Consider the following 54,562-nt stretch of genomic DNA (forward strand, 5'->3'; position numbering starts at 1 on the left):
GGCGTGTTTGGCGGCGTTGGTGATGGCCTCCTGCACGATCCGGTGCGCGGCGAGCGCGATCATCGGCGGGAGCGGGCCGGGGGCGGGGCCGACGGCGGTGTCCAGGCGGACGGGGACGCCGGAGGCGCGGGCGCGTTCGACGAGGTCGTGGACGCTTTCGTGGACGGGCCTGGCGGCGGCGTCCGGCGCGGCCGGGGCGGTGGTCTCCCCCGCCGCGGCGCGTCGGGCGGTGTCGTCGCGGAGGACCCCGATGATCTCGCGGAGGTGCTCGGTGGCGTCGGCGGCGCCGGCGCGCAGTTCGGCGGCGGCGGCGCGGTGGCGGTCGTCGAGGCCGGGCGCGACCTGCAGGGCGCCGGCGCGGACGGCGATGAGGGCGAGTTCGTGGCCGAGGGAGTCGTGCATGTCCTGGGCGATGCGGGCGCGTTCGCGCAGGCGTTCACGTTCGGCGGTGATGCGCTGCTCGCGTTCGAGGCGGTCGGCGCGTTCCCAGCCGGCGTGCAGGAGTTCCTGGTACTGCTGCCAGTAGCGGCCGACGAGCCAGGGCAGGACGCCGAGCAGCACCAGCCACAGCGTCAGCGGGAACCAGGTGGTGACGTCGATGCCGCGGGCGATGTTGATGAGGGTGCCGGCGGCGAACACGGCGGTGAATCCCCACAGCACCGGGCGGGCGCGGGGCGTCCGCAGCCCGGTCAGGTAGGACATGACGGGCATCGCGAAGACGAAGTTGCCGTGCACGACGATCAGCGCGATGGCGGTGAGCAGCGCGGCGGTCGGGCGGGTCCGGGAGATCGCGACGGCGGCGGCCAGGACGCCGAGCGCGGCGATCCGCAGCCACCAGGACGGTGCGGTCGGCTGGAGCGGTGAGACCAGGTCGAACCCGGCGGGCAGGGCCAGGACCGCCCACAGCGCGATGTCCTTGACCAGCAGGGATCTGCGGGGCCGGTGGAGGGCGGCGCGGGTCTCCGCGCGGGCCGCGCGCAGCGCGGCGCCTGCGGCATGCGAGACGCGGGCGGCGCGGGCGCCGCTCGGGCGGGCGGACGCGGGCGCGGGGGCGGCCGTGTCCCGCTCCCCCGGGCGCCGCGGGACGGTGGTGGCCGGGTCGTTCACCCGGCCCACGGTACAAGCCGGTGATCTGCGGTGATACTGCCGAAAGTCAGGGGCCGCTACGGTGGGCGGGTGACCGTGCCCTCGCCGCGTCCCGGGCGTCCCAGGCGTCCCGCTCCGCCGAGCCCGCCGTCGCGGCCGCGGCCCCCGCGGTCCCGGGAGGAGTGGGGCCGCTGGTGGGGTCGCGGCCGGGCCGGCGAGATGGTCCCGGCGGTGGCCGCGCTGGCGGTCACGGTGGTGATGAGCGCCGTCGCGGCCAAGCCCGGGGACCGTCCGCTGTGGCCGGGCGGGCTGGCGCTGATCGCGGTGACGACGCTGGCGCTGGTGTGGCGGCGCCGGCATCCGGTGGTGCTGCTGGTGGTGGCGACCGTGGTGCCGCCGCTGTACTACCCGCTGGGGTATCCGGACGGGCCGATCGCGTTCGTGTTCCTGGTGGCGCTGTTCAACGCCGCGGTGCAGTGCCGGCTCGCGGTGCCGCTGGGCGCGGTGATCGTGGTGAACGCCGGGTTCCTGACCACCTCGGCGGTGCGGGGCGGGGACGGCGGCGATCCGGACGCGGTGGCCGACGCGCGGGGCGTGGCGTCGCTGTCGCTGGCGCTGCTGGTGACGGTGGGGATCGGGCAGTACGTGCGGGGGCGTCGGATCCGGGTCGAGGAGGCCGAGCGGCGCGCCGCCGCGGCCGAGCGCGGCCGGGAGGAGGAGGCGCTGCGGCGGGCGGCGCAGGAGCGGCTGCGGATCGCGCGGGAGCTGCACGACGTGCTGGCGCACCAGATCTCGCTGATCAACGTACAGGCGGCGGCGGCGCTGCACCGGCGCGACGATCCGGCGCGGGCGTACGCGGCGCTCGATGCGATCAAGGCGGCGAGCCGGCAGACGCTGCGGGAGCTGCGCGGGGTGCTGGGGGTGCTGCGGCAGGTCGACGAGCCCGGCGGCGGGGCGGGGCCGGTGGAGCCGGTGCCGTCGCTGGCGCGGGTCGGTGAGCTGCTGGAGCGCACGGCGGCCGCGGGGTTGCGGGTGCGTCGGGCCGGCGACCTCGCCGCCACCGACGGCACCTTCGACGGCGAGGGCGGTGGGCGGCTGGCGGCCGTGCCGGCGCCGGTCGGGCTGGCCGGGTACCGGATCGTGCAGGAGGCGCTGACCAACGTCGTCCGGCACGCGGGCGCGGAGACGGTGACGGTGGAGGTGCGGTGCACCGCGGACGCGGTGATCGTGCGGATCGACGATGATGGGGCGGGCCCGCCCGGCGGCACCGCCGCGGCGGACGGGCGGAAGGACGGGCCGGCGGGCGTGCCGAAGGGCGGCAACGGGCTGCGCGGCATGCGGGAGCGGGCCGTGGCGGTCGGCGGCGAGCTGACCGCGGGCCCGGGCCCCGGCGGCGGGTTCCGGGTGCGGGCGCGGCTGCCGCTGGACGCCCCGGCCGGTCGCCGGGGGCACGACGAGGGAGCGGGAGAACAGGTGGCGGACGGGAAGGCCGGGCGGGCGATGCGGGAGGACACGTGATCCGGGTGGCGCTGGCCGACGACCAGACGCTCGTGCGGGCCGGGTTCCGCTCGATCCTGGAGGGCGAGGACGACATCGAGATCGTCGCCGAGGCGGGGGACGGCGAGCGGGCGGTGCGGCTGGCGCGCGAGCTGCGCCCGGACGTGGTGCTGATGGACGTGCGGATGCCGGTGCTGGACGGGCTGGAGGCGACCCGGCGGATCGTCACCGACCCCGCCCTGGCGGACGTCCGGGTGGTGATCCTGACGACGTTCGACCTGGACGATTACGTGTACGGCGCGATCAAGGCGGGGGCCAGCGGGTTCCTGGTGAAGGACACCGAGCCGCCGGAGCTGATCCACGGCGTGCGGGTGGTGGCGCGCGGTGACGCGCTGCTGGCGCCGGCGGTGACGCGGCGGCTGATCGCCGAGTTCGCGTCCCGGATCACCGCGCCGCCGCCGTCGGTGGAGCTGGACGCGCTGACGGCGCGGGAGCGGGAGGTGCTGGAGCTCGTCGCGAAGGGCCTGTCGAACGAGGAGATCGCCGAGCGGCTGGTGCTGTCGCCGGCGACCGCGAAGACGCACGTCAGCCGTATCCTGTCCAAGCTGGGGGCGCGGGACCGGGCGCAGCTGGTGGTGCTGGCCTACGAGTCGGGGATGATCCGTCCCGGCTGGCTCGGCTGACCTTCCCCGGCCGTTTCCCGGCCGCTCCCCTGACCCGGCCCCGGGCCGGGCGCGGGGCTGCAACGGGCCGGGCGGCGGCGGTGTTGAAAGGGATGTGACGGTTACCGACGAGGTTTCGATCCGGCCCGCCGGGGCGTCCGCCGAGAGCGGGGGCGACGCCGCAGGCGCGCGGGTCGTCGCCGCGCTGTCCGGGGACCTGGACGGCGGGTTCGCCGTGCTGTACGAGGCGTACCGGGGGCCGGTGTTCTCCACCGCGCTGCGGTTGTGCGGCCGGTGGGCGGAGGCCGAGGACCTGTCCGCCGAGGCGTTCCTGCGCGCCTACCGGGCGCTGTGCGGGTACGGGCCGGAGCGGATCGCGGACCTGCGGCCCCGGGCGTGGCTGCTGACGATCCTGACGAACGTGTGGCGCAACGGCCTGCGGACGGCGGCGCGCAAGCCGCCGCTGGGGCCGCTGGAGGACGCGCCGGACCCGCCCGACCCCGCCGAGGGCGTGGAGGACGCGGCGGCGCGGCACGAGACCGGGCGGGAGCTGGCGGACCTGCTGGCGGCCCTGCCGGACGCGCAGCGCGCCGCGGTGGTGCTGCGGCACGTCACCGACCTCCCGGTCGCGGAGATCGCGGAGGTGATGGGAGTGCCGGAGGGCACCGTGAAGTCGCACGTCTCCCGCGGCCTGGCGCGCCTGCGCCGCCTGCACCAGGATCAGGAAGAAGGGGGTGCCCGATGAACGGCATCGATCCCGCGTCCGACGCGCTGCTGGAGGGCCTGGCGGGGCTCGCCGCCGACGCGCCGCCCGCGCTGCTGGACCGGATCGCCGCGCGCCGCGTCGAGGTGGACGGGCCGCTGGAGCACCTGCGGGTGGCGTTCACCGACCGCGGTGTGGCGTACGTGCGGGCCGGGCTGGACGAGCAGGAGTTCACCGCGTCGTTCCGGGAGCGGTTCGCGCGGCCGCTGCTGCCCGCCGACGCGCCGCCCGCCGGGCTGGTCCCGGCGCTGCGGACGGGGCGGCTCGGCGGCCTGGCGCTGGACCTGCGCGGGCTCAGCGGGTTCGAGGCGGCGGTGCTGCGGGCCGCGGCGACGATCCCGCGCGGGCAGACCCGCCCGTACGCGTGGGTGGCGCGGCGCGCGGGCCGTCCGAAGGCGGTGCGGGCGGTCGGGTCGGCGCTGGGCCGCAATCCGGTGCCGCTGCTGATCCCCTGCCATCGGGTGACCCGGTCGGATGGGTCGCTGGGCGAGTACGTGTTCGGGGCGGCGGCCAAGGAGCGGCTGCTGCGCGCCGAGGACGTCGACGTGGACGAGGTCACCGACATGGCGCGGCGCGGGGTGCGGCTGGTCGGCAGCGACACCACGGGGATCGTGTGCTTCCCGACCTGCGCCGACGCCCGCCGGATCGCGCCCTCGCACCGGCGCGGGTTCCGGGACCTGGCCGCGGCGCGGGCCGCCGGGTACCGGCCGTGCCTGCACTGCCGCCCGGACGGCCCCGACCCGTCCCCCGCCTGACCGGCGGGCCCGCCGCCCCGAGCCGGGCCGGGCCGGGCCGGGCCGGGCCAGCCGGTCATGGACCCGGCGCGGTGCGGTGTCAGCGGCGGCCGGCGAGCAGGACGCCGGCGCCGCCGAGGACCAGTCCGGCGACGGTGAGCGGGTGCAGCGCCTGCCCGATCGTCGCCCACGCCAGCACCGCGGTGACCGACGGGGTCAGGAAGAACAGCGCGGCGACGGTCGAGGCCGGGGAACGGCGCAGCATGGTGTTCAGCAGCAGGAACACCCCGATGGAGTTCACCGCGACCATCCAGGCGAGGGAGGCGCCGAACGCGCCCCAGTGCGCGACAGCGGGCGTCTCGGTCAGCAGCGACAGCGCGCCCAGCGGCGGCGCGGCGACCAGGAACTGCACCGCGGTGCCGGTCCGCACGTCCATGTCGGTGACATGGCGCTTCTGGTAGAGGGTGCCGAGGCTGAGGCCGAGGAGCCCGACAAGGCAGAGGACCACGCCGAGGGGGGAGAACGCGATGCGGTCGGCGACGGCCAGCACGACACCGGCGGCGCCGAGCCCGAACCCGGCCCACTGGCGGCCGGTGACCCGCTCCCCCAGGACCCGCGCCGCCAGCAGCGCGATCACGACCGGGTTCAGGCCCTGGACGAGCGCGACGACCCCGGCGGGCAGCCCCATCGCCATGGCGCTGTAGAGGGCGCCGAACTGGACGGCCTGGATCAGCAGCCCGGACACCGCCAGGTGCGCCAGGGCGCGGCCCCGCGGCCACGGCGCCCGGACGGCGACCGCGTAGCCGGCCAGCAGGATCCCGGCGGCGGCGAACCGCGCGAAGATCAGCAGCAGCGGAGGGGCGGCGTCCACCCCGATCGCGCCGGCGATGAACGCGCTGCTCCACAGCAGGACGAACACCGCCGGCATCGCCGCGCCCGCCACTCCCCTGCCCTCGCCACCGGTCCGGGTGCCGGTCCGCTCCCCCGGCGCCGCCCTTCCCCGCGCCGCCTTGGGGGACGTCGTCTCCGCAGACGGCGCGGCCGGGGTGCGCTGGACCATGAGGCACCTCCATAAGTAACCGGTCATAACGGTTATTCATCCTCCGGCCGCCGTCCGTAACCTGTCAAGCCGGTTACCATGGGTCGATGGAGTTCACCTTCCACTCCGGCGACCTCGCCCTCGATCTCGCCGGGACCGTCCAGCACCGCCGCGACGACCGCCGCGACCTGCTCACCGCCCCCGACCGGCTCGCCCACTGGGCCGTCGCCGCCGGGCTCGTCACCGACCCGCCCCCGGTGAGCGCCGCCGACCTCGCCGCCGCCGTCGACCTCCGCGAGGCCGTCTACCGCGCCGCCACCGCCGTCCTGCACGGCCGCTCCCCCGCCGACGACGACCGCGACCTGATCAACCGCCGCGCCGCCGCCGCACCGCCCGTCCCCCGCCTCGCCGCCGACGGCACCGTGCACCGCGACGGCGACACCACCGCCGTCCTGGCCGCCGCCGCCCGCGCCGCCGTCGACCTGCTCGCCGCCGCGGCCGCACCCGCCGGCTCCACCGCGGCCACCAGCGCAGGCGACGGCGTCGACGCGGGCCGCGGCGTCCTCAAGGAATGCCAGGCCGACCCCTGCACCCGCCTCTACCTGGACACCTCCCGCCGCCGCACCCGCCGCTGGTGCGACATGCGCCAGTGCGGCAACCGCGCCAAGGCCGCCGCGTTCCGCGCCCGCCGCACCACCCCCGGCACAACCGCCTGACCGCGTCACGGCGCCCGGCCCCGCAGGCGCGCGGCGCCGCGCGTGTAGACCGGCGCATGGCGGGAATGGGGCCGTCCACCTGCAGGGACGACTGAGGGGGAACACCATGCGGGTCGTGGTCACCGGCGCCACCGGCAACATCGGCACCAGCACCGTCGAAGCGCTCACCGCCGATCCCCGCGCCACCTCCGTCCTCGGCCTGTCGCGGCGCGGCCCCGGCGCGCGGGCCGCCCGCGACGAGGGCATCGAATGGGCCGAGGCCGACGTCACCGACACCGACCTGGTCCCGCTGCTGCGCGGCGCCGACGCCGTGGTCCACCTCGCCTGGCTGTTCCAGCCCACCCACCGGCCCGCCGTCACCTGGGACTCCAACGTCGTCGGCACCACCCGCGTCCTGGACGCCGTCGCCGACGCCGGCGTGCCCGCCCTGGTGGTGGCCTCCTCCGTCGGCGCCTACTCCCCCGGCCCCAAGGACCGCGCCGTCGACGAGTCCTGGCCCACCCACGGCTGGCCCGGCGCCGCCTACAGCCGCGAGAAGGCCTACGTCGAACGCCTCCTGGACGCCTTCGAGGCACGCCGCCCCCAGACCCGCGTCGTGCGGATCCGCCCCGGGTTCGTGTTCGAACGCCAGAGCGCCGCCCAGCAGCGCCGCCTGTTCGCCGGGCCGCTGCTGCCCGGCCGCCTCGCCCGCCCCGGCCGCGTCCCGGTCGTCCCCGACCTGCCCGGCCTGCGCTTCCAGGCGCTGCACTCCGCCGACGCCGGGCAGGCGTTCACGCTCGCCGCGCTCGGCGACGCCCGCGGCGCCTTCAACATCGCCGCCGAACCCGTCATCGACCCCGACGTCCTGGCCGGCCTGCTCGACGCCCGCACCGTCCGGCTGCCCGCCCGCGGCGTGCGCGCCGCCCTGGCCGCCGCCTGGAACCTGCACCTGGTCCCCGCCTCGCCCGGCCTGTTCGACCTGGCCCTGCAAGTGCCGATCATGGACACCGCGCGCGCCCGCGCCGAGCTCGGCTGGACGCCCCGCCACACCGCCCGCGACGCGATGGCCGCGTTCCTGGAGGGCCTGCGCACCGGCGCCGGACGCGACACCCCGCCCCTTGCTCCCGGCACCGGCGGCCCCGCCCGCGCCCGCGAGATCGCCACCGGCGTCGGCCGGAAACCCTGACCCCGGACGCCGAACACCCACAGGAGGTCACCCGATGCCGACGATCACACCCGCCCACCTGCACGAACTACTGGCCTCCACCGACCGCGACGCCGCGCTCGTCGTCGTCGGCGGGCACGCCGCCGTCGTCCCGTCCACGCCCGCCGGACGCGGCGAGGCCGACGACGCCCTGGTGCTCACCACCCGGGACGCCGTCATCGCCGAACTCGACACCGGCGCCAACGACGAGCAGCTCGAACGCCTCGCCCAGCGCCTCGACACCGCCCTCGACAGCCTCGGCGGCTGACGCCCGCCCGACGCCCCGCCCCCGCCCCTGCCCCGCGGCTCCGGACGGACGTCCCGGCACCCGGCGGCCGGGTCAGCCGTGCAGGGCCAGGTAGGGCGCCAGGGCGAACAGGCTGACGACCAGCGAACCCGTCAGCGCGCCCGCCCGGACCGCCCGCGCGATCACCCAGCCCAGCAGCACCCCCGCCAGCTCCGGCACCCCGGTCAGCGCCGCCAGCGGCCAGTCCACCGCCCCCGCCGCCACGTACCCGAGCGTCCCCACGGTCGCGATCACCACCGACTGCGCCTGCGCCGCCGCCAGCGCCGACAGCACCGGCACGCCCAGCGCCACCAGCAGCGGCACGCTCAGCATCGGACCGCCGATCCCGAACACCCCGCTCGCCACCGCCACCGCGAACCCGACCACCGCGACCACAGGCGCCCCCGGGCCCCGCGCGTCCTCACCTGCGGGGGCGCGGCCGGACGCGGCGGCGGGACGGCCCGTCCGGTGCCACACCAGCGCCCCCACCAGCGCCACGAACGTCCCCAGCAGGATCCCGAACACCCGCCCCGACACCAGGCCGTTGACCAGCACGCCCAGCGGGGTCCCCGCGACCGCGGCGGCCGCCAGCACCGCCGCCGCCCGCCGCGTGCCGCGCTCGCGCAGCTGCCCCGACCGGGTGTAGGCGGCCGTCGCCAGCGCACCGGTCGCCACGTGCGTGACGATCGCCGTGCCCGCCACCTGCGCCGGCGGCAACCCCGTGAGCGCGAACAGCCCGACCGTCACCAGCACCCCGCCCGGCCCGACCGCCGTGATGCCGACCCCCGCGAACAGCCCGAACAGCACCAGCCCCACCAGCACGGGCACTCCGAGACCGCCCACGGCCCCTCCTCTCGCTCGCAACGGACACCACGACCGGCACCACGACGGCACCGAGGCGGGGCACCGCGTCCGCCTGGGCCGGATCCGCGCCGCCGCGGGTGCGGTCAGGCGCCGGGCGGACCCGGCGCGCGGTACAGGGTGGCGCGCAGCGTGAGGCGGTCAGCGCGGATGTGCACCGCCTCGCTGTCGACCGGACGCCCGTCGGCCAGATGCGCGAGCCGGTCGATCGCGAAGATCGCCGCGCCCGCCGGGACGCCCAGCAGCGCCGCCGTCGCCGGCGCGGCCGCCACCGCGTGCACCTGCACCTCCGCCCGGCCCAGCCGCTGCCCGGCGACCTCCTCGATCAGCCCGAACAGGTCCCGGTCGGCCAGCTCCCGGCCGAGATCCGGGCGCCGCAGCAGGCCCTCGCCGATGTCGCCGGGAAGGTAGGTGGTGTCCAGCGACAGCGGCTCGCCCTCCAGCCGCCGCAGCCGCTCCACGCGCACCGCGCCCGCGCCGGGCGGCAGCGCGAGCCGTGCCGCCACCGCCGGCGGCGGCACCGGGACCCGGCCGATCTCGCGGACCTCGTTGGTGACCGTGCCGTGCCCGGTGAGCGCCTCCGCCAGCCCCGCCAGCCGGTCCAGCCCGTGCCCGTGCTTGGCCGCCACCACCGTGGTGCCCACCCCGCGCCGCCGCGTGATCAGGCCCTCCGCCCGCAGCAGCGCCAGCGCCTCGCGGACGGCGTTGCGGGACGCGCCGAGCCGCTCGCCCAGCTCCCGCTCGCCCGGGAGCGTCCCGCCGGGGAACGCGCCGCCGGTGATCTGCTGGCGCAGCACGTCGGCGGCCTGCCGCGCCCGCTCGGCCCGCGGCCGCGACGACACCCACTCGCCCCGCCCCGCCCGCGGCGTCCCGCCCATGCCCCTCCCTCGGTCCGGATGGCCAGCGCACCCGTCCAGCGTGGACGGCCCGGCCCCTCCAGAGTGCCGCAGCGAGATTACGCCACTGTTACGCCACCCTGTTTGACCTGCATTAACGCCCCACCAGGAGGTATGTGAAGGGCGCTGGTCACTTCGGCCACCCGCAGAGCCCGAGACCAGCCCGCACACCGCTGCCCGGCACCCCGCGATCACCCTCGCCAGTACGGATGCGCGACGCCGCCCGGGGCCGCACCCCGGTGACGGGCGTCCGTCAGACCGGAACCTCGACGTGGCCGGGCGCGCCGCGGGCCACGGCGGCGCGGCCCGCGGTGACCTGCGCCGCCCACGCCTCGAACGCCTCCACCTCCGCCAGCGGCACCGCCACGTCCGCCTCCACCGCGTCGCCGTAGCGGACGTCGGACGGCTGGACGCCGCGCCCGTGCAGATCCCCCAGGAACCGGCCCGCCAGCGCGTGCTCCACCCGCACCGTCACCGTCAGCACCGGCCGCAGCTCCACCACCCCGACCGCGTCGACCGCCTCCGACACCGCCTGCCCGTAGGCGCGCACCAGCCCGCCCGCGCCGAGCTTCACCCCGCCGAAGTAGCGGGTGACCACCGCGACCGTGCCGGTCAGGCCCCGCCGCACCAGCACCTCCAGCATCGGGATCCCCGCCGTCCCGGCCGGCTCCCCGTCGTCGCTGCTCTTGGTGATCTCGCCGTGCTCGCCGACGACGTACGCCGAGCAGTTGTGGGTGGCGTCGCGGTGCGCGCGGCGGTGCCGCGCCAGGAACTCCACCGCCTCGGCCTCGTCCGCCGCGCGCGCCAGCGTGCACACGAACCGGGACCGGCGGATCTCCAGCTCGCGGGAGCCCCCGCCTCTGATCATGCGCATGTCGGCCCCGAGTCTAGGCGCCGCTCCGGACGGGGGCCGGGGTCAGCCCTTGGGGAACGGCCACGGGTTCGGCGCGCACCCGTACAGCGACTTGGTCTGCTGCACCATCACCGGCGCGGGACGCCCCTTGCCCGGACACTGCAGGTGGCCGTGGCCGAGCGCGTGCCCGACCTCATGGTTGATCACGTACTCGCGGTAGGAGGCCAGGTCGCGGCCGTAGGACGCGGCGCCCTCGCCGTAGCGCAGGGCGTTGATGACCGAGCGGTTCCCCTGCCGGCACGACAGCTCCCCGCCGGTGACCAGCGGCGCGCACATCCGGTCGGTGAGCGCCGGGCTCGACAGCGACACCCGGAACCGCACCGGCCCGCGGCTCACCCGCTCGAACCGCATGGTGCCGCCGTGCCCCCAGCTGCGCGGGTCGTTGAGGACCCGCTGCACCTCCGCCGCGAACTCCGCGCCCGTGATCGGCAGCCCCCGCTCGACCTCCACCGTGTACCGGACGAGGGTGCCGCGCGTCCCCTTCGGCTTCGCCGTGCCCGGGACCACGGCGTACCGGCCGCTCGCCGACCGGGGGATGCGGACGCGGGGCGGCTGGCGGCGGCCGTTCACCACCGGCCCCTTCACCGCCGTCCTGCCCGCCCGACCCGTCCCGCCCGGGGTCCGCCCGGACGCCTGCGGTGACGACGACGCCGACACCGCCTCCGACGCCGGGGCGGCGGCCGGGGCGCGGTCGTCGTCGTGGCCGAGCGTCAGCCAGGCGCCGCCGGCGGCGCCGACAGCCAGTACCGCGGCGACGCCGACCGCCATCACCGCGGTACGGCGGCGGCGCGGCCTACCGCCCGGCGGGCGCGAGGGGGCGGAAGGGTCCTGGAGGTCGTGCACGGCGCTCCGCTCGGCCAGGGCGCCCGCGGGCGTCCGGCGGCAGGCCGGGCCGCGGACCGCCGGCCGCTCCCGCCGCGCGCCACCGAGCCCTCGACCTGCACGAACGCACCACGGCGCCTATTGTCGATTTCGCCTTGATCGTATCGGTCTGACGCCGGGCGAAGAGCGGCCCGAGGGCGATCCGAAGCCGGTCAGGGCGATCAGGCGTCGGTCAGGCGTCGATCAGCTCGATCAGGTCGGCGATGGACGGCACCACCCGGTGCGGGCGGAACGGGAAGCGGCCCACCTCGTCCTTGCGGGTCACCCCGGTCAGCACCAGGATCGTCTCCAGGCCCGCCTCCACGCCGGCGACGATGTCGGTGTCCATCCGGTCGCCGACCATCGCGGTCTGCTCGCTGTGCCCGCCGACCACGTTCAGCGCGGTCCGCATCATCAGCGGGTTCGGCTTGCCGACGAAGTACGGCTCCACCCCCGTCGCCCGGGTGATCAGGGCGGCGACCGCGCCGCAGGCGGGCAGCGAGCCCTCCTGGGACGGGCCGATCGGGTCGGGGTTGGTCGCCACGAACCGCGCGCCGCCCTCGATCAGCCGGATCGCCTGGGTGATCTGGGAGAAGCTGTAGGTGCGGGTCTCCCCCAGCACCACGTAGTCGGGCCGGATGTCGGTGAGGACGTAGTCGGCCTCGTGCAGCGCCGTGGTCAGCCCCGCCTCGCCGATCACGTACGCCGATCCCTCGGGCCGCTGGTCGGCCAGGAACCGCGCGGTGGCCAGCGCCGAGGTCCAGATGAACTCGGCCGGGACCTGCAGCCCGACCGCGGCCAGCCGCGCCGACAGGTCGCGGCGGGTGTAGATCGAGTTGTTGGTCAGCACGAGGAACGGCTTGCCGGAGGCGGCGAGCCTGCGGATGAACTCGTCGGCGCCGGGGACGGGGTGGCCCTCGTGCACCAGCACGCCGTCCATGTCCGACAGCCAGTACTCGATCGGCTTGCGCTCGGTCATGTCCCCATTGTCGCAGGTCGGGATCTTCGAGTGGAACGGTCCGCGGGGGTGTCGCCGGGTGAACCGGCCGGTAGGGCGGCCGCGGAGCCCGGCGCGGGCCGTGCGGGTGCGGGACGGGCGCCGGGCGGCCCGCGGACCGTTGACCAGCGAGTGAGACAAATCATAGATTTGCCCCACGGTGCGCCGAACCGCGTTCGGTGTAAGGGCCGCGCGGCGGCGCGCCGGTACGGTCCGCGGGAGGCGCGCGTGCAGAGCCGCGAAGTGAACGGCCCCGAACTGACGAGCATCGCCGAGGTCAGAGCCCGGCTGACGGCCCCGGGCCAGCTGTTCGAGATGGACGAGGTCGACATCCGCGGCGTCAGAACCCGCGTCTGGAAGAACGCCCCGACCACCCTGCGCGAGATCCTGGAACTGTCGCGCGGCCACGGCGACGCCCCGTTCCTCGTCTACGAGGACGACCGGCTGAGCTTCGCCGAGCACCACCGCCGCGCGGCGGCGTTCGGGCGGCTGCTGGTCGCCGAGCACGGGATCGCCAAGGGCGACCGCGTAGCGATCGGGATGCGCAACTACCCCGAATGGTCGGTGGCGTTCTTCGGAGCCGCCGTCGCCGGCGCCGTCGTCGTCCCGCTGAACGCCTGGTGGAGCGCCGACGAGCTGGAGTACGGGCTGCGCGACAGCGGCGCCCGGCTCCTCATCGCCGACGCCGAACGCGCCGAGCGCCTCGCCGGGGTCCTGCCCGGCCTCGGCATCCCGCTGCTAGTCGCCCGCCCCGCCGGCGCCCCGCCCGCCGGCGGCGAGGACTTCGACGCCGCCCTCGCAAGGGCGCTCGCAGACGGCACGGACGGCGCGGACGGCGCGGGCGCCCTGCCGGACGTGGCGATCGGCCCCGAAGACGACGCCACGATCTTCTACACCTCCGGCACCACCGGACGCTCCAAGGGCGCCCTCGGCACCCACCGCAACATCACCACCAACCCGGTCAGCCTCGCCTACGGGCTGCTGTCGGCCGGTGTGCGCGCCGGCGCCACGATCGAGCAGCTCACCCGGCCGCAGCCCCGCGTCACCCTGCTGAGCGTCCCGTTCTTCCACGCCACCGGCTGCCACTCGGTCCTGGTCAGCAGCGCCCTGCAGGGCGGCACCGTCGTGCTGATGTACAAGTGGGACGTCACCAAGGCGCTGCAGCTGATCGAGCGCGAGCGCGTCACCGGGTTCGGCGGCGTGCCCACCATGGCGTGGCAGGTGCTGACCTCCCCCGACTTCGACAAGTACGACACCTCCAGCCTCACCGGCGTCAGCTACGGCGGCGCCCCCGCCGCGCCCGCCCTCGTCGACAAGATCAAGGAGCGGCTGCCCCAGCGGGTCCCCGGCAACGGCTACGGCCTCACCGAGACCTCCTCGGTCACCACCTACAACGGCGGCGTGAACTACCTGGAGCACCCCGACAGCGTCGGCCCGCCCGTCGCCGTCTGCGACGTGCGGGTCGTCGACCCCGCCACCGGCGAGGACCTCCCGCCGGGCGAGGTCGGCGAGCTGCTCATCGCCGGCCCCAACGTCATCAAGGGGTACTGGAACAAGCCGGAGGCGACCGCGCAGGCGTTCGCGGACGGCTGGTTCCACAGCGGCGACCTGGCCCGCGTCGACGACGACGGGTTCGTCTACATCGTCGACCGCGCCAAGGACATGCTGATCCGCGGCGGCGAGAACATCTACTGCGCCGAGGTGGAGGCCGCGCTCTACGAGCATCCCGCCGTCGCCGACTGCGCGGTCATCGGAGTCCCCCACGACGTGCTCGGCGAGGAGGTCGGCGCCGTCGTCGTGCCCCGGCCCGGCACCGCGCCGGCCCCCGAGGAGATCCAGGCGTTCCTGCGCGAGCGGATCGCCGCGTTCAAGGTGCCCGTCCACTTCTGGTTCCGCGACGAGGGACTGCCGCGCAACCCCGGCGGGAAGATACTCAAGACCCGGCTGCGCAGCGAACTGCTCGGCTGACCCCCCGCCACCGCGACGCCGGCGCGCCCGTCCACCCCCGGGCGCGCCGGTTAACGTGATCACGTGAGCGAACAACAGCGACCCAGCGGCGGCGCCGTCCGCCAGATCAACGCACCGGGCCTGGCGCCCGGCCCCGGCTACAGCCATGTGGTGTCGGTGGACGTCCCCGGGCGCCTCGTCGTGGTCAGCGGCCAGATCGCCGTCGACGGCGAGGGAAACCTCGTCGGCCCCGGCGACCTGGAGGCCCAGACCCGGCAGGTGTTCACCAACCTGGAGGCGGCGCTCGCGGCCGCCGGCGCCCGCTGGGAGCACGTGATCCGGCTCGGCTACTTCCTGCTCGACGCCAGCGCGGTCGGCGTCGTGCGCGCCGTCCGCACGCAGATGCTGCCGGACGGCGTCGACCCCGCCGCGTCCCTGATCCAGGTGTCCGGGCTGGTCCGCGACGACCTGCTCATCGAGGTGGAGGCCCTCGCCGTCGTCCCCGTCGACTGACCCCGGCTACCTCCGAGAGCACCGGAGGGGCGGGGCGCAGGCCCCGCCCCTCCGGTCCCGACGCGGTCAGACGCCGTCGGACGTCCTCAGACGTTCACGCCGAAGTCGGCGGCGATGCCCGCCAGCCCGGAGGCGTACCCCTGGCCGACCGCGCGGAACTTCCACTCCGCCCCGTTGCGGTACAGCTCGCCGAACACCATCGCGGTCTCGGTGGAGGCGTCCTCGGTCAGGTCGTAGCGGGCGATCTCCCCGCCGCCGGCCTGGTTGACCACCCGGATGAAGGCGTTGCGGACCTGCCCGAAGTTCTGCTGCCGGCCGTCGGCGTCGTAGATCGACACCGGGAACACGATCTTGGCGACCTCGGCCGGGACGGTCTGCAGGTCCACCTTGATCTGCTCGTCGTCGCCCTCGCCCTCACCGGTCAGGTTGTCGCCGGTGTGCTCCACCGACCCGTCCGGGCTCTTCAGGTTGTTGAAGAACACGAAGTGCTGGTCCGACAGCACCTTGTTCTCCGCCGAGCACAGCAGCGCGCTGGCGTCCAGGTCGAAGTCGGTTCCGGTGGTCGTGCGCACGTCCCAGCCCAGACCCACCACGACCGCGGTCAGTCCGGGAGCCTCCTTGGTCAACGAGACGTTGCCGCCCTTGCTCAGACTGACTCCCACTGTGCCTACCTCCGTATCGGACCGGGCGGATGACGGTCACCCGCGGCCTGTCTAAGCAGAACGGTAGCCAGTCCCCGCCGGTTCCCCCGCCGCTTTCGCCGATGACCGGCGTGGCGTGCGGGTTCGCCGCCGCGGGGCGGGTCAGCCGCCGGTGAGGAACGCCGTCGGCGCGGTGATCACCGGGGGCAGCTCGAACGCCGCCGCCAGCTCCCCGGCGCGCGGCGCGAGCTCGTCGCAGGCCCGCCGCCGCGCCGCGTGCACGTCCTGCAGCCAGCCGGGCGGCACCACGCCCTCGTCGAGCAGGCCGCCGGCGCGGCGCGCCATCCAGTTCAGGGCGTTCAGGCGCAGCACGGGGCGCAGCGCCGCCGGGCCGCCGTCCAGCGCCGCGTCGCAGATCTCCAGCGTGACGCGGTCGGCGCACGCGGTCGCGGTCTGCGCGGCGAGCACGAGGTTGTCGTTCCAGGCGGTGAAGGGGTCGGCGCCCGCGTCGGCGGCCCCCCGGACCCGTTCGGCGAGCCGGTCGCGCATCCGCCGCTCGGCCTCGCGCGCCAGGAACAGCCACACCCGCGGCGAGTCCAGGTCCCCGTCGTCGGGCGGGCCCGGCACCGCCTCGGGCGGGGTGTAGCGGTCCAGGTCGGCCATCGCCCGCGCCGTGTCGTACAGGATCAGCTCGTTGTCGCCGCCGGCGTTCATGTAGGCGTGGGCGAGGCCCCGGTAGGCGTTGAGGCGCTCGACCGCCGCGAACCCGGGCGCGCCCGAATGCACCCGGCACATCGACACCGTCTCCTGCGCGGTGACGGTGGAGGCCGCCTTCAGCAGCGCCAGGTCCCGGTCGACCGCCGACCACGGCGCCCACGCGGTCTGCGGGCCGCCGGAGGGCGCGTCGGCGGAGGTCCGGCGGACCTTGACGTGGGCGGCGACCGCCGTCAGCGCGTACGCCGACGCCAGCGCGCCCAGCACCGCCTCCTGCTGGTTGCGGTAGTCGGTCAGCGGGCGGCGCGGCGCCAGGCGGCCGAGGGTGGAGCGGCCCGCCGAGTGGGCCAGCAGCATCCCGGCGGAAGCGCGGGTGATCGCGGCGGACGCGGAGATCACCGAGCGCCACACCGCCGGCGCGATGCCCATCGAGCGGGTCAGCCGCGCGGCGGGCGACCCGGCGGGGTCGTGGAAGGAGCCGTCGGCGTCGATGCGGGCGCCGTCGCGCAGCCACGCCTCGTAGGGGACGTGCAGGTCCTCCAGCAGCACGGCCGCGTAGTCGACCTGCAGGCCGGTCGTCTCGGGGGCCGGCACCACCCGCACCCCGGGCGGGACGGAGCCGTCGGGGCCGCGGACCGGCACCGCGAACACGAACACCCCGCGCTCCTCGCCGCCGTGCACGAGGGTGGCGTACACGCAGGCGGTCTTGGGCAGGTCGGGGTGGGCGGTGCTGGTGGGGAACTTGGCGGCCTGCACGTCGGGGGTGTGCAGCACGAAACCGCCGGTGGCGGGGTCGTGGCGGGCGATGGTGCGCGGGGACAGGTGGCTGTTGCTGCGGCCGACCTCGGTCATCAGCAGCGTCCCGAACGAGTCCATCGACTCCAGCGCCTCGCGGGCGGCGTTCGGGCCGTCCTGGCCGGCGCCGAACCGCACGATCGGGCCGAGCGCCAGGGTGTAGTGCAGCATCATCACGTGGAACAGCGCCGGGTCGGCGATCGCGGCGCGTTCCAGCAGCGCGCACAGCGCCGGCGGGTCGTCCAGCAGCTCCGACCCGGGCGGCGCGGCGAGCCCGGCGCGCCGCAGCCGCGCGTAGGTGAGGGCCTGGTGGTCGCGGGCGGTGAGCCCGCCGGGGTAGCTGAAGAACTCCTCGGGGACGGCGTCGGCGAACCGCTCCCGGAGCTTGGGGCCGGGGGACGCGCCGCGCACGAAACCGGCGAGGTCGCCATCGGGGGAGGTGCCCATGGACATGCCCATCACGCTGCTCTCCTGTCGGGACGGAGTGGTCGGGCTGAACGGATCGGGCGAAGGCGGGGGGACGAGGTAGGGGGCGAGGCCGGGGTCGGAGCGGCGGCTGGGTCCGGGACGGGGTCAGACCTGCGGATCGGGGGTGATGCCGGGCGCGGACTTGCCGACCGGCGGGCCGTCCGGTCCGATCGCGTCGGCGGCGCCGCGGGCGGTCTCGGTGGCGCGGGGGCGGGGCGCGTCCCCGCGGGGCCGGTCGCGCAGCGGGACCAGGAAGGTCTGCGCGTCCGGGACGCTGAGGCGGGCGCACTGGCACAGCGCGTTGCCCGATCCGGCCTCGGCGAACACCGTCGCGCCGGCGGCGTGCACGGCGCGCAGCGCCTCCGGCAGCCGGACGGGCTTGACGATGCAGTCGGCCAGCGCCCGGTGCAGGTCGTCGTCGTCGCGGTAGGCGCGCCCGCGGACCGGCGAGTGCACGGCCAGCTCCAGGGGCCGCTGCGGGAAGGCGCGGATCGTGGCGTACCACTCGTCGTCGGCGCCGGCCATCGCGGGATGGTGCGACAGGTAGGGCACGGCGAGCCGGACGGCCCGCACCCCGGTTGCGCGGGCGGTCTCCAGCACCGCCTCCAGCGGGGCGTCGGGGCCGGAGACGACGGTGACCGACGGGGCGTTGAGGCACGCGACGACGACCTCGGGCGCGGCGGCGGCGTCGATGCAGGCGCGGGCGCCGTCCTCGCCGGCCTCCAGCAGGGCCATCCCGCCGCCCGCGCCGCGCCGGGCGAGGACCTCGACGAGGCTGACGGCCATCCGGGCGCCGTCGGCGATGGCGAACACGCCCGCGCACACCATCGCGGCGATCTCCCCGAAGCTCTGCCCGACGGCGAAGCCGGGCTGCACGCCCATCGCGCGCAGGGCGCGGTCGACGGCGACGGAGGAGGCGTAGCCGGCGAGCTGGGCGACGCCGGGGGCGCGGGCCGCGGCCCGGTACCCGGCGGGGTCCTCCAGCAGGATCGCGCGCAGCGAGGGCCAGCCGTCCGGCAGGCCCTCCTGGACGGCGTCCAGGACGTCGGCGGCGGCGCGCGCGGCGGCGGGACCGGAACGTGCCAGGGAGGGCAGGTCGGGGACGCCCGCCGAACCCGTCCCGGCGAACAGGAACACGCAGACGTCATCGGGTTTGAGCTCCCCGGCGGGGTCGAAGGGGCCGTCCGGCTGGAAAGAGGTGTGGGACACGCGAGGTCTCCTTACCTGGAAGGAAGGCTCTCTTTTCTTTTCGGATAATGGCCGCTTATCGAGGAGTTATGGAACGCAAATCCTGAAATGGGATTATTCACTCATGGAATCGGCCTGGCAACCATCGGCGCAACGGACGGACCGGAGATCGGTCCCCCGCCCGCGCCGGGCCCGGCCACGACCACCGGCCTCACCGCCGGTTGGGGGGAGCGACGCATGACCTGGGGCGACCAGCAGCCCGCGCACACCCGGTGGGCGATCCGCGGAACCGGCTCCTACCTGCCGGAACGGCGCGTCCCCAGCACCGAGGTGGCGCGCTCGCTCGGCCTGGACGAGGACTGGATCGAGCGGCGCACCGGCATCCGCAACCGGCACGCCGCCGCGCCCGCGCAGGCCGCCTCCGACCTCGCCGCCGCCGCCGCGCGCGAGGCCCTCGACGCGGCCGGGCTGCGGCCCGACGACCTCGGGCTGATCGTCCTCGGCACCTCCACCCCCGACGAGCTCGGTCCCTCCACCGCCTGCCGCGTGCAGGCGCTGCTCGGCGCCCGCGGCGCCGCCGCCTTCGACGTCGCCGCCGCCTGCACCGGGTTCGTGTTCGGGCTGCAGGCCGCCCTCGGCTGGCTCGCCGCCCAGCGCGGCGCCGCCCCGTACGCGCTGGTCATCGGCGTCGAGGTGTACTCGCGGTTCCTCGACCCCGCCGACCGCGGCACCGCCGCGCTGTTCGGCGACGGCGCCGCCGCCGCGGTCGTCGGGCCCGTCCCCGCCCCCTACGGGATCGGGCCGGTGACGCTCGGCTCGGACGGCACCCGCGCCGACGACGTCCTCATCCCCGCCGGCGGCTCCAGACGGCCCGCCGATGCCGCCACACTGGCCGATCTCGGCCACACCATCCACATGGACGGCCGCGCCGTCCGCGACTTCATCGCCGGCGCCCTGCCCCGGATGGTCGCCGAGGCGTGCGAGGACGCCGGGATCAAGCCCGCCGACCTCGCCCTGGTCGTCCCGCACCAGCCCAACCCGCGGCTGGTGGCGTCGCTGGCCGGGGACGCCGGCCTCGAACCGGACCAGCTGATGATCGCCGGGGAGGACGTCGGCAACATCGGCGCCGCCAGCCTCCCCTACGCCCTGGACCGCGCCGTGCGCACCGGCCGCGTCGGCGGCGGCGACCTGGTGCTGCTCGCCGGGTTCGGCGCCGGCCTGACCTGGGGGCGCGCCCTCATCACCTGGCCCGGCGCCTGACTCCCCCGGCGTCCGGGGCCGGGCCCCGGCGCGGTGCCGTCAGCGGCGGAGCAGGCCGGCGACCGAGCGCAGCAGGTCCCGGGTCTCGGCGCGCCGGTCCCAGCCGATCACCGCGCAGACGGCGGCGAGCGCGGCGGGGAACAGCGCCCACGCGGCGTCCAGCACCAGCAGGTGGGTGAGGACCGCGCCCGCCAGCAGGCCGATCAGCGCGGTCGCGGCGAACCCGGCCAGCCGCGGGACCACCAGCCCGATCGCGCCGGCGGCCTCGACGGTCCCGGTCACGTACCGGAACCACTGCCCCCAGCCGATCCTGGTGAAGGTCTCGACCGCGTCGGCCTGCCCGGCGAACTTCGGCATCGCCGAGGCGAAGAACAGGAACGCGGCGATGAGGACCTGCGCGGTCCACAGGACGCGGCGCAGGACGCGGCGGCGGCCCTCGACGGAGCCGGTGGCGGGGGCGGCGAGGATCTGGGTGACGGTCATGGCGGTGTCCTTCCGTGCGACGTGCTCGTCTCGTGCCTTCACTGACGCGTCGCACGGGCGCACGCCGGATCGACATCCCGGCCCGCTTTTTCTCGGATCTTTTTTCGCCGGCTCCGTCAGCGCAGGTCAGGGACGGTCCGAAGCGCGCCCGCCTCCGTGTTCCGGCGGGCGTTGTGGCGGGCGGCGACCGCGGCGGTGACGCGGACGAACGCCGCCAGCGCCCGCGACCGCGACTCCTCGGGCCACGCCAGCACCAGCGTCGTCGGCGGCGCGTCGGGCACCGGCACCGCCGTGAGGTCGTCGCGCAGCAGCCGCCGGTAGGACCGCGGCAGCACCGCCACCATCCGGCCGAGCGCGATCAGCTGCATCACCTGGCCCCCGTCGGTCACCATCGGCCCGTCGCCGCCCGGCCGGGCCGGGGTCCGCGGCAGCACCTCCCCGTCCAGGTCGGCCATCGACACCCGCGCCCGGCCCGCGAGCCGGTGGGTGCGGGGCAGGACGACGACCTGCGGTTCCACCACCAGTTCCTCGACGGCCAGGCCGGTCAGGTCGGCGCGCGGCGCGTACAGCAGGGCGGCGTCGGCGCGCCCGTCGTCCAGTGCCTGCCGCGCCCCGTAGCCGAACACCATCTCCACCGGCAGCGCGTCCGGCTCCCGCTCGTACTCGGCGAGGACGTCCGGCAGCAGCCCGCCGCCGTCGCCGCCCGGCTTCATCGCCAGCACCAGCCGGGCGCCGGTCCCGCCGGCCCTGCGGGTGCGCAGCACCGCGGCCTCCACGGCCGCCAGCGCGGCGCCGCCCTCGGCCAGCAGCGTCTCGCCCGCCGGGGTCAGCGTCACCCGGCGGCTGGTGCGCTCCAGCAGCCGGACGCCGAGCCGCCGCTCCAGCCGCGCGATCGCGCGCGACAGCGGCGGCTGCGCGATGCCGAGCCGTTCGGCGGCCCGCCCGAAGTGCAACTCCCGGGCGACCTCCAGGAAGTAGGCCAGCTCCCTCGTCTCCACCAAATCCATACCTTCAGGGTATCGATCGTGGTCCGGTCGGTGTTGGAGTCCGCCCGGGCCCCGGTGATGGGATCGAGGGCATGAGCGAACGACCCACGAACGCCAAGGTCGCCCTGGTCACCGGGGCCAACAAGGGAATCGGCCGCGCCGTCGCCGAGGGGCTCGCGGCGCGCGGCATGACCGTGCTGCTCGCCGCCCGCACCCCCGACCTCGGCGAGAAGGCGGCGGCGGAACTGCGCGACGCGGGGCACGACGTCCGGTTCGTCCGGCTGGACGTCACCGACGACGACAGCGTCCGGGCCGCCGCCGACACCGTGACCGCCTCTCCGGGACGGCTGGACGTCCTGGTCAACAACGCCGGCATCTCCGAAGGCCCGAACGACCCGCCCTCGCAGGCCGACCTGGACCATGTCCGCCGCGTGTTCGACACCAACCTGTTCGGCGTGATGCGGGTGACCAACGCGCTGCTGCCGCTGCTGCGCCGCTCGCCCGCCGCCCGGATCGTCAACGTCTCCAGCGGCACCGGGTCGCTGACCCACATGACCGACCCGGACCACTACTTCTGGAACCTCGGCGCCGTGGCGTCCTACCCGCAGTCCAAGACCGCGCTGAACATGCTGACCGTCCAGTACGCCAAGGAGCTGCGCGACACCGGCATCCTGGTCAACGCCGTCGCGCCCGGCGCCTGCGCCACCGACTTCGCGATCGAGCACATCCGGGCGGGCCGCACGATCACCCGCACCGCCGAGCAGGGCGCCGCGATCGCGATCCGGATGGCGACCCTGCCCGACGGCGGCCCGACCGGCGGGTTCTTCGACGACGACGGCGCCGTCCCCTGGTGACCCGGCGGGCGAATCCGGGCGGGCGATCCGGCGGGTGATCACCAGGCGGACAGCACCAGGGCCTGGACGGCGATCGCCGTGGCCGCCTGCGCCGCCAGCCACCACCGCGCCCCGCCCGCCCGCGCCGATCCGGACGCACGCAGCGACGCGGCCGCGACCAGCCACGCCGCGAACGGCACCCAGATCCGCTCGACCTCGCCCTTGGTGACCCCCGACAGGTCCAGCACGACCACGCCCAGCAGCGCCGCGCACGCCGGCAGCGCCACCGCCGCCGCCGGGGACACCGCACGGGTGCGGGCCGCGCGCCACAGCACATGCGCCGTGCGCGGCAGCGCGTACGCGACCGCGGGACCCGTCAGCAGCCCCAGCACCGCGAGGTCGCCGAACAGGAAGTAGGCGTAGGAACGCTGCGCCGAGCCGCGGCTGATGAGGTAGGTGTCCAGGGTGGCGCGGACGCCGTCCGGCCACCAGAACCCCAGCAGCGTGAACGCGGCCGGCACCACCACCAGCCCCGCCCCCAGCGCCACGAGCACCCGCGGGCGCGGGCGGACCAGCAGCAGGACCGCCAGCGGCACCGCGAACAGCGGCAGCAGCCCGTACGACAGGTACGGCAGGCTGCCCAGCAGCACACCGCCCGCGACAGCGGCGGCCAGCGCCGGACGGGGTGGGCCTTGCCGGGTCCCGTCCGGCGCGGCGGGCCGGGCGCCGCGGGCGGCGAGCGCCGTCAGCGCGGTCCCCCACGCGCCGACCGCGAGGAAGAACGCGTCCATCGCGGTCGCGACCCACAGCGCCAGCGGCGCCAGCACCAGGAACGGCACCGCCGCCCGCGCCGCCCGCTCCCCCGCGACGCACCGCAGCGTGACCGCGATCGCCGCGACCGCCGACGTGCCCGACGCGATGACGAACGCCGCCGCCCACCCGGTCCCGGGCAGGCCCGCCTTCTCCAGAGCCCACAGCGCCAGCGTCGGCAGCGGCGGATGCCCCCGCACGTGCGTGGTGTAGCCGCCGAGCCGCTCGGTGAAGGTCCGCAACCACTCCAGCGGGTCGGGCCGCACCTGCGCCAGGCCCGCCGGGTACTCGGTCGGCGCGTCCAGCGGCCGGGCGAGCGCGCCCCACCCGTCGGACACGGCGAGCGCGACCGCCCACAACGCCGCCCCCGCCCACGCCACCACCGGCAACACCCGCCACCGCAGCCGCGACGCCGCCCACGGCAGCGCCATGACCAGCACGGCGGCGGCCGCCACCGCCGGAGCCATCCGCCAGGTCAGCGGATGCGAGCGCGCCCGCGCGTGCAGCGGCGGCAGCGCGTCCTCGGTGGCGAGCCCGGCGCGCCACAGGTACCAGCCGGCGGCGAACACCGCCGCGATCCCCGCCGCCCACACCGCCACGGCGATCCAGCCCGGACGGCTCCCGCGCCGCGCGACCGGGGCCGGGACGTCCTGCGGCCGGGTGTCGGTGGCGGTCACCTGTCCCCCTCCTTGCGCCCCGGCCGCCGTCCCGGCGGGACGGCGCGGTGCGCTCCGCCGCTCATGCCGTCCCGCCGCCCACGCCCGGCGACCGCCCGCCACGCCAGCACCGCGACCGCTACGGCGCCGATGAGCCCGACGACGATCGCGAGGTTGCGGCCGTAGGGCAGCGGCAGCTGCGACGGGACGTCCGGGCGGCGGCCGTAGCCCAGGACGAGCGGGATCGCCACGGCGGTCACGCACGCCGCCACCATCAGCGCGCCGCGCAGCACCCGCCGGTAGGCGACCGGGATCCAGCCCGTCACCAGGCCCGCGGCCAGGACCACCGGGACCAGCACCCCGTCGTGCAGGACCGCGGCGCCCACGAACCACGCCGCCCAGCGCGGCACCGGGACGTCGGTGACGATCCCGCTCAGCCCGTACCCGATCAGCGCCGTGCCCGCCGCGTACGCCGCGTACCTGGCGATGGGCGCGTTCATGCGACCACCAGCCGGCCGACCCACTTGGTCTGCATGACGCCGGGGCGGTTCGGCGCGATGAGCCGGCACGGGTACCCGTGGTCGAGGTCGAGGGGTTCGCCGTTCACCCGCAGCGCCAGCAGCGTGAGGGGGTCGTGCCAGTGCGGCGGACGCACCTCCGAGGTGCGGTAGAGGCCGCGGGGTTCCAGCGATTCGACGCGGACGTCCGCGTCGTCGTCGACGCCCGCCATGCGCAGCACGTCCCGCAGCCGCACGCCCTCCCAGTCGGCCTCCGCGCTCCAGCCCTCCACGCACGCGATCGGCAGCCGCGCCGTCCGCATCGGCATGGCCTGCAGCTGCGCCAGCGACAGGGTCAGCTCCCGCCGGACGCGCCCGGTGACGGTGAGCCGCCACCCCGGGTCGCGGGCGAGCGCGGTGACGCCCGACCCGGCCGCGGACTTGTTGACCGGCAGCCCCTGCGGCCCGATCCCGGGACGGCGCGGCGCGAGCACCGCCAGCCGCGCCAGCGGCGAGACCGTCTCCCCCACGGTCGTCGCGACGACCACGCCGCTCGCGCCGAGCACCGTCAGCAGGAACGTGCGGCGCCGCAGCCCGTCCTGCGGCCGCGTCATCACCGTCCGGCGCGTCTTGGCCCACTCGTTGGCGATGTGGATCAGCAGCGCGCCGATGATGATGTAGGCGGTCCAGTAGTGCGCGGTGGTGAAGAAGAACCGGAACGCGTACCAGTAGTCGATGTTAATCACGCCGGTGACCAGCTGGAACAGCGACCCGCCGACGAGGACGAACACCATCAGCCGCTCGATCGCGTGCCCGGCCGAGCGGACCGGCGGCCACTGCAGCAGCCGCGGGTAGACCGTCCACAGCTTGGCCAGCAGCAGCGGCACCGCCGCCAGGCCGGTCATGACGTGCAGGCCCTGCGTGACCCGGTACAGGTTCACCGGGCGCGACGGCCACGTCATCCAGTTCGCCGGGTTCTGCATCAGGTGGCTGACCAGGCCGGTGCAGAACGCGACGAGGAAGCAGGCGCCGAGCGCGATGCCCAGCCACGCGGCGACCCGCTCGTCGTGCAGGCGGCTGGTGAAGCGCTGCGGCAGCGTCGTCAGCGCCTCCGGCGGCACCGGCCGGCGGTCGAGGAGGGACCGGGTCAGGGACGCAGGGCGACGAACCATCGGCCGGCCTCCTCCCACCGCTCGGTGACGGCCGCCCCGCACGCGGCGGCCAGCGCGCCGGCGCCGTCGGCGGACACGTGCGCCCAGGGGAACCACTCGCCGACCGCGCGGCCCGACCGCAGCCGCAGCGGCTCGGTCCGCGTCCCCGCGCCCGGCGGGTCCACCTCCGCCAGCACCCGGCCGCCGGGGCCGAGCAGCCCCAGGACGCGGCGCAGCAGCACGGCGGGGTCGCCGCCGATGCCGATGTTGCCGTCGGCCAGCAGCACCGTCCGCCACCGCCCGGCGCCCGGCACCCGCCCGAACACGTCCCGGCGCAGCGCCGGGGCGCCCGCCGCGATGGTCAGCGCGACCGCGCGCGGCGCCACGTCGATGCCGAGCACCGGAAGCCCCCGGGCGGCCAGCGCGGCCGCCAGCCGTCCCGGGCCCGACCCGACGTCCAGGGTGGCACCGGCGCAGCGGTCCAGAAGCCCGGCGTCGCCGGGGCGCAGCGCCAGCCAGTCCTGCACCGGCAGCGGGCGGCGGCGGCCGTCGGCGTGCTCGATCTCCACCGGCGCGGCGCCGCGCAGCGCCTCCTCGTACAGTTCGCCGATCATGCCGGGACGGTCCTGGTCCCGAGGGCGCGGACGGCCGCGGCGAACCGGCCGCCGGGCGCCCGCGCGGCGACGGTCTCGGCGTCGGCCGGGGTGTCGACGTCGGTCAGCGCCGGCATCGCCGCCACCGTCAGGCCGGCGGCGCGCAGCCGCGCGAGCTGGAGCGTTCCGGTGTCGGGCCGCGACATCGGGACGCCGCGCAGCAGCCGCGCGTCGGGGCGGCGCAGCCCCAGCAGCCAGAAGCCGCCGTCGCGCGCGGCGCCGAACACCGCGTCACGGTCGCGCAGGGCGCGTCCGGCGCGGGCCAGCAGCGCGGGCGTGACCTGCGGGGTGTCCATCCCGATCAGGACGAGCGGGCGGCCGTCGTAGGCGTCGGCGAAGGCGTGCGCGAGCCGCTCGTCCAGCCCGGCGCCGCGCTGCGCGACCACCTCGAAGCCGCCGGGCAGCCACGGGCCCGGCGTGCCCGACAGCGCGAGCACGCGGCGCCGCGCGGGCGCGGCGGCCACCGCGGCCAGGGTGTCGCGCAGCGCGGCGGTGGCCAGCGCGGCGGCCTCGGCGGGCGTGTAGGCGGGGGTCAGGCGGGTCTTGACCCGGCCCGGCACCGGCTCCTTGGCGATGACGATCAGATCGACGTCGGGGGCGGCGGCGGCGCCGGCGGCGTCCGGTGAGGCGGGGGCGTTCACGGGGCCACCTCCGCCAGGACGCGGCGCATGTCGCGGACGGCGCGGACCGTCCCGCCGACCGTCCCGGTCACCTTCGACTCCCCGGTGCGCGGCAGGTACGCCACCTCCAGCTCGCCGATCCGCCAGCCCGCGCGGGCGGCGCGCAGCACCATCTCCAGCGGGTACCCGAACCGGCGGTCGGCCAGCTCCAGCGCGAGCAGCCCGGCGCGCGGCGCGGCGCGCATCGGCCCCAGGTCGCGCAGCCGGGTGCCGGCGCGCCGGTTCAGCGACCGCGCCAGCACGGCGTTGCCGAGCCGGGCGTGCGGCGGCCACGCGCCGCGCCCGACCGGGCGGCGCCGCCCCAGCACCAGCGCAGGCGCCCCGCCGGCGGAGAGCCGGCCGAGCTCGTCGGTCAGCCGCGGCAGCTCGGCGGGGTCCAGGGACGCGTCGGCGTCCATGACGCACACCACCTCGGCGGTGGCGGCCAGCAGCCCGGCGTGGCAGGCGGCGCCGAACCCGCGGGCCGCGGCGGGCACCACGTCGGCGCCGTGGTCCGCGGCCACGCGCGCGGATCCGTCGGTGGAGGCGTTGTCGACCACCAGGGGCCGGAAGCCCGCGGGCATCCGGGACAGCACCCACGGCAGGGCCTCCGCCTCGTTGAGGCACGGGAGAATCACGTCGATCACGGCTCTGACGCTACTTTCGGTGACGGGTCCGCGACCCTTACGAACTGGTGACGGGCCGCCGGGCCGGCTCCGCGGCGACCCCGGCGGGCGGCGCGGCGGCCGCGGTCGGCTCCGCCGCGTCGCGGGCGAACTCGGCCATGCCGTCGGCGAACGGCACCTCGGGGCCGAACCTCAGCTCGCGGCGGGCGCGGTCGGGCCGGGCGACGATGTGGCGGACGTCCCCGAGCCGGTGACCGCCGGTGACGCGCGGCGCCGGGCCGCCGAACGCGCCGGCGAGCGCGCGCGCCATGTCGCCGATGGTGCGGGGCTCGCCGCTGGCGATGTTGTAGGCGCGCAGCCCGCCCGGCTCGGGCGGGCCGGCCGCCAGCCGCTCCAGGGCGAGCACGTTGGCGCGGGCGACGTCGCGGACGTGCACGAAGTCGCGGCGCTGCCCGCCGTCCTCGAACACCAGCGGCGCCTCGCCGTTCATCAGCCGCGACCGGAAGATCGCCGCGACGCCCGCGTAGGGGGTGTCGCGCGGCATCCTCGGCCCGTACACGTTGTGGTAGCGCAGCGCCGCGGCCGCGCCGCCGGTCGCGCGCGCCCACGACGCCGCGAGGTGCTCCTGCGCGAGCTTGGTGTCGGCGTAGACGTTGCGGGGGTCGAGTGCCGCGTCCTCGGCGACGGTGCCGGGCGCGAGGGGGCGCCCGCACTCGGGGCAGTCCGGTTCGAACCGTCCGGCGCGCAGCGCCTCCTCCGGGCGCGGCGCCGGTCGCACCGGGCCGTGCGTCGCGCAGGTGTAGGCGCCCTCCCCGTAGACGACCATCGAGGAGGCCAGCACCAGCGTGCCGACCCCGGCGCGGGCCATCTCCGCCAGCAGCACCGCGGTGCCGTGCACGTTCACCGACGCGTAGTCCGGCAGGTCCGACACGTCCACGCCGAGGCCGACCTTGGCGGCCTGGTGGCAGACGGCGTCCGCGCCCCGCAGCCGCCGCGCCACCGCGGCCGCGTCGCGGACGTCGGCGGTGCCTCCCGGTCCGCCGGAGGGGGCCAGGCCGTCGGGCCGCAGGTCCAGGCCGCGGACCCGGTGGCCCGCGGCGGTGAGCGCCTCGGCGACGTGCGAACCGATGAAACCGGCCGACCCGGTGAGCAGTACGTCCATGCCGAGGAACGGTAGGCCGCGGAGGCGGCCGGATCCGGCGTGAAGGCGCCGGTCAAGGCACCTTGTTCGAGACTTGTAAGATCTGCGGTTTTCCGCGCCGCCGCCTCGCCGCCCCCCGGGGAGCGCCTGAGCGGGCGGCTCGAGCCGGGGTCAGCCGGCGATGCGGTCGGCGAGCAGGCCGGCGGCCTTGTCCACGTCGGCCTCGGTGGTGGACAGGTGGAACGCGCAGCGCAGCCGCCCAGCCCGCACGGAGGCGATCACGCCGTTGGCGCGCAGCAGGTCGGCGGTGCCGGCGGTGACGGGCACCGACACGATCGCCGAGTCGCCCGGCTCCAGCCCGAGCGCGGTCTGGAAGCGGCGCGCCAGCGCCACGTCGTGGTCGTGGATCGCGGCGACGCCGACCCGCTCGATCAACTCCAGGGCGGGGGCGTGCCCGGCCCAGCACTGCCAGGCCGGCGACAGGTCCAGGCGGCGCGCGTCGGACGCCAGCCGCAGCGGCGTGCCGTAGATGGAGTCCCAGACGTCGGCGCCGGCGTACCAGCCCGCGCCGACCGGCGGCAGCGCGGCCAGCGCCTCCTCGGTCCCGGCGAGGAAGGCGGTGCCGCGCGGGCCGAGCAGCCACTTGTAGCCCGAGCACACCAGCCAGTCGACGTCGCCGGCGGGCAGCGACAGCCACCCGGCGGCCTGCGTGGCGTCCAGCAGGATCCGGGCGCCGTGCGCGCGTGCGGCGGCGATCAGGTCGTCCATGGGGGCGATGCGGCCGTCGGCCGACTGCACCGCCGACACCGCGACCACGTCGACGCCCGGCCCGGTCTCCTCGGCGACGCGTTCCAGCGGCACCTCCCGCACCGCAAGGTCAGGGCGGGCCAGGAACGGGAACAGCAGCGAGGTGAAGTCGCCCTCGGCGACCAGGACACGGGCGCCGGCGGGCAGCGACGCCGCCACCAGCCCGACGTGGTACGACGCCTGCGAGCCGACGGCGACGCGGCTCGCGGGCAGCCCGACCAGCCGCGCGAACGCCTCGCGGGACCGGGCGACGGCGTCGTCGAGGTCCACCGGCACCAGCAGCCCCGCGGCGCGGTCCCGCTCGGAGGCGAGCATCGCCTCGTGCGCGGCACGCGGCGGCAGTCCATAGGTGGCGGTGTTGAGGAAGGCGACGCCAGCGGTGAACTCCCGCTGCGCGTCGTGCACGGAAAGGGTCATGTCCCGATGGTCGTGCACGCCCCACCCATAGGACAAAGTACGGTTCTCTGGGTGACCCATAAGGCCGGTTGATATCTTGCGGGGATGCTCGATCTGCACCGCGGGCGGATCCTGCGGGAGGTCGCCCGCCTCGGCTCGATGACGGCCGCCGCGCGGTCCCTCGCCTACACCCAGCCGGCGGTGTCGCACCACATCGCCCGGCTGGAGGCCGAGGTCGGCACGCCGCTGGTGGTGCGGCACGGGCGCGGCGTCCGGCTCACCGAGGCCGGCCGGATCCTGGTGGAGCACGTCGAGGACGTGCTGGCCCGGATGGACGACGCCGAGGAGCAGATCGCCGCGATCGCCGGGCTGCGCGCCGGGCGGGTGCGGATCGCGGTGTTCCCGACCGCGGCGGCGGCGCTGCTGCCCGCCGCGCTCGCGGGCCTGCGCGCCCGCGCCCCCGGCGTCGCCGTCACCCTGATGGACGCCGAACCGCCGCAGGCGCTCGCGGCGCTGCGCGCGGGCGAGGCCGACGTGGCGGTGGTGTTCCACCACGAGCACCTCCCGCCGGACCGCGACGCGCGGTTCCGGGAGGTGGAGCTGTGCCGCGACCCGATCCGCGTCGTGCTGCCCGCCGCGCATCCGCTCGCCGCCGGGCCCGTCCGGCTGGCGGACCTGGCGGACGAGACGTGGGCGTCGGGCTGCGCGCGCTGCCGCGAGCACCTGACGTGGGCGTGCAGGCGCGCGGGGTTCGTGCCGCGGATCGCGTTCGCCACCGACGACCACGTCGCCGTGCAGCGGCTCGTCGCGCACGGCCTCGCGGTCACCGCGCTGCCGGGACTGGCGCTCGGCCTGCACTCCGAGCCGGGCGTGGCCGTCCCGCCGGCGCCCGATCTCGGCAGGCGCCGCATCGCCGCGCTCGTGCCGGCGGGGCCGCGCCCGCCCGCGGTCGCCGCGCTGCTGGACGAGCTCGCCGCGGTCGCCCCGCCCGCCGCAACGGGCGGCGGGGGCCGCGGCGCGGTCGAGGCGGCCAGCGCGGGTGAGGCGGGTGACGTGGGGGACGCGGTCAGGACAGGTGGCGGTGCAGGTCGGTGAGGCGCGTCGCCGCCTTCAGCACCGCCTCGGCCAGCTCCGGCATCCGGTCGTCGCCGAACCGCACCGACGGGCCCTGCAGTGCGACCGCCGCGAACGTGCGGCCCGCGCCGTCGCGGACCGGCGCCGCCACCGCGCGGACCCCGGCGAGCCGCTCCTCGTCGTTGACGGAGTAGCCGCGCTCGCGGATCCGCGCCAGCTCGGCCTCCAGCTCCGCGCGGGTGGTGAGCGTGGACGGGGTGAACCGACGGTACGGCTCGTCCATCGCGATCTGCTCGTCCCCGAACGCCAGCAGCGTCTTGCCCATCGCGCAGGTGTGGATGGGGTTGCGGTCGCCGGGCGGCTGGTCGTAGCGCAGCGGGTGCATGGAAGGCAGGTGCAGCAGCACCGCGACCTCGTCGCCGGCGCGGACGCCGAGGCTGACGGCCTCGCCGGTCCCGTCGCGCAGCGCGGTCAGCTCCGGCTGCAGCAGCGTGGTGCCCATCCGCTCCAGCGCCAGCCGCCCGAGGATCGCGGCGGTGGGGCCGAGGAAGTACCGCTCGGTCTGCGGGTCGCGGCCCAGCATGCCGGTGGCGTGCAGCGCGTGCACGATGCGGTGCGCGGTGCTCACCGACAGCCCCAGCCGGTGCGCGATCTCGGTGGGCGTCTGGCGGGCGGCGTCCTCGAAGGTGCGCAGCACCGCGACCGACCGGTCCACGGTCTGCGTGCCCGGTTTCGGGCGGCGGCCGCCCGGTTCCGGCGTTCCCGCGGGCACCGCGCTCATCCGTCCTGCGGCCGCGGGGCCCACAGGCTCGGCAGGTTGACCACGATGCCCTCCTGCGTGCTGCGGGCGATCACCACGACCGCCTCCTCGTCACCGGACGGGTTCTCCTCGCGGTGCGGGACGTAGGGCGGGACGAACACGTAGTCGCCGGGCCCGGTCTCCACCCGGACCTCCCGGTCCCCCTCGGCGAACACGAACACCGGATGGCCCGACACCACGTAGATCGCCGTCTCGGCCTCGCCGTGGTGGTGGTCGCCGGAGCTGGTCGACGGCGGTACGTGGGTGCGGCCCATCCACAGCCGCTCCGAGCCCACGGTCGCGCCGGAGATCGCCTCGAACCGGCGCATCCCGGAGGTCTGGGCGGTGTCGGAACGCACCTGCGACCCCCGGACGTGCTCGATCCTCCCGTGCCAGGCCGCCGTTCCCCGCGTTTCGGTCTCGTCCGTCACGCGTCCCATCCTCGCACCGGACCGGCGGCCGCGCCGACCGGGGGCGCCCCGCCCCGGCGGACGCGGCGGGCACGGCGGGCACGGCGGGCGTGGGATAGTGGGCGCGTGGGATCCGCGACGATGACCCCGGCCGCGACGATGAGCCCCTCCCCGAGGGTGACCGCACGCCACGGCGTGGGGTTCGCCATGAACCCGTGCGCGAGCCTGCTGCGGCTGTACGCCGAGCACGGCCCGGTCGTGGCCGTCGGGACGCGCCGCAAGCCGTTCGTGCACCTGTTCGGCCCGGACGCCAACGCGTTCGTGTTCGCCAACTCCGGGCTGTTCCGCTGGCGGGAGGCGTTCGACCTGCTGGTGCCGGTGAACGGGGAGACCGCGCTGATCGTCAGCGACGGCGCCGACCACCGCCGGCGGCGCCGCCTCGTCCAGCCGGCGTTCCACCACCGCCGCGTGGACGGGTACGTCGCCCGCATCGCCGCCAACACCGACGCCGCGCTGGCGTCCTGGACGCCCGGCCGCACGCTGGACGCCTACGCCGAGCTGCGCGGCGTCATCCGCCGCAGCACCGTGGAGGTGCTGTTCGGCGACCGGCTCGCCGCCGACGCCGAGGTCATCGGCCGCGGCCTGCAGATCGCGCTGGCCGGCATCGACCGCAACTTCGTGGCGCAGATGATGCTGCGGGCGCTGCCCAACCCGTACTGGCGGCGCGTCACCGCGTCCCGCGCGGCGGTCGCGCGGCGGGTGGACGAGGAGATCGAGCGGCGGCACCGCGAGGGCGGCGAGCACGACGACGTGCTCGGCATGCTGATGGCGGCCCGCGACGACGACGGCGCGGGCCTGACCCGGCAGGAGCTGCAGGACCAGGTCATCAGCCTGATCTCGGCCGGCTACGACACCACCAGCGCGGCGATGGCGTGGGCGGTGTACGCGCTGCTGGTGCACCCGGAGGCGGCCGAGCGGGCCCGCCGGGAGGTCGCCGAGGTGCTCGGCGACCGTCCGCCGGAGGCCGCCGACCTGCCGCACATGCCGTACCTGGACGGGGTGGTGCAGGAGACGCTGCGGCTGTTCCCGCCGGCGGTGCTGAGCGCCCGCGTCCCGGTGGAGGACTTCGCCTACGCCGGGCACCGGATCCCGGCGGGGGCGATGGTGCTGTACTCCCCCTACGTCACCCACCGGATGCCGGAGGTGTGGCCGCAGGCGGGGCGGTTCCGGCCCGAGCGCTGGATCCCGGGCTCGGACCTGCACCGCCCGACGACCCCGTCGACGTTCCTGCCGTTCGGCGGCGGGCCGCACCGCTGCATCGGCTCGACGCTGGCGACCGTCGAGATCAAGACGATGCTCGCCTGCCTGCTGCGCCGCACCCGGCTGCGGCTGGTGTCGGACGCGGTGACGCCGACCAGCGTCACCGCGATGCGGCCCCGCGGCGGCCTGCCCGTGCGCGTCCTGCCGGCCTGACCGCGCACGGGCCGTTCCCCCGGCTCGCCCTTCTACCGGCTCGCCCTTCTACTGGCTGCGCAGGCAGGCGCAGAACGGGTGCCCGGCCGGGTCGGTCAGCACGCGCCAGCGGTCGCCGCCCGGCTGGAAGTCGGGCGTGCCGCCGCCCAGTTCGGCGACCTGCGCCTCGGCCTTGTCGAGGTCGTCGACGTAGAAGTCGAGGTGGTACTGCTGGGGGCGTTCCCCGGTCGGCCACGTCGGCGCCTTGTGGTCGGGGACGCCCTGGAAGTAGAGGTTCTGCCCGCCGGGCAGGGCGACGGCCGCCGCCTCCGGGGTGTCGTAGGTGACCTCCCCGCCGGTGAGGGCCGCGTAGAACGCGGCGAGCTTCGGCGGTTCCGGGCAGTCGATGTTGATGGCGATGAACTCGGCGATACCGGACATGTATGTACTCCCTGGTCGTTCAAGGTCGATGCGTCCAGCATTCCAGGAGAGACTGACACCTTCTGTCAGGTACCCGGAGAAGATCGCCGGGCGTCGCGGGCGGGCGGCCGGGGGGTGCTGAAACCCTTTGCGGCATCGCACAGCGCGGTGCTTTGATCGCGCGGTGTTCATGATGAGCTTCCTGCGCGAGTTCGGGACGTGGAACTGGACCTGCGAGTTCGACGACCCCGTCCTGCGCGGCGCCCACGCCACCATGGGCACCGCGACGGCGCCGCAGGAGTTCGAACGGGCGTTCCTGGTGCTCCTGCGCAGCGAGGACACCGTCGCGATCGGCGCCGCGCTGGACTACTACGACCGGGCGCGCACGACCAGCCGGTTCGGCGAGGACAGCCCGTTCGAGGCGCACCGGGACGAGGTGATCGCGCGGGCGCGGGCCCTGCTGCGGCAGCCTCCGCGCCCGGCCGACGAGCGGGGCGCGGCCGGCGCCAACCACGCCAGCGCCCTGTCGGTGCTGAGGAACGAGGCCGGTCCGCAGGACGCCGAGCCGATCCTCGCGATCCTCAGGGCCGCCCCACCCGGCGGCGTCGACGGCGACGCCCTGAGCGCGGCCGGGCTCGTGCTGAACGCCGGGCCCGTCCCGCACGCGGGCCTCCTCGCGCTGGTCATCGGCATCGCCGGCGACCGGTCGCGGGACCCGGGCGAGCGCCGCGAGGCGCTGAGGGCGCTCCCCGACGCCCCCGCCCCCGAGATCACGGCCCTGCTGCTGGAGGCGATCGGCGACGAGGACCCCGGCGTCCGCCTGGACGCCGCCGCCGCGCTGTGCCGCGGGCCGCGCTTCTACGCCCACCGCCGCCGTCTCGAGGACTTCGTCGCGACGTGGCCGGAGGATCGACGGCCGTGGGGCGTCGCCGAGGCGCTGTCGGAGGGCCGGCACAGCCTGTACTGGACGGACCACGAGCTCGACGGTCCCCGGCTGCGCGAGGCGCACCGGCAGTTGCGCACGCCCACCGGCGAGGCCGCCCACCGCCGGGCGTTCCGCACCCTCCTGCACAGCGGGCGGACCGCCGCGGTCGGCATCGCCCTGGACCACTTCACCATGGCCGACGGCCTCACCCGCTTCGGCATGGACGTCGAGCGCTACACGGACGACGTCCTGGCGCTCGCCCGCCACCTGCTGCGGCTGCCTCCGCGCGAGGACGGCGCCGTCCACGCCAGCGCTTGGGGAGTGCTCGCGGAGCACGCCGGGCCGGCGGACGCGCCCCTGATCGCCGAGGCGCTGCTGGACACGCCCGTGCTCGACCGCGCCGTGCACGCCGCCGGCCGCTGCCTGGAACGCTGGACGGTCCCGTCGCCGGAGATCGTGCGGGCCCTGGAGACGCTGATCCGCGATACCGGCAGGAGCCTGGACGACCGGGAGGACTGCGTGACCGCGCTGTTCGACCTTCCCTCGCCGGACGTCACCGCCGTCCTGCTCCGGGCGCTCCGCTCCCCGGAGCCGCCGATCCAGATCGAGGCGGCCGTCGGCCTGACCTTCGACCATCTCCTCGACGACCACCGCGACCTGCTCGCCGACGTCGCCGCGTCCTGGCCGCAGGACGCCGGGTACCGCGCCCGCATCGTCCGCTCCGAACTGGCACGGGAGCGGCCCTCCCGGAACGTGCCGGCCTGACGGGCGCAACGGGCGGCCGCAGCGGCGGCCGCGCTCATGGCGGGCCGCCCGGATCGGTGCGGGCCGGTGAACCGCCGGTCCCCGCGCCGCGAGGGGCGTGGCCGACGGTGGCGCGGGTGAGGCGGGCGCCGACGGCGGCGAGCCGCTCGGCGAGCTCCGGCGGTTCCACGACCTCGAAGTCCAGATCGAGGTAGGCGATGCGCAGCGCGGTGTACTCCAGCGAGTCGGGCGCGGTGCGCAGCACGCAGGTGCGCTCGTCGACCGGTTCGACCTCGTCGCCGGTGACGCGGAACCGGTCGATCAGCTCCTCGGCGGAGGCGTGCACGGTCAGCACCGCCGGCCGCACCGGCCGCGACCGGGCCAGCGAGCGGGTGACGAACGCGGCGGCGTCGGCGGCGGGCAGGTCGCGGGGCGGGCAGCGGACGCCGGTGGGGTGCGGGCGGGCGACGCGGTCGACGCGGAACGTCCGCCAGTCGCCGCGTCCGGTGTCGAAGGCGACCAGGTACCAGCGGCGCCCGGCCGTCACCAGCCCGTGCGGGTCGGCGAGGCGGGAGGTCTCGGCGCCGCCGCCGTCGCGGTAGGCGAACCGGATCCGCTCGCGGTCGCGGCTCGCGGCGGCCAGCACGGTGAGGGTCTCGGGGTCCACGGCGGGCCCGGCGGGCGGCCCGGTCAGCGGGGTGGTGGCGGTGTGCAGGGCGTTGACGCGGCGGCGCAGCCGGGCGGGCAGGATCTGCTCCAGCTTGGCCAGCGCCCGCACCGACGCCTCGCCGATGCCCTCGACCGCTCCCCCGGCGGCGCCGCGCAGCCCGACCGCGATCGCGACGGCCTCCTCGTCGTCCAGCAGCAGCGGCGGCAGCGCCGTGCCGGCCTCCAGCCGGTACCCGCCGACCTTGCCGAGCGTGGCGTGCACCGGGTAGCCGAGGTCGCGCAGGCGCTCGACGTCGCGGCGGACGGTGCGGACCGTCACGCCGAGCCGCTCGCTCAGCTCCGGGCCCGTCCATTCGCGGCGGGTCTGCAGGAGGGACAGCAGGTGCAGCAGTCGCGCCGAGGACATGCCGCCAGTATGCCCGCCAATGAGGACCGTTCCCGACCTCATTGGCTCCTAGCGTGGCCGGCATGAACGGCGACGACATCATCATCAGCAGGGCACGGGAGAACAACCTCAAGGACGTCTCGCTGCGCATCCCCAAAGGGCGCCTCGTGGTGTTCACCGGGGTGTCGGGGTCGGGCAAGTCGTCGCTGGTGTTCGGGACCGTCGCGGTGGAGGCGCGGCGGCAGCTGGCCGAGACGTTTGGCTGGTTCGCCCGCGACCGGATGCCCAAGCACGAGCGGCCCGACGCCGACGCGATCGAGAACCTCGCCCCGGCCGTCGTCGTGGACCAGCGGCCCATCGGCGGCGGCGCGCGCTCCACGGTCGGGACGGCGTCGGAGATCAGCCCGGTGCTGCGGGTGCTGTTCTCCCGGCACGGCACCCCCAGCGCGGGCGAGGCGTCCGCCTACTCCTTCAACGACCCGCGCGGGATGTGCCCGCAATGCGAGGGGCTCGGCCGCGTCACCCGCGTCGACCTGGACCGCTTCCTCGACACCGGCAAGACCCTGAACGAGGGCGCGGTGAACTTCCCGCCGTTCGGCGTCGGCACGTTCGTGTGGCAGCTGTACGCCGAGTCGGGCCTGTTCGACCCGGACAAGCCGCTGCGCGACTTCACCGCCGAGGAGTGGGACCTGCTCCTGCACGGCAAGGGCTTCCGCGTGAAGCGGGTGAACCGGACCGGGTCGGTCGGCAGCAACGCCTACGAGGGCCTCGTCGAGCGGTTCGACCGCCTCTACATCAAGCGGGACCTCGACACCCTGAAGGGGACGGTGCGGGAGGCGGCGCGGCGGGTCGTCCGCGAGGACGCCTGCCCCGAGTGCGGCGGCGCCCGGCTGAACGCGGCGGCGCGCGCGTCCCGGGTCGCCGGGCGGACGCTGCCGGAGATGTGCGCGCTGGAGATCGGCGACCTGATCGCGGTGCTGGAGGGCGTCACCGGCCCGGTCGCCGGGACCGTCGCGGGGGCGGCGGTCGCGCGGCTGCGGCGGCTGGAGGAGATCGGCCTCGGCTACCTCAGCCTGGACCGGGAGACCCGCACGCTGTCGGGCGGGGAGGCGCAGCGGCTGAAGGTCGTCCGGCACCTCGGGTCGAGCCTGACGGGGATGACGTACGTGTTCGACGAGCCGAGCGCCGGGCTGCACCCGCGCGACGTGGACCGGCTGGTCGCGCTGCTGCGGCGGCTGCGCGACAAGGGCAACACCGTGCTGGTGGTCGAGCACGACCCGGACGTGGTCGGCGCCGCCGACCACGTCGTCGACATGGGGCCGGGCGCCGGTGCGCACGGCGGCGAGGTGGTGTTCACCGGGACCGTCGCCGCGCTCCGCGGCGCCGCCACCGCGACGGGACGGGCGATGCGCCGCGTCGTCCCGGTGAAGGAGGCGTTCCGGGAGCCGTCGGGGTGGCTGGCGGTGACGGGCGCGAACGCCCACAATCTCGACGACGTCACCGTGCGGTTCCCGACCGGGGTGCTGACGGCGGTGACGGGCGTGGCGGGGTCCGGCAAGAGCAGCCTGGTGATGGGCGAGTTCGCGGCCCGCCACGAGCACGCCGTGGTGGTGGACCAGTCGGCGATCACAGCGTCGCGGCGCTCCAGCCCCGCCACGTTCCTCGGCGCGATGGATCCGCTGCGCCGGCTGTTCGCCCGTGCGAACGGGGTCGACGCCGCGCTGTTCAGCCACAACTCGGCGGGCGCCTGCCCGGAGTGCGACGGCGCCGGCGTCATCCGCACCGACCTGGCGTTCATGGACCCGGTCACGGTGCGGTGCGAGGCGTGCGGCGGGCGCCGCTACCGCCCCGACGTCCTGGCCCACACGCTGCGCGGGCGCTCCATCGCCGACGTCCTGGAGACCCCCGCCGAGCAGGCCCTCGGGCTCTTCACCGGCGACGACCCCGCCGAGCGGACGATCGCCGCGCGGCTGCGCGCCCTCGTCGACGTGGGCCTCGGCCACATGGCGCTCGGCCGCCCGCTGTCGTCGCTGTCGGGCGGGGAGCGGCAGCGGGTGAAGCTGGCGGCGCGGCTGCACCGCACCGGCCAGCTGTACCTGCTGGACGAGCCGACGACCGGCCTGCACACCGACGACGTCGCCGGGCTGCTGGCGCTGCTGGACCGGCTGGTGGACGCGGGCAACACCGTCATCGTCGTCGAGCACGACCTGGCGGTGGTCAAGCACGCCGACTGGGTGGTGGACCTCGGGCCGGGCGGCGGCCGGCGCGGCGGCCGCGTGGTGTTCGAGGGCACCCCCGCCGCGCTGGCGGACGCGACGGGTTCGGTCACCGCCGACTTCCTGCGCCGCTCCCTCGCCGCGCCCGCCCGCGACGCCGAGCACGCCGTCGCGGGCTGACGGGAGCCGCCGCGTCGCGGCCGTCAGCCGTCGCCGAGCACGACGGTCTTGTTCGGAGTCGGGGTGGGGACGAGGTCGTCGGTGAGGACAAGCGCGCCATCGGCGGCGGCGCGGATGCCGTACACGTGATCGGGGCGCGGCAGCGCGGGCGCCACCCGGGCCAGCAGCGCCCCGGTCCGGGCGTCGTTGACGTTGACGTGGTCGACGATCTCGCCGCCGTGGTCGCTGGTCAGCGTGTAGACGCGCCCGTCGGCGACGGCCACCGGCGAGCCGAGCTGCGGGGTCTCCGCGGCGCCGGGGAAGCGGAAGCTCCACAGCCGGCGCCCGGTGACGGGGTCGGTGGCGCAGATCCCCTCGTGGAGGTCGCGAGGAGGGGCGATCCAGCACGGGCCGTAGCCCGTTTCGCCGTCGAAGACCTTGTTCTCCCCGGCGCCGAGGACCTTGCCGTCGGCGTCGACCGGCTGGGGATGCTCGCCGAGCTCCGCGCCGGTCGTGGCGTCGTAGACGGCCTCGCGCTCCAGCGTCCAGACCACGATCCTGTTGCGGTCGAGGCCGGCGACCCTGACGGGGAGCACGGCGGCGTGCTCCCTGCCGGGCCACCACCTCGCGAAGTTCATGCTCCACAGGAGGTGCCCGGCGGCGGCGTCGTAGCCCTCCACCAGCAGCCCGGTTCCCGGGCATTCGCGCCGGAGGATCACCGTGCCGCCGAGGGTTCCGCCCGGGGCCTCCTCGCAGCCGTCGTGCAGCCGCCAGCGCCGGTGCCCGGTCGCGGGGTCGAGCACGGTCACGCCCTCGGCCGGGATCAGCGCCGCTCTTCCGATGACGGTGGATCCCTGGTCGAGGACGTCCGAACGGGTGGAGAGCGTCCGGGTCCAGCGGATCGCCCCTGTCCGCACGTCGACCGCCATGGCCTGCAGCGGCGCCTCGGTGGCCCCGGTGTCGGGGTCCAGGTGAGCCCAGACCAGCAGGAGCCGCCCGGTGGCGGGATCGATGTCGGCGTCCAGGAGCCGGTGGTCGCGGCGGGCGAGCCGCCAGTAGGTGGCGGCGGGGCGGATGCGGCGGGCCGTCACCGAGCCGGAGTTCCGGGTGGCCTCGATCGCGAGGCCGCGGTAGGTCAGCGCCGTGTACGGGTAGGCCGCCACCGCCTTCCGCGGGTGCTGCGGGGGCTGCGTGGCGATCGTCTCGGGGAAGGCCCCGTGCGGGCCGTCGATCGTCCAGTCGTTCCGGCGGTGGTGGGCGTCCCATTGCAGCCACAGTCCGGAGGCGACCAGCAGCATGCCCGCGGCTATCGCGGCGGTGGCGGGCGACGGCACGCGCACTCGGCGTCGCGGCTCAGGCGCGGGCGTGCCGTCCTGGCCTCTGGCGCGGATCGCGGTTTCGAGACGCTCCAGGCGTCCGCGCCGCCGCGCCGCCGACGCCGGGCTGAGGACGGCCACGCCGATCAGCACGACCGTGGTGCCCGCCATCTGCTCGGTGCGGGTCGCGGCGAGCATGACCGCGCTCACGGCGACCAGCGCCACCGGCGGCCACCGGTACAGCCACGCGTACCGGCGCATCTGGTCGCGGACGTACCGGCTGGACGCGAGGGCCGGCTCGTCCAGTGCCGGGTCGGAAGGCGGGACGCATCGGCGGACCGCGCGGGCGACCGCCGCCCGGTCGGCGGCGGGCAGCCGCCGCACCGATTCGGGCAGCCCGCGGCTCTGCCGGCGCCGGTCGCCGAGCCTGCGGAGCGGCCCGCGCGGCGGAAGCGAGGACGGGGACGCGGACTGCTGTTCCGGGTGGACCGCTGGTTCGGGCATGCCACCGTTTCCTGGCGATCGACGGGATTCGGCGCGGGGTGATCCGGTTATACAGGATCGTCCCGACAGCGGATGTCGAGTTCGTCAGGAAGGTGGTCCGGGCGTATTCGGGACGGGGTCAGTCGGTGGGGGCGAGGCGGGCGGGGAAGCCGCCGGTCGAGATCGGGCCCCAGCGGTCGATGGTGACGCGGATGAGGGACTTGTCCTGGCGGCGCATCGCCTCGCGGTACTCGTCCCAGTCGGGGTGCTCGCCGGCGATGCACCGGTAGTAGTCGACCAGGGCGTCGGCGGCCTCGGGCATGTCGAGGACCTCGGCGGTCCCGTCGACCTGCACGTAGGGGCCGTTCCAGTCATCGGACAGCACGCACAGCGACACCCGCGCGTCGCGGCGGGCGTTGCGGGCCTTGGCGCGCTCGGGGTAGGTGGACACCACGACGCGTCCCTCGCCGTCGACGCCGCAGGTGACCGGCGACAGCTGCGGGCGGCCGTCGGCGCGCGTCGTGGCGATCAGCGCGCGGTGCCGGGGCCGCAGGAATTCCAGCAGTTCGGAGCGTTCGACGCGGTTCGCGGTGGCGATCGAAGGAGCCATGCCTCCACCTTAGGGACGGGCCGGGCGGCGCCCGTTGTCGCCCCGCACAATGATCGCCGGGAAGTTTTGAGGGCTCACCAGTTCATCGCCGTCGGGCGGGCCTGCATGATGACGGGCGTCCCCCTCTCCCCCGCCCCTCGAGGACCGCCATGCGCACCTCCCGCACGTCCGGAGTCCTGCTCGGCACCGCGCTGCTGGCCGGCGCGCTGACCGCGCCCCCCGCCCTGGCGGACGTCCCCGCGCGGGCGCCCGCCGCCTCTCCGCTGGCCGCCGCGGCGCCGCGGCTGGCGACGGCCGCCAACTTCCGCGACCTCGGCGGCTACGCGACCGCCGACGGTCACCATGTCCGCAGCGGTGTCGTCTACCGGTCCAACTCGCTGGCGAACTTGTCGGACGCCGACGAGCAGACGCTGCTGAGCCTGGGGATCACGTTGGACGTGGACCTGCGCAACGCCAAGGAGCGCTCGGACGACCCGGACCGGCTCCCCGCCGGGATCGCCTACAAGGTCGCCGACGTGGAGGACCTGACGCACGGCATCTCCTTCGCCAACCCGGCGCTGGGGAGCCTGCTGTACGGGTTCCTGATGGGGCTGGTCACCGGGTCGTCCAACATCGGGCAGTCGATCGCCTATCCGTTCATGGTGGACTTCAGCGGCGCGAGCCGCGCCTACCGCGACCTGCTGACCTCGATCGCGGCCAACCCGGGCGCGACGGTGTTCCACTGCACGGCGGGCAAGGACCGGACCGGCTGGGGCGCGGCGGTGCTGCTGACGCTCCTGGGCGTCCCGAAGGCGACGGTGTACCAGGACTACCTGGCCAGCAACACCTACCTCGGCCGGCCGGACGCGGTGGAGTCGTCGTGGCTGGACGAGGCGTTCCACGAGGTCGACGGCGTCTACGGGGGCTTCGACAACTACGTCCACAAGGGGCTGGGGCTCAGCGACGCGACCATCGCGGCGCTGCGCGCCCGGCTCCTGACCTCCTGACCCGCGGCCCGGCGATCCGCGTCCCGGCGGCCTGCGCGAGCGGGCGGCCGGGACGCGTGGCGCCGCGCCGCGGCGGGGTCAGGGGCCTTCGACGGGCGGCATCAGCGGCGGCCCTTCGGCCTCGACGGCCGCGGCGACCTTGCGGAGCAGGGCGGACAGTTGCGCGCGCTCGTCGCCGGTGAGCGGTGCGAGCAGCGCGTGCTCGGCGGCGGCCTGGTCGCCGATGGTGCCCTCCCACGCGGCGTGGCCCTTGTCGGTGAGCGCGACCAGGAGCCGCCGCCGGTCGGACGGGTCGTGCGCGCGGGTGAGGTATCCCGACTCCTCCAGCCGGTCGAGCCTGCTGGTGAGGGTGGCGGGGTGGGTGTCCAGCGCCTGGGCGAGCCAGGTGGGCGTGGCCTGGTAGGGCGGCCCGGTGGAGCGGAGCCGCCAGAGGACGTCGTACTCCCAGCCCTTGAGGCGGCGCGCCTTGAGCGCGGCCTCGCGGCGCCGCCGGAGGAACGCGACGAGGGTCTGCATGCGGGTGATCGCGCCCTCGAGGTCGGGGTCGAGGTCCGCCAGTTCCCGGGACCAGTAGGCGATGTGCCGGTCGATCGAGTCCTCCACACCGCGAAGATACTATCTTCTCCGATAGTATGTTTTCGTAATAACAGAGAGTGAGGACTCCCCTATGCCTTTGTGGCCCCCCGGATTCGCCGGCCGGATCGACGAACGCACCATCGACAGCCGGCTGCTGCGCGGCAACCCCCTCGGGGACCCGCACAGCAGGCCGCTGTGGGTGTACACGCCCCCCGGCTACGACGACGAGCCCGAGCGCCGCTACCCGGCCGTCTACATGCTGCTCGGCTTCGCCGGCACGCTCCCGGCCTGGAGCAACCAGCCCGGCGCCTTCCGCACCTCGGTGCCGGTCGCCACCGACGCGCTGTTCGCCCGCGGCGAGGCACCGCCGATGATCATGGTGTTCGTGGACGCCTGGACCACCTACGGCGGCAGCCAGTACGTCGACTCCGCCGGAACCGGCCGCTACCACTCCTACCTGTGCGAGGAGGTCGTCCCCTGGGTCGACGCCCGCTACCGGACGCTCGCCGACCGCGACCACCGCGCGGTCGCCGGCAAGTCCAGCGGCGGGCTCGGCGCCATGGTCACCTCGATGCTGCGCCCCGACCTGTTCGGCGCGTTCGCCACCCACTCGGGCGACTCGTTGTCCGAGGCGCAGTACATCCCGCACTTCCTGCACGCCGTCCGCCACCTGCGCGCCTACGACGGCGACATCTTCGCCTGGTGGCGCGACTTCCGCTCCCGCGTCGCCTTCACCAAGGAGGAGGACCTGCGGCTGCTGGAGATCCTCGCGGTGTCGGCGTGTTTCTCACCGGACGCCGACGGCACGCCCGTCCTGCCGTTCGACCCCGTCACCGGGGCGCTGCGGCCGGAGGTGTGGGAGCGCTGGCTGCGCTGGGACCCCGTCCGGATGGCGCCCGCGCACGCCGAGGCGCTGCGGTCCATGCGCGCGATCTGGATCGACGCGGGGACCCGCGACGAGTGGTTCCTCGACCTCGGCGCCCTGGCCTTCCGCGAGGCGGTGCGGCGGGCCGGCGTGCCCGACGACACCGTCCGGTTCGAGCTCTTCGAGGCGGGCCACACGGCGATCGAGTACCGCCATCCCCAGGCCCTCGCCTGGCTGGCGCACCGCCTCGCGCCCGGAGAGCACCGCCTCGCGCCCTGAGCGCGCCGGCGGAGCCCGGCGGCCCGTAGGCTTCCGTACATGATCGATCAAACGGCGTCGTACCTGTCCGGGCTGTTCTCGCTGGAGGGCAGGACGGCGGTGGTGACCGGCGGAAGCTCCGGGATCGGGCGGGCCATCGCGGTGGCACTGGCGCGGGCGGGCGCGTCCGTCGTCGTGGTCGCGCGGCGCGAACCCGAACTCGCCGACACCGTCCGGGAGCTGGAGTCCCACGGCTGCCGGGCGGCCCGGGTCAGCGCCGACCTCGGTTCCCGCGCCGGAGTCGCGGACGCGGCGCGGGCCATGGCGGAGCCGTTCGGCGAGCCCGACGTGCTCGTCAACGCGGCGGGGATCAACCTGCGGCCGCCGATGGACGAGCTCGGCGAGGACGTATGGGACGCGACGATGGCGGTGAACCTGGACGCCCCGTTCCTGCTCGGCCAGCGGTTCGGGCCGGGCATGGCCGAACGCGGCTACGGGCGGCTGATCCACATCGCCTCGCAGCAGGCGTTCCGGGCGTTCGTCACCAGCGGCGCCTACGGGGTGTCGAAGGCGGGGCTGGTCGCGCTGGCCCGCTCGCAGGCGGAGGCGTGGTCGGCGCGGGGCGTCACCGCCAACACCCTCGTGCCGGGTTTCGTCCTGACGCCGCTGAACGCGCGGCTGCAGGACGACCCGGCGCGGGTCGAGGCGCTCGCCGCGCGGACGATGACCGGCCGCAACGGCCTCGCCGAGGACTTCGCGGGCGCGGCGGTGTTCCTGGCGTCGCCGTCGGCGTCCTACGTCACCGGGCAGGCGCTCTTCGTGGACGGCGGGTTCTCCGTCCACTGACCCGCCCCCGGGCGGGCGCGCGCCGGGCGGGTCACTGCCACAGGCCGGTGGCCTGGACGGCGTCGGCGGGGTCGGTGGCGTGCACGATCCCGGCGACGGGCCGGCCGTCCTCGTCGTGGACCAGCCAGCCGCCGAGCTGCACGACCGGGACCCGCCCGGCGCGCATCGCCAGCGCCAGCTCCGACAGCGTCCCCCAGGACCCGCCGACGACGATGACGGCGTCGGCGGCGTTGACGATCACGTTGTTGCGGGCCTGGCCGAGCCCGGTCGGCAGCACGACGCTCAGGTCGGGGCCGGCGGCGGACCGGTCGGCGGCCGGCAGCACCCCGACCACGGTCCCGCCGGCCGAGCGGGCGCCGGCCACGGCGGCGGCCATGACGCCGCCGTGCCCGCCGCAGATCAGCACGGCGCCGCGGCCGGCGAGCAGCCGGCCGGTCTCGTGGGCGCGGTCCCAGTCCCGTTCGGTGCACTCGGCCGGGCCGCACACCGCCACCTGGACGGCCATGGCCGGCTACTCGGCGCCGTGCCGGGCGGCGATCCGGTCGATCACCGCGGCGAGGTCGAAGTCCTTGCCGGTCAGGCCGCCGGCGCTGTGGGTGGACAGCGCGAACGTCAGTGTCCGCCACCGGATGTCGATGTCGGGGTGGTGGTCGGCGTCCTCGGCGGCCCGGGCGACGTCGTCGACCACCGCGATCCCCTCCGCGAACGACGGCGCCTTCACCTCCCGGCGGATCTCGTCGCCGTGCCTGCTCCAGGCGGGCAGGTCGCGCAGGCGGTCGGCGACGGCGGCGTCGTCGAGCGTGTCGGCCATCGGTGGTCACTCCCTGTCGTCGGGTCGCTGCGGTCTCCTTCCCCGAGTACATCACGGAACCCGCGGGTTCCCGTGGCGCGGGTCACGCGCCACGGGAACGCGCGTCATGCCGTTCCGGACGCGCCGGTCGACAGGTCGTACAGGGTGACGCCGCCGACGGACGTCGCCGTGAAGGTCGCCGCGACCCATTGGCTGATCTTCTGGGCGTCGTCGCTGCCGCTGCCTCCGCCGCGGCCCGTCATCATCCCGCCGCCGCCGACGAAGTAGTGGATCCTTCCCTGGCGGACGAGCCGCTGGAACCGCGCGAGGGTGGGGGCGGGGTCGGTGCCGTTGAAACCGCCGACCGCCATGACCGGCTCACCGGCGGCGAGCTGGTAGCCGGCGGCGGTGTTGGACCCGACCGCGGCCGCCGCCCAGGTGTAGGACTTCGCGCCGGCCTTGAGCGCGGCGGTGACCTGCGCGCTGGGCGTTCCGGCGTTCAGCAGGCCGCCCGGGCCGCCACCGGCGCCGCCGGGGCGTCCGCCGCCGAACCCGCCGGGCGCCGTGCCCTGGGAGGCGCCCGGCCCGTTTCCCTGGCCGGGGAAGCCGCGTCCGGGGACGCCGGTGCCGGGCTGCCCGCCCTGCGGCGGCGCGAACCCCTGGCCGCGGTTCCAGCCGCCGCCGGGATGGCCGGCGCCGCGTCCTCCGGCCGGTCCCCCGCCCGGTCCGCCGCGTCCGGGTCCGAAGCCTGCGGACGTGCGGGGGCCGGCGGTGACGATCGCCCCGGTGTGCGGGGTGCCGGCCGTCTCCACCGCGTACGCGGCGGGCCCCGCCAGGGACGCGGCGGTGGCCAGGACCAGCACGGCGGCCAGCAGCGGCCCGCGCAGCAGCCGGACGCCGGCGAGCGCGGCGGACGCGACCAGCCCGGCCGCGACGATCGCCGGGCCGAGCCACGGGTGCCAGCCGGGGTCGCGGCCGAGCAGCACGTACGCCCACACGGCGGTCACGGCGACCGTCACCGACAGGAACGCGGCGCCCTCGGTGGTGCGGCGCCGCTCCCACAGCAGCGCGGCGCCGGTCCCGACCAGGGCGGCGACGGCGGGGGCGAGCGCGACGGTGTAGTACTCGTGGAAGATGCCCTGCATCTCGCTGAAGACCGCGCCGGTGAGCAGCAGCCACCCGCCCCACACCAGCAGCGCGGCGCGGGCCGGGTCGGTGCGGGGCGCGCGGCGGGTGACCCACAGCCCCGCGGCCAGCAGGACCAGCGCGGCGGGCAGCAGCCAGGAGATCTGGCCGCCGACCGCGGCGCCGAACATCCGGGCGACGCCGGCGTCCTGGTTGAGGTTGCCCAGGCCGCCGGTCTCGTCGCCGTTGAGGCGGCCGATCCCGTTGTAGCCGAGCGCCAGTTCCAGGACGGAGTCGTGCTGGGATCCGCCGATGTACGGGCGGGACGAGGCGGGCACCAGCGCCACGGCCAGCACCCACCAGCCGGCCGACGTCACCAGGGCGGCGCCGGCGAGGACCAGCTGCCACAGCCGCCGCCGCACGGGCGCGGGCGCGGTGACCAGGTACACCAGCGCGAACACCGGCACGACCAGGAACGCCTGCAGCATCTTGGCCAGGAACCCGGTGCCGACGAACGCGGCCGCGGCCAGCAGCCAGCGGGTGCTCGCGTTCTCCTGTGCGCGGATCGCGGCGTAGGCGCCGGCGGTCAGCAGCAGCACCAGCAGCGCGTCGGGGTTGTTGAACCGGAACATCAGCGCGGCGACCGGGGTGACGGCGAGCGCCGCCCCGGCCAGCAGCCCCGCCCAGGCGGGGAACCGGCGCCGGACCGCCGCGTACAGCGTCGCGACGGTGGCGACGCCCATCAGCGCCTGCGGGACCAGGATGCTCCAGGAGTTCACCCCGAAGATCCGCGCGGCGATCTCCATCGGCCACAGCGCGGCGGGCGTCTTGTCGACGGTGATGGCGTTGGCGGCGTCGGAGGAGCCGAAGAAGAACGCCTTCCAGCTGGTGGCGCCGGCTTGGACGGCGGCGGAGTAGAACGCGTTGGCCCATCCGGACGCGCCGAGGCCCCACAGGTAAAGCACGGCGGTCGCGGCGAGCAGGGCGAGCAGGGCGGGCCGCGCCCACGCGGGGTCGGCGGCGGGTCCGCGCCACAGGCGGCGCAGGACCCGGCGGGGGCGGCCTCCCCGCCCGTCCGGGGTGCGGTGGGCGGGCGGGGAGGCCTGGATCGTGGAGGTCATCGTGGGATATCCCAGGGGTCAGCCCAGCTTGTACAGCTGGGCGCCGGTGGAGCCGGACGACGCGGAACCGGACGGTGAGGCGCCCGACTGCGAGGTGCCGGACAAGGAGGTGCCGCCGTATTCGGAGGGGTCGACCAGGGTGCCGTTCTTCTGCACCCAGGCGGTGACGGAGGAGTTCCCGCCGCCGGGGCCCATGCCGCCGCCGAGCATGACGTAGCGCAGCCTGCCGTCCTTGACGTACTTCTGCAGCTTGGCGACGGTCATCGCAGGGTCGGAGCCGGTGAAGCCGCCCATCGCGATGACGGGGCGTCCGGTGCTGAGGATGATCGAGCTCGCGGACTGGGCGCTGGAGACCGCCACCAGCCAGGTCGCGCTCCCCTGGTTCTTCTCCAGGTAGGAGATCATCTGAGCGCTGACCTCGCCGCCGGGGCCGCCGCCGAACCCGCCGCGTGCGCCGCCGGGCCGCTGGGAGCGGTCACCGCGCGTCCACGGCATCTGCCCGCCGGCCGAGCCGGAGCCCTGGCCCGCGGAGCCTTCCCCGGCGGGGGTCTGCCCGCCGGGCGCCCCGCCGGGCAGCCGGCCGCCCGGCACGCCGCCGGGCGGCTGGCCGCCGGGGAAGCCTCCCCTGAACCCGCCGGGCATGCCGCCGGGCATGCCGCGCATGCCTCCGGGACCGCCGAATCCGGTGGACGGCCCGGCCTGCGGATTGCTGCCGTTGGAGGCGGTGGACGCGGCCGACACCGCGTACGCGCCCGGCCCGGCCAGCGTCGCGACGGCGGCGAGGACGGTCCCGGCGACGACGGCGCGGGTGCCGGCGCGGCGGACGAAACGGCCCAGCAGCAGCGCCGCGATCGAGACCGCGGTCGCGGCGAGGATGGTCCAGCGCAGCCAGGGGTGCCAGGACGGGGTGCGGTTCAGCAGGGCGAACGCCCACGCTCCGGTCACGGCGATCGCGACCGCCCCCACCAGCGGCCGCACCCGGCTCCAGCGGGCCTCGCCGCGGTCCGCGCGGAACAACAGGACGGCGCCCGCGCCGGTCAGCGCGGCGATCGCGGGGCCGAGAGCGGTGGTGTAGTAGGGGTGGAAGGTGCCTTCGGCGAAGCTGAAGATGACGTAGTGGACGGCGAGCCACCCGCCCCACAGCAGCAGCGCGGCGCGGGCGAGGTCGGTGCGGGGCCGCTTCCACAGCAGGACCAGGCAGGCGACCAGCGCGATCACGGCGAACGGGATCAGCCAGGAGATCTGGCCGCCGACGATGTCGTTGAACAGCCGTCCGGCGCCGGACCGGCCGCCGAAGGAGGCGCCGCCGCCGGGGCCGCCGCGTCCGCCGCCGGGGCCGTTGTTCTCGCCGAAGACGCGGCCGAGGCCGTTGTAGCCGATGACCAGGTCCCAGACGGTGCCGTCGGTGCTGCCGCCGATGTAGGGGCGGCTGCCCGCGGGGACGGCGTCGACGATCAGCATCCACCAGGACGAGGAGACGGCGAGGACGGCGCCGGCGGCGACCAGGTGCCCGAGGCGCCGCACGATCCCGTGGCGTCCGGCGATCAGGTAGACCAGCGCGAACGCGGGGACGACCAGGAACGCCTGCAGCATCTTGGTGTTGAAGCCGCAGCCGACCAGGAACGCCGACAGCAGCAGGGGCCGCAGCCGCCCGGTCTCGACGGCGCGCTGGCACGCCCACGCGGCGGCGACCAGCAGCAGCACCAGCAGGGTGTCGGGGTTGTTGTCGCGGTTGATCGCGACGGTGATCGGGGTGAGGGCCAGCACGGCGGCGGCGATGAGCGCGGCGGGGTGCCCGAACGCACGGCGCACGGTGGCGTGCAGGATCGCCACGGCGGCGACGCCCTCGATGACCTGCGGTAGCAGCAGGGCGGGGGTGCCGAACCCGATGACGCGGGCGGCCAGCTCCTGCGCCCACAGCGCCATCGGCGGCTTGTCGACGGTGATGTAGTTGCCGGCGTCCAGGGAGCCGAAGAAGAACGCCTTCCAGCTCTGGGTGCCGCTCTTGACGGCGGCGGAGTAGTAGCTGTTGGCGTAGCCGCCGGAGCTCAGGTCCCAGGCGTACAGGGCGGCGGCGAGGGCAAGCACCGCCCACAGCGCGGGGCGCGACCATGCGGGGTCGCCGGGGCCGCCGAGCAGGATCCGGCGGATCCTTCCGCGGGGCGCGGGTGCCGCGGTTCCGGTGGGCGGCGCGGGGAGCGTCTGGGTCATGACAGGTTTCCTCCGGTCTCCCCGGCGGCCGGCGCGCGGCCGTCCCGGGAGATCGTGACGTCGGTGCGGAGGGCGGCGTGCGGATCGTCGGTGCGCGGGTCGCCGGTGCGCGGGGAGCCGGCGCCTGCGTCGCGGTCCGCCAGGCGGCGGGGGTGGAAGATCCAGGCGCGCATCAGCAGGAACCGCACCAGGGTGGCGACGGCGTTGGCGGCGATGAGCGCGCCGACCTCGACGGCGCGGGACGCGCCGGGCGCGGCGGCGTGCAGCAGCGCGAGCCCGCCGGTGGACAGCGCGAGGCCGAGCAGGAACGCCAGGCCGCCTTCGAGCTGCTGGCGCAGGGCGCGGCCGGTGCCGGTGACGCCGAAGGTGAAGCGGCGGTTGGCGGCGGTGTTGCCGACGGTGGTGATGATCAGCGACAGCGCGTTCGCCCACAGCGGGCCCATGACCAGCCGCAGCAGGACGAACAGGACGAGCTGCGCGACGGTGCTGATGGCGCCGATGACGGCGAAGGCGGGCAGCTGCCGCGCCATCCCGGCGGGCAGCGCGTCGCCCGCGGAGGGTGCGGCGGGGGCGCGGCGGCCGCCGACGGGGGCGCGGAACGCGCCGGTGAGCATGCGGCGGGCGACGCGGGCCATGCCGCGCAGGTCGTCGCGGGCGGTGCGGACGACGTCGACGCGGGAGTCGGGGTCGTCGACCCAGTCGACGGGGACCTCGTGGATGCGCAGCCCGTTGCGTTCGGCGAGCAGCAGCAGCTCGGTGTCGAAGAACCACTCCTCGTCCTCCACCGACGGCAGCAGCGCCTGCACGATCTCGGTGCGGGCGGCCTTGAAGCCGCACTGGGCGTCGGAGAAGCGGGCGGCGAGGGTGGTGCGCAGCAGCAGGTTGTAGCAGCGGGAGATGACCTCGCGGCGGGGGCCGCGCACGACGGCGGACCCGCGGGTGAGCCGGGACCCGATGGCCAGGTCGCTGTGCCCGGAGATCAGCGGCGCGACCAGCGGAAGGAACGCGTCCAGGTCGGTGGACAGGTCGACGTCCATGTAGGCGACGACGTCGGCGTCGCTGGTGCCCCACACGTGCCGCAGGGCGCGTCCTCGTCCCTTCAGCTCCAGGTGGACGGCGTTGACGTGGTCGAGCCGCGCCATCAGGTCCCGGGCTGCGCGCCAGGTGCCGTCGGTGCTGGCGTTGTCGGCGATGGTGATGCGGAACGGGTAGGGGAAGGTGTCGGCCAGGTAGGCGTGCAGCCGCCGCACGCTCGCGGCCAGGACGCGTTCCTCGTTGTAGACGGGGATGACCACCTCGACCAGCCTTCCCCGCCCGCCGTGGTCGTGCACGGGCGGGGGCGGCCCGGCGGGCGTGCCCCGTTCGGTGACAAGGTGACTCATGGGACCGAGGTTCGGGTGCGGGTGTGGGAAGCCCCTGAGCCGTGGATTAACGCGGTATGAGAAACCCGCGCGGCCTGCGGATCCACCCTGCGGGTGGTCGGTCGCGGGTGGTCAGTCGCGGGGTGCGCCGGTTCCGGGGAGGCGGACGCGGGCCAGGGCGCCGCCGCCCTCGGCGGGTTCGAGGTCGACGCTGCCGCCCGTCTCGGCGACGACGCGGGCGACGATCGACAGGCCGAGCCCGGAGCCGGGCAGGCTGCGCGCGGACGGGGACCGCCAGAACCGCTCGAACACGTGCGGCAGGTCGGCGGCGGGGATGCCGGGGCCGTGGTCGCGGACGGTGAGCTCGCCGCCGGCGAGCCGGACGGTGACGGTCCCGGCGGGCGGGGAGAACTTCACGGCGTTGTCCAGCAGGTTCACCACGGCGCGTTCCAGCGAGGCGGGGTCGCCCTGGACGTACCAGGGCTCGGTGTCGGCCCGGACGGTCAGGCCGGGGCCGCGCAGCCGGGCGCGTTCGACGGCGCGGTCCACGACGTCGTGCAGCGCGACGGTCTCCTGGACGGGTTCGGCCTCGTCGGGCCGGGCGAGTTCCAGCAGGTCGCCGACCAGGCTGGACAGCTCGTGCATCTGCGCCTTGACGCTGACGAGCAGGTTGTGGCGGGCGGCTGCGGGCAGGTCGCGGCCGGTGGCCTCGGCGCGCAGCAGCAGGTCGATGTTGGTGCGCAGGCTGGTGAGGGGGGTGCGCAGCTCGTGCCCGGCGTCGGCGATGAGCTGCTGCTGGCGTTCGCGGGAGGCGGCCAGCGCGCCGGTCATGGCGTTGAAGGAGCGGCTGAGCCGGGCGATCTCGTCGGTGCCCTCGGCGGGGATGCGGGTGCCGAGGTCCTCGGTGCGGGCGATGTGCTCGACGGCGCCGGTCAGCTCGTCGACGGGCCGCAGCGAGGCGCGGGCGATCATCAGGCCGGCGCCGGCGGACACCAGCACGCCGAGGGCGGTGACGGCGACCAGCAGCAGCGCGAGGTTGTCCAGCGGTCCCTCGACCTCGTCCAGGGACAGCGCGACCGACAGCGCGATGGGGGTGCCGTCGGCGGCGTGGGTGGGGAAGGTGAGGATCCGTACGTCCTCGGTCTTGCCGCTCGGGCTGACGCCGGTGCCGTCGTGCAGGGCGCGGCCGCCGTCGCCGCGGGCGACGGCGGCGTCGGCGGCGGTGACCTTCAGCGAGCCGGCGTCGGGGATCGTGCAGGGCCGCCCCTGCGCGTTGATCACCTGGACGATCTCGTAGGGGCCGAACACCCGGCCGTCGCCGGTGCCGGTGGTGGCGTCGGCGCGGCAGTCCATCAGCGCGGCCTCGACCTGCCGGCCCAGCATCCGCTGGACGCCGCGGCCGGGCCCGCCGGGGCCGCCGGGCGCGCCGGGGGCCTCGGGGCCGGGCGGGGTGGAGAAGGAGCCGAGGCGGCGGTCCAGCTCGTGGTAGAGCTGGTTGCGGGTGAGGTACCAGCCGGCGGCGGCGCACACGGCGACGGCGAGCGCGACGGCGACGGCGGTGAGCAGCGCCATCCGGGCGCGCAGCGTCAGCCGCCGCGTCATCGGCGGGCGCCTGGGCGGGCGTGCCGCGCCGGGACGCCGCCCGGCGGTCACGGGGACGCCGCCGTCCGCAGGACGTAGCCGACGCCGCGGACGGTGTGCACGAGCCGCGGCATCCCGCCGGCCTCGGTCTTGCGCCGCAGGTACATCACGTACACGTCGAGGGAGTTGGAGGCGGGTTCGAAGTCGAAGCCCCAGACGGTCTCCAGGATCTGCTCGCGGGTGAGGACCTGGCGGGGGTGGGCCAGGAACATCTCCAGCAGCATGTACTCGGTGCGGGTGAGGGACAGGGGGCGGCCGGCGCGGGCGACCTCGCGGGTGAGGGTGTTCATCCGCAGGTCGTCGAAGGCCAGGACGTCCTCGCGGCGGGCGTCGCCGCCGGTGTCGGCGTTCATCGCGCTGCGGCGCAGCAGGGCCCGCACCCGCGCCAGCAGCTCGTCCAGCTCGAAGGGCTTGGCGAGGTAGTCGTCGGCGCCGGCGTCCAGGCCGGTGACGCGGTCGCCGACCATGTCGCGGGCGGTGAGCATCAGCACCGGCATGGTGGCGCCGAGGGCGCGCAGCCGCCGGCAGGTGGTCAGGCCGTCCATGCGGGGCATCAGCACGTCGAGCACGACCAGGTCGGGGCGGTCGGCCTGGACGCGTTCCAGGGCCATGGCGCCGTCGGCGGCCTCGGCGACCCGGTATCCCTCGAACTCCAGGCTGCTGGACAGCGATTCGCGGACGGCGGGCTCGTCGTCGACGATCAGTATCCGTGCGGCGGGCGCCGCCTGCGGGGTGCCGGGCTCCATGCACTCACCGTAAACACCGCCGGTGAGGGCTCCGGCCGCGGGCGGGCGTTTCTCATGGATCTTTCAGAAAGTTCTGAGCGGGCCTTCAGCGGGGCGGAGCGCCGTCGGCCGGGCCGCGAAGGTCGCCGGGGAGGTCGCCGCGGACGTCGTCGGTGGCGTCGGCCCAGGGGTCGCCGTGCGCCGCGCCGGCCTCGGCGGTGCCGGTGGTGTCGGTGGTGTCGGTGGTGATGGTCTCGGCGGTGACGCGGACGACGGCGGGGCCGGAACCGGTAGACGTACCGGTAGCGGTGCCGGTTGTCGTGCCGGTTGCGGGTGTGGGGCGGGCGGCGGTGGTCCAGGTGGTGCGGGCCACGTCCACCACGACGTCGCGGGCGACGTCGAGGACCATGTCGCGCAGCACGTCCTTCATCGCGATCTTCAGGGCCTCGCGGAGCAGTTCGGCCATGACCACCTCGATCGCGGCGGTGGCGGCCTGCGCGGCGACGCGGGCGGCCAGGTCGCGGGCGGTGCGGGCGAACGCGCCGCCCGCGGCGGCGGCCAGCAGCCCGCCGGCGGAGCGGGCGGCGTCGCGGGCGTCGGTTGGGAGAAGATCGGCGCCGAGCTCGTCAAGGAAGTGGCGAAGAAGACCGACGACGTAGCCGGTGACGGCACGACGA

At 76.0% G+C, this 54,562-nt stretch carries 53 protein-coding genes (1 of these 53 only partly in view); 18 read left to right on the forward strand and 35 right to left on the reverse strand.

The genetic code is table 11. The features are described from left to right. On the reverse strand, nucleotides 1-1,107 hold the 5' portion of the coding sequence (locus amrb99_RS51050) for a histidine kinase (protein WP_206699956.1). 696 nt of this gene lie to the left of the window's left edge; only the first 1,107 of its 1,803 coding nucleotides appear in the window; it begins with the start codon at nucleotides 1,105-1,107; its stop codon lies off the left edge, out of view. A 210-nt stretch (nucleotides 1,108-1,317) separates the two neighbouring features. Here amrb99_RS51050 and amrb99_RS15810 point away from each other — a divergent pair, with 210 nt between their 5' ends. The 4 genes from amrb99_RS15810 to amrb99_RS15825 all read left to right on the forward strand — a co-directional run bounded on the left by amrb99_RS15810 (nucleotide 1,318) and on the right by amrb99_RS15825 (nucleotide 4,763). Beyond that, entirely contained in the window at nucleotides 1,318-2,604 is a 1,287-nt protein-coding gene (locus amrb99_RS15810; RefSeq protein WP_347256695.1) for a sensor histidine kinase, read from the forward strand. Continuing rightward, nucleotides 2,601-3,266: a response regulator gene (locus tag amrb99_RS15815; RefSeq protein WP_190856708.1), complete on the forward strand. Its 666-nt coding sequence runs from the start codon at nucleotides 2,601-2,603 to the stop codon at nucleotides 3,264-3,266. The genes amrb99_RS15810 and amrb99_RS15815 overlap by 4 nt, the downstream gene beginning before the upstream one ends. A gap of 94 nt (nucleotides 3,267-3,360) precedes the next feature. Further along, nucleotides 3,361-3,990, forward strand: coding sequence for an RNA polymerase sigma factor (locus amrb99_RS15820; RefSeq protein WP_347256696.1), 630 nt, complete (start codon nucleotides 3,361-3,363; stop codon nucleotides 3,988-3,990). Then, a complete protein-coding gene (locus amrb99_RS15825; protein WP_190856709.1) occupies nucleotides 3,987-4,763 on the forward strand; it encodes a methylated-DNA--[protein]-cysteine S-methyltransferase in 777 nt (258 codons plus the stop codon). Before amrb99_RS15820 ends, amrb99_RS15825 begins: the two co-directional genes overlap by 4 nt. A gap of 79 nt (nucleotides 4,764-4,842) precedes the next feature. Here the strand turns inward: amrb99_RS15825 and amrb99_RS15830 are convergent, their stop codons facing one another. Continuing rightward, nucleotides 4,843-5,802 (reverse strand): DMT family transporter, encoded by a 960-nt coding sequence (locus amrb99_RS15830; RefSeq protein WP_241755585.1) that lies wholly within the window; start codon nucleotides 5,800-5,802, stop codon nucleotides 4,843-4,845. 86 nt (nucleotides 5,803-5,888) lie between these two features. Here amrb99_RS15830 and amrb99_RS52405 point away from each other — a divergent pair, with 86 nt between their 5' ends. The 3 genes from amrb99_RS52405 to amrb99_RS15845 all read left to right on the forward strand — a co-directional run bounded on the left by amrb99_RS52405 (nucleotide 5,889) and on the right by amrb99_RS15845 (nucleotide 7,948). Beyond that, complete coding sequence (locus amrb99_RS52405; protein WP_190856710.1) at nucleotides 5,889-6,497, forward strand: CGNR zinc finger domain-containing protein; 609 nt, start codon at nucleotides 5,889-5,891, stop codon at nucleotides 6,495-6,497. A gap of 106 nt (nucleotides 6,498-6,603) precedes the next feature. After that, nucleotides 6,604-7,662, forward strand: coding sequence for an NAD-dependent epimerase/dehydratase family protein (locus amrb99_RS15840; protein WP_190856711.1), 1,059 nt, complete (start codon nucleotides 6,604-6,606; stop codon nucleotides 7,660-7,662). Between the two features lie 34 nt (nucleotides 7,663-7,696). Beyond that, the gene (locus tag amrb99_RS15845) at nucleotides 7,697-7,948 is read left to right on the forward strand and encodes a hypothetical protein (protein WP_190856712.1); all 252 of its coding nucleotides are present in this window, start codon (nucleotides 7,697-7,699) and stop codon (nucleotides 7,946-7,948) included. A gap of 72 nt (nucleotides 7,949-8,020) precedes the next feature. On the opposite strand, the gene amrb99_RS15850 is transcribed toward amrb99_RS15845, so the two are convergent. The 5 genes from amrb99_RS15850 to amrb99_RS15870 form a co-directional block, all read right to left on the reverse strand. Further along, nucleotides 8,021-8,809: a TSUP family transporter gene (locus tag amrb99_RS15850; protein WP_190856713.1), complete on the reverse strand. Its 789-nt coding sequence runs from the start codon at nucleotides 8,807-8,809 to the stop codon at nucleotides 8,021-8,023. 104 nt (nucleotides 8,810-8,913) lie between these two features. Then, nucleotides 8,914-9,705, reverse strand: a complete 792-nt coding sequence (locus tag amrb99_RS15855; protein ID WP_190856714.1) for a GntR family transcriptional regulator — start codon at nucleotides 9,703-9,705, stop codon at nucleotides 8,914-8,916. A 271-nt stretch (nucleotides 9,706-9,976) separates the two neighbouring features. Beyond that, nucleotides 9,977-10,597 (reverse strand): YigZ family protein, encoded by a 621-nt coding sequence (locus amrb99_RS15860; RefSeq protein WP_190856715.1) that lies wholly within the window; start codon nucleotides 10,595-10,597, stop codon nucleotides 9,977-9,979. A 42-nt stretch (nucleotides 10,598-10,639) separates the two neighbouring features. Continuing rightward, complete coding sequence (locus amrb99_RS15865) at nucleotides 10,640-11,479, reverse strand: DUF3152 domain-containing protein (RefSeq protein ID WP_347256697.1); 840 nt, start codon at nucleotides 11,477-11,479, stop codon at nucleotides 10,640-10,642. Between the two features lie 211 nt (nucleotides 11,480-11,690). Next, a complete protein-coding gene (locus amrb99_RS15870) occupies nucleotides 11,691-12,476 on the reverse strand; it encodes an HAD-IIA family hydrolase (RefSeq protein ID WP_190856716.1) in 786 nt (261 codons plus the stop codon). 246 nt (nucleotides 12,477-12,722) lie between these two features. Between amrb99_RS15870 and amrb99_RS15875 the strand changes: the two genes are divergently transcribed. Continuing rightward, nucleotides 12,723-14,462 (forward strand): class I adenylate-forming enzyme family protein, encoded by a 1,740-nt coding sequence (locus tag amrb99_RS15875; protein ID WP_347256698.1) that lies wholly within the window; start codon nucleotides 12,723-12,725, stop codon nucleotides 14,460-14,462. A 63-nt stretch (nucleotides 14,463-14,525) separates the two neighbouring features. Further along, the gene (locus amrb99_RS15880) at nucleotides 14,526-14,954 is read left to right on the forward strand and encodes a Rid family hydrolase (protein WP_190856717.1); all 429 of its coding nucleotides are present in this window, start codon (nucleotides 14,526-14,528) and stop codon (nucleotides 14,952-14,954) included. 86 nt (nucleotides 14,955-15,040) lie between these two features. Here amrb99_RS15880 and amrb99_RS15885 read toward each other — a convergent pair whose 3' ends face one another. The 3 genes from amrb99_RS15885 to amrb99_RS15895 form a co-directional block, all read right to left on the reverse strand. Beyond that, complete coding sequence (locus amrb99_RS15885) at nucleotides 15,041-15,616, reverse strand: TerD family protein (protein ID WP_190856718.1); 576 nt, start codon at nucleotides 15,614-15,616, stop codon at nucleotides 15,041-15,043. Nucleotides 15,617-15,757: 141 nt separating this feature from the next. After that, on the reverse strand, nucleotides 15,758-17,557 hold the full coding sequence (locus amrb99_RS15890; protein WP_190856719.1) for an acyl-CoA dehydrogenase: 1,800 nt from the start codon (nucleotides 17,555-17,557) through the stop codon (nucleotides 15,758-15,760). Between the two features lie 120 nt (nucleotides 17,558-17,677). Then, nucleotides 17,678-18,781, reverse strand: a complete 1,104-nt coding sequence (locus amrb99_RS15895; protein ID WP_190856720.1) for an acyltransferase domain-containing protein — start codon at nucleotides 18,779-18,781, stop codon at nucleotides 17,678-17,680. A gap of 216 nt (nucleotides 18,782-18,997) precedes the next feature. On the opposite strand from amrb99_RS15895, the gene amrb99_RS15900 reads away from it, so the two are divergent. Then, on the forward strand, nucleotides 18,998-20,020 hold the full coding sequence (locus tag amrb99_RS15900; protein ID WP_190856721.1) for a beta-ketoacyl-ACP synthase 3: 1,023 nt from the start codon (nucleotides 18,998-19,000) through the stop codon (nucleotides 20,018-20,020). Nucleotides 20,021-20,059: 39 nt separating this feature from the next. On the opposite strand, the gene amrb99_RS15905 is transcribed toward amrb99_RS15900, so the two are convergent. Together amrb99_RS15905 and amrb99_RS15910 are read right to left on the reverse strand one after the other, a co-directional pair. Continuing rightward, nucleotides 20,060-20,503 carry a DoxX family protein gene (locus tag amrb99_RS15905; protein ID WP_190856722.1) on the reverse strand — a complete coding sequence of 148 codons (444 nt, stop codon included), beginning with the start codon at nucleotides 20,501-20,503 and terminating at the stop codon, nucleotides 20,060-20,062. Between the two features lie 116 nt (nucleotides 20,504-20,619). Then, nucleotides 20,620-21,510 (reverse strand): LysR family transcriptional regulator, encoded by an 891-nt coding sequence (locus tag amrb99_RS15910; protein WP_190856723.1) that lies wholly within the window; start codon nucleotides 21,508-21,510, stop codon nucleotides 20,620-20,622. Nucleotides 21,511-21,581: 71 nt separating this feature from the next. On the opposite strand from amrb99_RS15910, the gene amrb99_RS15915 reads away from it, so the two are divergent. Continuing rightward, nucleotides 21,582-22,343, forward strand: a complete 762-nt coding sequence (locus amrb99_RS15915; RefSeq protein WP_190856724.1) for an SDR family oxidoreductase — start codon at nucleotides 21,582-21,584, stop codon at nucleotides 22,341-22,343. Between the two features lie 38 nt (nucleotides 22,344-22,381). On the opposite strand, the gene amrb99_RS15920 is transcribed toward amrb99_RS15915, so the two are convergent. The 8 genes from amrb99_RS15920 to amrb99_RS15955 all read right to left on the reverse strand — a co-directional run bounded on the left by amrb99_RS15920 (nucleotide 22,382) and on the right by amrb99_RS15955 (nucleotide 29,739). Continuing rightward, nucleotides 22,382-23,809 carry a hypothetical protein gene (locus tag amrb99_RS15920; RefSeq protein ID WP_190856725.1) on the reverse strand — a complete coding sequence of 476 codons (1,428 nt, stop codon included), beginning with the start codon at nucleotides 23,807-23,809 and terminating at the stop codon, nucleotides 22,382-22,384. After that, complete coding sequence (locus tag amrb99_RS15925) at nucleotides 23,806-24,288, reverse strand: hypothetical protein (protein WP_190856726.1); 483 nt, start codon at nucleotides 24,286-24,288, stop codon at nucleotides 23,806-23,808. The genes amrb99_RS15920 and amrb99_RS15925 overlap by 4 nt, the downstream gene beginning before the upstream one ends. Beyond that, nucleotides 24,285-25,457, reverse strand: coding sequence for a molybdopterin-dependent oxidoreductase (locus amrb99_RS15930; protein ID WP_190856727.1), 1,173 nt, complete (start codon nucleotides 25,455-25,457; stop codon nucleotides 24,285-24,287). Before amrb99_RS15930 ends, amrb99_RS15925 begins: the two co-directional genes overlap by 4 nt. Beyond that, on the reverse strand, nucleotides 25,433-26,050 hold the full coding sequence (locus amrb99_RS15935) for an SAM-dependent methyltransferase (RefSeq protein WP_190856728.1): 618 nt from the start codon (nucleotides 26,048-26,050) through the stop codon (nucleotides 25,433-25,435). Before amrb99_RS15935 ends, amrb99_RS15930 begins: the two co-directional genes overlap by 25 nt. Next, a complete protein-coding gene (locus amrb99_RS15940; RefSeq protein ID WP_347256699.1) occupies nucleotides 26,047-26,730 on the reverse strand; it encodes a TIGR04282 family arsenosugar biosynthesis glycosyltransferase in 684 nt (227 codons plus the stop codon). The genes amrb99_RS15935 and amrb99_RS15940 overlap by 4 nt, the downstream gene beginning before the upstream one ends. Next, nucleotides 26,727-27,395: a glycosyltransferase family 2 protein gene (locus tag amrb99_RS15945; protein WP_347256700.1), complete on the reverse strand. Its 669-nt coding sequence runs from the start codon at nucleotides 27,393-27,395 to the stop codon at nucleotides 26,727-26,729. The genes amrb99_RS15940 and amrb99_RS15945 overlap by 4 nt, the downstream gene beginning before the upstream one ends. A 37-nt stretch (nucleotides 27,396-27,432) precedes the next feature. Beyond that, nucleotides 27,433-28,536 carry an NAD-dependent epimerase/dehydratase family protein gene (locus tag amrb99_RS15950; RefSeq protein WP_190856729.1) on the reverse strand — a complete coding sequence of 368 codons (1,104 nt, stop codon included), beginning with the start codon at nucleotides 28,534-28,536 and terminating at the stop codon, nucleotides 27,433-27,435. 150 nt (nucleotides 28,537-28,686) lie between these two features. Beyond that, nucleotides 28,687-29,739, reverse strand: a complete 1,053-nt coding sequence (locus amrb99_RS15955; RefSeq protein WP_190856730.1) for an aminotransferase class V-fold PLP-dependent enzyme — start codon at nucleotides 29,737-29,739, stop codon at nucleotides 28,687-28,689. 84 nt (nucleotides 29,740-29,823) lie between these two features. On the opposite strand from amrb99_RS15955, the gene amrb99_RS15960 reads away from it, so the two are divergent. Continuing rightward, nucleotides 29,824-30,813, forward strand: coding sequence for a LysR family transcriptional regulator (locus tag amrb99_RS15960; RefSeq protein WP_190856731.1), 990 nt, complete (start codon nucleotides 29,824-29,826; stop codon nucleotides 30,811-30,813). Here amrb99_RS15960 and amrb99_RS15965 read toward each other — a convergent pair. Both amrb99_RS15965 and amrb99_RS51070 read right to left on the reverse strand, forming a co-directional pair. After that, the gene (locus amrb99_RS15965; protein ID WP_190856732.1) at nucleotides 30,785-31,573 is read right to left on the reverse strand and encodes an IclR family transcriptional regulator; all 789 of its coding nucleotides are present in this window, start codon (nucleotides 31,571-31,573) and stop codon (nucleotides 30,785-30,787) included. The two genes, amrb99_RS15960 and amrb99_RS15965, sit on opposite strands and share 29 nt — an antisense overlap. Then, nucleotides 31,570-32,022 (reverse strand): cupin domain-containing protein, encoded by a 453-nt coding sequence (locus amrb99_RS51070; RefSeq protein ID WP_347256701.1) that lies wholly within the window; start codon nucleotides 32,020-32,022, stop codon nucleotides 31,570-31,572. Before amrb99_RS51070 ends, amrb99_RS15965 begins: the two co-directional genes overlap by 4 nt. 105 nt (nucleotides 32,023-32,127) lie before the next feature. On the opposite strand from amrb99_RS51070, the gene amrb99_RS15975 reads away from it, so the two are divergent. Then, nucleotides 32,128-33,474, forward strand: coding sequence for a cytochrome P450 (locus tag amrb99_RS15975; protein ID WP_347256702.1), 1,347 nt, complete (start codon nucleotides 32,128-32,130; stop codon nucleotides 33,472-33,474). Between the two features lie 48 nt (nucleotides 33,475-33,522). Here amrb99_RS15975 and amrb99_RS15980 read toward each other — a convergent pair whose 3' ends face one another. Continuing rightward, entirely contained in the window at nucleotides 33,523-33,894 is a 372-nt protein-coding gene (locus amrb99_RS15980) for a VOC family protein (RefSeq protein ID WP_190856734.1), read from the reverse strand. 163 nt (nucleotides 33,895-34,057) lie between these two features. Between amrb99_RS15980 and amrb99_RS15985 the strand changes: the two genes are divergently transcribed. Next, the gene (locus tag amrb99_RS15985; RefSeq protein WP_190856735.1) at nucleotides 34,058-35,563 is read left to right on the forward strand and encodes a HEAT repeat domain-containing protein; all 1,506 of its coding nucleotides are present in this window, start codon (nucleotides 34,058-34,060) and stop codon (nucleotides 35,561-35,563) included. A gap of 34 nt (nucleotides 35,564-35,597) precedes the next feature. Here amrb99_RS15985 and amrb99_RS15990 read toward each other — a convergent pair whose 3' ends face one another. Further along, nucleotides 35,598-36,617 (reverse strand): YafY family protein, encoded by a 1,020-nt coding sequence (locus amrb99_RS15990; protein WP_190856736.1) that lies wholly within the window; start codon nucleotides 36,615-36,617, stop codon nucleotides 35,598-35,600. A 62-nt stretch (nucleotides 36,618-36,679) separates the two neighbouring features. On the opposite strand from amrb99_RS15990, the gene amrb99_RS15995 reads away from it, so the two are divergent. Further along, nucleotides 36,680-38,992, forward strand: coding sequence for an excinuclease ABC subunit UvrA (locus amrb99_RS15995; protein WP_190856737.1), 2,313 nt, complete (start codon nucleotides 36,680-36,682; stop codon nucleotides 38,990-38,992). 23 nt (nucleotides 38,993-39,015) lie between these two features. On the opposite strand, the gene amrb99_RS16000 is transcribed toward amrb99_RS15995, so the two are convergent. Together amrb99_RS16000 and amrb99_RS16005 are read right to left on the reverse strand one after the other, a co-directional pair. Further along, nucleotides 39,016-40,791 (reverse strand): PQQ-binding-like beta-propeller repeat protein, encoded by a 1,776-nt coding sequence (locus amrb99_RS16000; protein WP_190856738.1) that lies wholly within the window; start codon nucleotides 40,789-40,791, stop codon nucleotides 39,016-39,018. 118 nt (nucleotides 40,792-40,909) lie between these two features. Further along, nucleotides 40,910-41,380, reverse strand: a complete 471-nt coding sequence (locus tag amrb99_RS16005) for a PPOX class F420-dependent oxidoreductase (protein ID WP_190856739.1) — start codon at nucleotides 41,378-41,380, stop codon at nucleotides 40,910-40,912. A 149-nt stretch (nucleotides 41,381-41,529) separates the two neighbouring features. Between amrb99_RS16005 and amrb99_RS16010 the strand changes: the two genes are divergently transcribed. Next, the gene (locus tag amrb99_RS16010; protein ID WP_190856740.1) at nucleotides 41,530-42,366 is read left to right on the forward strand and encodes a tyrosine-protein phosphatase; all 837 of its coding nucleotides are present in this window, start codon (nucleotides 41,530-41,532) and stop codon (nucleotides 42,364-42,366) included. Nucleotides 42,367-42,444: 78 nt separating this feature from the next. Here the strand turns inward: amrb99_RS16010 and amrb99_RS16015 are convergent, their stop codons facing one another. Further along, nucleotides 42,445-42,969, reverse strand: coding sequence for a MarR family transcriptional regulator (locus amrb99_RS16015; RefSeq protein WP_206699957.1), 525 nt, complete (start codon nucleotides 42,967-42,969; stop codon nucleotides 42,445-42,447). Between the two features lie 64 nt (nucleotides 42,970-43,033). On the opposite strand from amrb99_RS16015, the gene amrb99_RS16020 reads away from it, so the two are divergent. Beyond that, nucleotides 43,034-44,086: an alpha/beta hydrolase-fold protein gene (locus amrb99_RS16020; RefSeq protein ID WP_190856741.1), complete on the forward strand. Its 1,053-nt coding sequence runs from the start codon at nucleotides 43,034-43,036 to the stop codon at nucleotides 44,084-44,086. A gap of 39 nt (nucleotides 44,087-44,125) precedes the next feature. Further along, complete coding sequence (locus amrb99_RS16025; protein WP_190856742.1) at nucleotides 44,126-44,911, forward strand: SDR family oxidoreductase; 786 nt, start codon at nucleotides 44,126-44,128, stop codon at nucleotides 44,909-44,911. A 31-nt stretch (nucleotides 44,912-44,942) separates the two neighbouring features. On the opposite strand, the gene amrb99_RS16030 is transcribed toward amrb99_RS16025, so the two are convergent. From amrb99_RS16030 to amrb99_RS16065, 8 genes are all read right to left on the reverse strand, one after another. Then, the gene (locus amrb99_RS16030) at nucleotides 44,943-45,416 is read right to left on the reverse strand and encodes a TIGR00725 family protein (RefSeq protein ID WP_190856743.1); all 474 of its coding nucleotides are present in this window, start codon (nucleotides 45,414-45,416) and stop codon (nucleotides 44,943-44,945) included. 6 nt (nucleotides 45,417-45,422) lie between these two features. After that, entirely contained in the window at nucleotides 45,423-45,722 is a 300-nt protein-coding gene (locus tag amrb99_RS16035) for a 4a-hydroxytetrahydrobiopterin dehydratase (RefSeq protein ID WP_190856744.1), read from the reverse strand. A gap of 104 nt (nucleotides 45,723-45,826) precedes the next feature. Then, nucleotides 45,827-47,947, reverse strand: coding sequence for a glycosyltransferase family 39 protein (locus amrb99_RS52410; protein WP_190856745.1), 2,121 nt, complete (start codon nucleotides 47,945-47,947; stop codon nucleotides 45,827-45,829). Between the two features lie 18 nt (nucleotides 47,948-47,965). Then, nucleotides 47,966-50,158 carry a glycosyltransferase family 39 protein gene (locus tag amrb99_RS52415; protein WP_190856746.1) on the reverse strand — a complete coding sequence of 731 codons (2,193 nt, stop codon included), beginning with the start codon at nucleotides 50,156-50,158 and terminating at the stop codon, nucleotides 47,966-47,968. Beyond that, nucleotides 50,155-51,540: a glycosyltransferase gene (locus tag amrb99_RS16050; protein ID WP_190856747.1), complete on the reverse strand. Its 1,386-nt coding sequence runs from the start codon at nucleotides 51,538-51,540 to the stop codon at nucleotides 50,155-50,157. Before amrb99_RS16050 ends, amrb99_RS52415 begins: the two co-directional genes overlap by 4 nt. A gap of 111 nt (nucleotides 51,541-51,651) precedes the next feature. Beyond that, entirely contained in the window at nucleotides 51,652-53,121 is a 1,470-nt protein-coding gene (locus amrb99_RS16055; protein WP_190856748.1) for a HAMP domain-containing sensor histidine kinase, read from the reverse strand. 47 nt (nucleotides 53,122-53,168) lie between these two features. Further along, nucleotides 53,169-53,906, reverse strand: a complete 738-nt coding sequence (locus amrb99_RS16060; protein WP_190856749.1) for a response regulator transcription factor — start codon at nucleotides 53,904-53,906, stop codon at nucleotides 53,169-53,171. Between the two features lie 85 nt (nucleotides 53,907-53,991). Then, a partial coding sequence (locus amrb99_RS16065) for a hypothetical protein (RefSeq protein WP_206699958.1) occupies nucleotides 53,992-54,562 on the reverse strand: 571 nt, incomplete at its 5' end.

This window comes from Actinomadura sp. RB99, from assembly GCF_014706005.1.
Classification (GTDB): domain Bacteria; phylum Actinomycetota; class Actinomycetes; order Streptosporangiales; family Streptosporangiaceae; genus Spirillospora.

Excerpts from the sequence above, each read along its gene's own strand:
- amrb99_RS15830 (WP_241755585.1), bottom strand. The coding sequence starts at position 5,802 with ATGGTCCAGCGCACCCCGGCCGCGCCGTCTGCGGAGACGACGTCCCCC.
- amrb99_RS15860 (WP_190856715.1), bottom strand. The coding sequence starts at position 10,597 with ATGCGCATGATCAGAGGCGGGGGCTCCCGCGAGCTGGAGATCCGCCGG.
- amrb99_RS15965 (WP_190856732.1), bottom strand. The coding sequence starts at position 31,573 with ATGAGCGCGGTGCCCGCGGGAACGCCGGAACCGGGCGGCCGCCGCCCG.
- amrb99_RS52410 (WP_190856745.1), bottom strand. The coding sequence starts at position 47,947 with ATGACCTCCACGATCCAGGCCTCCCCGCCCGCCCACCGCACCCCGGAC.
- amrb99_RS15950 (WP_190856729.1), bottom strand. The coding sequence starts at position 28,536 with ATGGACGTACTGCTCACCGGGTCGGCCGGTTTCATCGGTTCGCACGTC.
- amrb99_RS15900 (WP_190856721.1), top strand. The coding sequence starts at position 18,998 with ATGACCTGGGGCGACCAGCAGCCCGCGCACACCCGGTGGGCGATCCGC.
- amrb99_RS15915 (WP_190856724.1), top strand. The coding sequence starts at position 21,582 with ATGAGCGAACGACCCACGAACGCCAAGGTCGCCCTGGTCACCGGGGCC.
- amrb99_RS16060 (WP_190856749.1), bottom strand. The coding sequence starts at position 53,906 with ATGGAGCCCGGCACCCCGCAGGCGGCGCCCGCCGCACGGATACTGATC.
- amrb99_RS16000 (WP_190856738.1), bottom strand. The coding sequence starts at position 40,791 with ATGCCCGAACCAGCGGTCCACCCGGAACAGCAGTCCGCGTCCCCGTCC.
- amrb99_RS15990 (WP_190856736.1), bottom strand. The coding sequence starts at position 36,617 with ATGTCCTCGGCGCGACTGCTGCACCTGCTGTCCCTCCTGCAGACCCGC.
- amrb99_RS15825 (WP_190856709.1), top strand. The coding sequence starts at position 3,987 with ATGAACGGCATCGATCCCGCGTCCGACGCGCTGCTGGAGGGCCTGGCG.
- amrb99_RS15960 (WP_190856731.1), top strand. The coding sequence starts at position 29,824 with ATGCTCGATCTGCACCGCGGGCGGATCCTGCGGGAGGTCGCCCGCCTC.
- amrb99_RS16020 (WP_190856741.1), top strand. The coding sequence starts at position 43,034 with ATGCCTTTGTGGCCCCCCGGATTCGCCGGCCGGATCGACGAACGCACC.
- amrb99_RS15995 (WP_190856737.1), top strand. The coding sequence starts at position 36,680 with ATGAACGGCGACGACATCATCATCAGCAGGGCACGGGAGAACAACCTC.
- amrb99_RS15925 (WP_190856726.1), bottom strand. The coding sequence starts at position 24,288 with ATGAACGCGCCCATCGCCAGGTACGCGGCGTACGCGGCGGGCACGGCG.
- amrb99_RS15845 (WP_190856712.1), top strand. The coding sequence starts at position 7,697 with ATGCCGACGATCACACCCGCCCACCTGCACGAACTACTGGCCTCCACC.
- amrb99_RS15890 (WP_190856719.1), bottom strand. The coding sequence starts at position 17,557 with ATGTCCATGGGCACCTCCCCCGATGGCGACCTCGCCGGTTTCGTGCGC.
- amrb99_RS16025 (WP_190856742.1), top strand. The coding sequence starts at position 44,126 with ATGATCGATCAAACGGCGTCGTACCTGTCCGGGCTGTTCTCGCTGGAG.
- amrb99_RS15930 (WP_190856727.1), bottom strand. The coding sequence starts at position 25,457 with ATGGTTCGTCGCCCTGCGTCCCTGACCCGGTCCCTCCTCGACCGCCGG.
- amrb99_RS15840 (WP_190856711.1), top strand. The coding sequence starts at position 6,604 with ATGCGGGTCGTGGTCACCGGCGCCACCGGCAACATCGGCACCAGCACC.
- amrb99_RS16050 (WP_190856747.1), bottom strand. The coding sequence starts at position 51,540 with ATGAGTCACCTTGTCACCGAACGGGGCACGCCCGCCGGGCCGCCCCCG.
- amrb99_RS16010 (WP_190856740.1), top strand. The coding sequence starts at position 41,530 with ATGCGCACCTCCCGCACGTCCGGAGTCCTGCTCGGCACCGCGCTGCTG.
- amrb99_RS15905 (WP_190856722.1), bottom strand. The coding sequence starts at position 20,503 with ATGACCGTCACCCAGATCCTCGCCGCCCCCGCCACCGGCTCCGTCGAG.
- amrb99_RS16030 (WP_190856743.1), bottom strand. The coding sequence starts at position 45,416 with ATGGCCGTCCAGGTGGCGGTGTGCGGCCCGGCCGAGTGCACCGAACGG.
- amrb99_RS15955 (WP_190856730.1), bottom strand. The coding sequence starts at position 29,739 with ATGACCCTTTCCGTGCACGACGCGCAGCGGGAGTTCACCGCTGGCGTC.
- amrb99_RS15870 (WP_190856716.1), bottom strand. The coding sequence starts at position 12,476 with ATGACCGAGCGCAAGCCGATCGAGTACTGGCTGTCGGACATGGACGGC.
- amrb99_RS15935 (WP_190856728.1), bottom strand. The coding sequence starts at position 26,050 with ATGATCGGCGAACTGTACGAGGAGGCGCTGCGCGGCGCCGCGCCGGTG.
- amrb99_RS52415 (WP_190856746.1), bottom strand. The coding sequence starts at position 50,158 with ATGACCCAGACGCTCCCCGCGCCGCCCACCGGAACCGCGGCACCCGCG.
- amrb99_RS15910 (WP_190856723.1), bottom strand. The coding sequence starts at position 21,510 with ATGGATTTGGTGGAGACGAGGGAGCTGGCCTACTTCCTGGAGGTCGCC.
- amrb99_RS15855 (WP_190856714.1), bottom strand. The coding sequence starts at position 9,705 with ATGGGCGGGACGCCGCGGGCGGGGCGGGGCGAGTGGGTGTCGTCGCGG.
- amrb99_RS16055 (WP_190856748.1), bottom strand. The coding sequence starts at position 53,121 with ATGACGCGGCGGCTGACGCTGCGCGCCCGGATGGCGCTGCTCACCGCC.
- amrb99_RS16035 (WP_190856744.1), bottom strand. The coding sequence starts at position 45,722 with ATGGCCGACACGCTCGACGACGCCGCCGTCGCCGACCGCCTGCGCGAC.
- amrb99_RS16005 (WP_190856739.1), bottom strand. The coding sequence starts at position 41,380 with ATGGCTCCTTCGATCGCCACCGCGAACCGCGTCGAACGCTCCGAACTG.
- amrb99_RS52405 (WP_190856710.1), top strand. The coding sequence starts at position 5,889 with ATGGAGTTCACCTTCCACTCCGGCGACCTCGCCCTCGATCTCGCCGGG.
- amrb99_RS15980 (WP_190856734.1), bottom strand. The coding sequence starts at position 33,894 with ATGTCCGGTATCGCCGAGTTCATCGCCATCAACATCGACTGCCCGGAA.